The following is a 55,129-nucleotide window of genomic DNA, read 5'->3' as shown; positions in this document are numbered from 1 at the left end:
TGAGGTGGTGGGACACGGTAACTCCTGAGGTGGGGGGAGCGGGATCAGCCCTTGGTGGCACCGAGGGTGATGCCCTTGACGAAGTAGCGCTGGGCGAAGGGGTAGGCGAGCAGGATCGGGCCGATGGCGACGGTGGTGAGCGCCAGCCGGAGCTGGTAGACGGGGGTGGCCGCCTCGGCCAGCTGCGGCAGCATCTGCGTGAACGAGATGTTGGAGATGAGGTTCTGCAGCACGAGGGGCAGCGGGAACTTGTGCACGTCATCGATGAACAGCAGCGCCATGAACCAGTCGTTCCAGTAGTGCACGGCGTAGAAGAGGCCGACGACGGCGAGGATCGGCTTGGACAGCGGGATCGCGATCGTGAAGAAGATGCGCAGCTCACCCGCGCCGTCGATCTTGGCCGACTCGAAGATCGACTCCGGTAGCTGGCGGAAGGCGCTGACCTGGACGAAGACCAGGAACGGCATGACCAGCAGCGGCAGGATCACCGAGAAGTAGCTGTTCTGCAGCTTCAGGTACTGCGTGACCAGCAGGTAGAGGGGCACCAGGCCGCCGGAGAACAGCATCGGCAGGTAGGAGAAGACGGTCAGCGGCCGGCTGATGCCGGGCAGCCGCCGGGCGATCACCCAGCTCAGCCCCGAGGTCACCGCCAGGGACAGGGCCGTGCCCACGACCGTGATGAAGACGCTGGCGAAGTAGGCGTTCAGCACCGCCGGACCCGTGAAGATCATCTTGTACGCGGTGAGGTCGAAGGCCGCGGGGAACAGGCTGTAGCCCGTCGTGGCCAGCTCGGACTCGCTGGTGAGCGACCCCGAGATGATCATCCAGAACGGGATCGCGCAGGCCAGCATGGCAAAGGAGACGCCGATGACGCTGACGATCGTGAACGGTTCCAGCTTCTTGCCGCTCATAGGATGCTGGTCTCCTTCGAGTACTTGCGCTGGATCAGCACCGCGATCACCACGAGGACGAAACCCACCACCGACTGGAACAGGCCGATCGCGGCGGTGGTGCCGAAGTCGCCGAGCTGGCGCAGGGCGCGGAAGACGTAGGTGTCGATGACGTCCGTGCTGTCGAACAGGGTGCCGTTGTCCCCGACGATCGCGTAGATGGTGCCGAAGTCGCCGTAGAAGATCCGGCCGACCCCCAGCACCAGCAGGACGGCCGCGGTGGGCTTCAGCAGCGGGAGCGTGATGCGCCAGGCCATCTGGGCCCGCGAGGCTCCGTCGATCATCCCGGCCTCGTAGACCTCCTCGGGGATGCCGGTGATCGCGGCCAGGAAGATGACGCTCAGATAGCCGCCGAGCTGCCAGATCTTCACCACGGTGAGGATCCACGGCCACGGTCCCGGCTCCGTGTACCAGTCGACCGAGGGGAACCCGAGGCCCCCGAGCGCGTCGTTGACCGCCCCGCCTCCGCCGGAGGCCCCGGCCAGCAGCACCTGCAGGATGATGCTGATCACGACCGGGGAGACGAAGTAGGGGAAGAAGACGACGGACTGGGAGACCCGCTTGAAGAAGGTGCTGCGGATCTCGTTCAGCATGATCGCCAGAACCATCCCGGCGGCCAGCGTCGCGACCAGGAACAGGATGTTGAGGAAGAGGGTGTTGAACAGGATCCTCGCCGCGTCCCCGGACTCCAGGAAGTAGCTGAAGTTCTCCAGCCCGTTCCACGGGCTGCCGAAGATCCCCAGGCTGACGTCGAACTCCTTGAACGCCACCACCAGGCCGGACATCGGCAGGTAGCTGAAGACAAGGAAGAAGGCGACCGCCGGCAGGGCGAGCAGCCCGATCGTCCAGTTCGTACGGACCGCCTTGCGTCGGACGCGGCGCCTGTCCGGCGGCCCGGAAGGCGGTCTCGTCTGAGGCTCTGGCCTCGTCTGTAGCGTGCTCATCACCGAAGTCCCGTCTGAGGCGGCAGCAGGTGGTTCTCTAGGTTGATAGAAACCGGTCGCTGCGAACGCTACGTCCGACCGGCCAGCACGTTCAAGGCTGCGTTACAGAGACGTTACAGATCGGCGCAGGCCAGCCGGGAAATCCTGGTAAGACGCGCCTTCGAGTTAATCGGGGATTGCCCGTTGACCACAGAGGGCTGCGCTCCTAGTTTAGAAACCGGTCTCTATCGAATGGAGGGCTTCCCCCGTGTCCCCACGCCCGAAGGCGCTGTTCGCCATGCGCGAGGAACATCTCGCTCTGCTCTTCCCCGCGCCCTTGCTGCGGCGGCTGGACACGCTGGCCGACATCGACGTCGCCGTGGTCGCCGAGCGGTTCGACGACCCGCGCGTGGCCCTGGCCGACGTCGAGATCCTCATCACCGGCTGGGGCTGCCCGCCGATCGACGAGGCGCTGCTGGCCGCCGCGCCCCGCCTGCGGGCCGTCCTGCACGCGGCCGGCTCGGTGAAGGGCATGATCAGCCCCGCCTGGTGGGAACGCGGCCTGCTGGTCTCCTCGGCCGCCGAGGCCAACGCCGTCCCGGTGGCCGAGTACACCGTCGGCGCGATCCTGCTGGCCGGCAAGGGGGTCTTCGCCCTCAACCAGCGCTACCGGCGCGAGCGCTCCTTCACCCTGGCCAAGATCGAGCCCGGCATCGGCAACAACGGCCGCACGGTCGGCATCGTGGGCGCCTCCCGCATCGGCCGCAAGGTGCTCGAACTGCTGGCGCCGTACGACCTGGACCTGTGCCTGTACGACCCCTACACCCGGGTTCCCGGCGTACGGCAGGAGTCGCTGGAGGAGCTGCTGCGCCGCAGCGACATCGTCAGCCTGCACGCCCCCGCCACCCCCGAGACCGAGCACATGCTCGACCGGGCACGGCTGGCGCTGATGCCGGACGGCGCGGTCCTGATCAACACCGCGCGCGGGTCGCTGGTCGACACCGACGCGCTGGTCAGCGAGCTGAAGTCCGGGCGGCTGTCGGCGGTCCTCGACGTCACCGAGCCCGAACCGCTGCAGCCCGACTCTCCCCTGTTCGACCTGCCCAACGCCTTCCTCACCCCGCACATCGCCGGCTCGCACGGCAACGAGCTGTCCCGGATGGGCGCCGTCGCCCTGGACGAGCTGGAACGGCTCATCGCCGGGCTGCCGCTGGCGCACCAGGTGACGCACGAGGACCTGGACCGGGTGGCCTGATGGAGGTGACCTGGCGCGACCTCGTCCTCGACCTGACCGCCGGCGCTCCGCCCCGGCTGCTGGCGATCGGCCCGTTCCGGGGCAACGGCCGCTCGGCGCTGCCGGTGGTGCAGATCGAGGTGACCGGCCGGGGCAGGAGCGGCACGTCGGGCAAGCGGCACGTGGACGGGCTGAAGCTGCGCTACGAGAGCCACCGCGCCGAGGACGACCGGCTGACGATCCGCTCCGGCGGCGACGGCGTCTCCGTGACGACCGTCTTCCAGGCGGTCGGCCCAGTGGTTGGACAGGTCGTCCGCTGCTGGTCGACGGTGACCGCGTCGGACGAGCTGGTCCTGGAGCACGTGTCGAGCTTCGCGTTCGCCGGGCTGCCCTGGGATCTGACGGTGTGGAGCGCGCGCAACCCGTGGAGCGGCGAGTTCCGCTGGTCGGGCCGGCCGCTGGAGCTGCACGACGTCGGCATGACGCGTTTCGGCCAGACCGGGACGAAGAACCGCGTCGCGCTCACCAGCACCGGCTCCTGGCCGTCCTCCGAACACCTGCCGACGGGGTGGCTGGAGTGCGCCGGCGGCACGCTCGCCTGGCAGATCGAGCACAACGGCCCCTGGCACGCCGAGCTGGCCGACCGCTTCGACGACGTCTACCTGGCGCTGTCGGGACCGTCCCAGCGCGAGCACGGCTGGTCGGCGCGGCTGGCGCCGGGCGAGAGCTTCACCACCGCGACCGCCGCGTTCACCGTGGCCGGCGACCCCGTCGCCGCCCTGACCGCCTACCGCCGGGCCGTGCGCCGGCCGCACCGCGACAACGCCGAGCTGCCGGTGGTGTTCAACGACTTCATGAACTGCCTGATGGGCGACCCCTCGACCGAGCGCCTGCTGTCGCTGATCGAGGCCGCCGCCCGGGTCGGCGCGGAGTACTTCTGCGTCGACGCCGGCTGGTACGACGACTCGCTGGCCGGGCCCGGCGACGGCGGCGTCCCGGGCTGGTGGGACACGGTCGGCGCGTGGGAGCCGTCCACCGTGCGCTTCCCCGGGGGAATCGGCGAGGTCATCGACGCGATCAAGGGCCACGGCATGGTCCCGGGGCTGTGGCTGGAGCCCGAGGTCATCGGCGTACGCAGCGGGGTCGCCCTGCCCGAGGAGGCGTTCCTGCGCCGGGCCGGAACCAGGCTGTCCGAGTGGGGCCGCCACCAGCTCGACCTCAGCCACCCGGCCGCCGTCGCCCACCTCGACGCCGTGATCGACCGGCTGGTGCGCGAGCACGGCATCGGCTACTTCAAGTTCGACTACAACATCGACATCGGCCCGGCCGATCGGCTGCTCGAGCACAACCGCGCCTACCTGGCCTGGGTCGAACGCCTGCTGGAGCGCCACCCCGGCCTGGTGATCGAGTCCTGCGCGGCCGGCGGCATGCGGCTGGACGGCGCCACCCTGGCCAGGCACTCCATCGCCTCGCTCACCGACCAGCAGGACGAGCTGCTGCTGCCCGCCATCGCCGCCGCCGCGCCCGCCGCGGTGCCGCCGGAGCAGGGCGCGATGTGGGCCTACCCCGCCGAGCGGGTCGCCTGGTCCATGGTCACCGCGATGCTCGGCCGCATCCACCTCAGCGGCCGGCTCGACCTGCTGCCCCCGGAACAGCTGGCCGAGGTCGCCGAGGCGATCGGCGTCTACAAGTCCTACCGCGGCGAGCTGGCGCACGGCCTGCCGCGCTGGCCGCTCGGGCTGCCCGGCTGGCGGGACGACCGCCTCGCCCTGGCCGTGGACTGCGGGGACACCGCCTACCTCGCTGTGTGGCGCAGGGGCGCGCCGTCCGCGACGATCGAGCTGCCCTGGCCTTCCGGTTGTGAGGTGACCCCGCTCTTCCCGTCGGCCACCGCGGCCGGCCGGCAGGGGGGCATGCTCAGCGTCGTGCTGCCCGAGCCGTACTCCGCGGCGCTGCTCCGCCTGACGAAAGGTGCGCCTTGCCAGGAAAGCTGACACCACCGAAGCCGGACCCCGCCTCGCGGAAAGCCGCACCGCCGAAGCGCGTGCGGGAGGCAGCACCGCCAAAGCCCGACGCGCGGGAGGCCGCGCCACCGAGGTCTGACGCGCGGGACGCGGCGCCGCGGAGGTCCGACGCGCGGGAGGCGGCGGCGCGGAGGGTCGCGCCCGTGGATGACCTGGAGCGGGCCACCATCCGGGACGTCGCCGCCCGCGCCGGGGTCTCCGCGTCCACGGTCTCCCGGGTGCTCAAAGGGGACTATCCGGTCGCGCAGGCCACCCGCGCCCGCGTGCTGCGGGCCATGCGCGAGCTGGACTACGTCCTCAACGTGCACGCCCGCGCCCTGTCCGGCGCCGGCACCAAGATGGTCGCCTTCGTGCTCGACGACGTCACCGGGCCCTCTTTCGCCTATGTCGCCAAGGGCGTCGAGCAGCAGGCCACCGAGGAGGGCCGGCTGTGCCTGGTGTGCGCCACGCACGGCGACCCGGCGCGCGAGCTGGCGGTCGTCGAGGCCATGCGCGAGCAGCGCGCCGACGCGGTGATCCTGGTCGGCGGCGGCTCGGCCGACGACGCCTACCGCGCGCGGATGTCGCACTTCGCGCACGCCCTGGACAAGGCGGGCTCCCGGCTCGTGCTCTGCGGGCGCCCGCCGCTCGGCGACGACGTGCCGACCACCGTCGTCGAGTACGACAACGAGGCCGGCGCGTACGCCATGACCGGCCACCTGCTCTCGCGTGGCCACCGCCGGATCGTCTACCTCGGCGCCGCCACCGCCGACGACCAGAACACCACCAAGATCGACCGCGTGGCCGGCTTCCGCCGCGCGCACGAGGACTACGGGGTCCCCTGCGATCCGGACCTCGTGCTGCCCGGCGACTTCTCGCGCGGCGCCGGTTACGAGGGGACCAGGCGGCTGCTGGCGGCGGGGACGGAGTTCACCGCGATCTTCGCGGGCACCGACATGGTCGCCGCCGGCGTGCTGGCCGCGCTGCGCGAGGCGGGCCTGCGCGTGCCCGAGGACGTGTCGGTCGCCGGCTACGACGACATCCCGCTCGCCGCCGACCTCGTACCCGGGCTCACCACGGTGCACATTCCCACCGAGGAGCTGGGCCGCACCGCCGTGCGGCTGGCCCTGGACCCCGGCCAACCGCAGCACGTCATCCTGGGCACGCACATCGTGGTGCGCGGATCGGTGGGCGAGAGGATCGTCAGTTGAAGGGGTTGTCGTAGGTGAACGACTTCCTCTTCCAGGTGGCCTGGTTCTGGCCGTTGAAGTTGACGCCCTCCACCTCGACCGTCACGTTCCTGACGGTGCCGCCGACGGAATCCGTCGTGCCGTACAGCTGGGCCGGATACAGGCACTCGGGTATCGTCGTGTCCCCCCAGTTCAAGCTGTACGAGGCGCGGAGGGTGGCGCGGTCGTTGATCAGGACGTACCCGCCGGCGGCGCTGTAGCTCGACTCGCGGCACAGGTAGAACTGGTAGGTGTACGTCGTGCTGTCGTTGAACTCGATCCAGCCGTAGATGCCGGCCAGCTTCCGGCTGTTGTCCCCGCGTACTTCCAGGAAGATCGGGACCTGGGCGGCCGAGTGGGCCGGCACGACCGGCACGGCGACCGCGGCCAGCAGCGTGAGAACGACGGTCAGGAGCCTGGTCGTGCGGCGTCGCAGGATGTCGGGTAACAATTCCCGCCCCCTTCTGTCTGACGTGGCGTCGGCATCACCCTGCGCTGGAGGCCGTCGAGCCGTCCGCTAGAGGATTCGTCGGGCCGGAATCGGGCAGGCGTTAAGGCGGCCGACGGCCCCGTTGATAAGGTGCCGGATCTCTCTTTTCACCGGCGGTTATGGGGCGGCCGCGACGCACCGGGCGCCGATTCCCCTTTGTGAAAGTTTCACCGCCGACGACGGCCGAGATCGGCATAATACGCACGATGAAGATCATGAGAGATCTCGCGGCCGCGACGGCCTGCCTCAGTCTGCTGGCCGCGTGCTCGGACGGAAAGCCTCCCATCGCAGCGCCGACGAGGTCCTCCACCGCGCCGTCGAAGTCCGCGAGCGCGCCCGCCACCCCGGCGCCGAGCGAGACGATCACGCCCTCGACGCGATGGCGCAACGTCCTGGGCCCCAAGCTGAAGGACACCTCGGGGCTGGTCGACGTGCTCGCCAAGGGGCCGAAGGACGCCTGGGCGGCCGGTTTTGAAGCCGGCGCCGACGACGACGAGGGTCTGCCCGTCCTCGCCCACTGGAACGGCTCCGCCTGGACCAGGGTCCCGGTCAAGAACAGCTACCTTCGCGTGCAGGCGTTCGACATGACCGGGCCCGACGACATCTGGCTCGCGGGCGGCTCAGGAGCCGTCTCGCAATGGAACGGCCGTGTCTGGACCGAACGACACCCCTTCGGAGTGGCCGAGGGCTACAAGGCGTACGACGTCGCCGCCGAGAAGGGGCACGCGGTCATCGTCGGTTCGGGCCCCGTGGGAGCCTTCGCCGTCGAATGGGGCGGCAAGAGGTTCGAGCTGTTGCAGTCGGGGATCGACGGCGTGTTCGCCTCGGTCGCGCTCAAGGACGGCCATGTCTGGATGGTGGGCGGTGAGCCTCGTGAGGACTGCCGGGGCATCAGCCCGATGGTCGCGCACAGCACTCCGGACGAAGGATGGTCCTACGCGGAGGACATGGCTTTCCCCGCGATCCCCGAAGGGCGCCTGAACAGCGTGCTGGCGATCACGCCGACCGACGTCTGGGCCGTCGGCGCGATCGGGGGCTACGACCGGGAGGAGTACATGCCGGCGCGCTGTCGCCGGAAGCCCGGCGACACGCATCGTTTCGATCCCCAGAAAGCCGTCTCCGAGCCGCTCGTCATGCACTGGGACGGGTCAGCCTGGAAGCGTATGGAGCTGCCGCCGTGGAAGGGCTCCCTGAACCGCCTGACCGCGTTCGGCAAGAACGACGTGTGGGCGAGTGGCACCGACTCCCTCAACCCGGGCAAGGCGATCCTCCTCCACTACGACGGCACGTCGTGGACGCGGGAGGCGATCAGCGCCGGAGGCACCGGTTACGCCGCCATCGCGGCCGTCCCCGGCACCTCGGACCTGTGGGGCGTGGGTTCCGTCGGCGAGGAGACCGACTCCGAGCAGCCTTTCATCGTGAGACGACACTGACCCCTTATTTCCTGCCGACCCCGCAGAATCCATCCACTTCCGGGACGTCGTCGATGTCGGGGCGCCAGCGCGTGGTGGAGACGATGCCGGGAGGCAGGATCTCCAGGCCGTCGAAGAAGTGCCCGATCTGCTCGGGCGAGCGGATGGTCAGCTTGGGCGTGCCGTGCTCGTTCCAGTGGCGCACTTCCTCGCGCTTCGCCTCCGGGTTGAAGAACGCGGTGATGTGGACGAGCGCCAGGTGGCTGCCGGAGGGGACGGCGTCGAGCAGGCGGTTGATGATCGCGTACGCCTCGTCGTCGTCGTTGATGAAGTGCACGATCCCCAGCAGCATGATCGCGATCGGCTGGGTGAAGTCGAGCGTGTCGGCGGCCGCTCTCAGGATGGTGTCCGGGTCGTGGAGGTCGGCCTGGATGTAGTTGGTCCTGCCTTCCGGCGTGCCCACGAGCAGGGCCTTGGCGTGGGCGAGGACGACGGGGTCGTTGTCGACGTAGACCACGCGCGTCTCCGGAGCCAGGCTCTGGGCGATCTCGTGCGTGTTGCCGGCCGTGGGCAGCCCGGTGCCGATGTCCAGGAACTGCCGTACCCCCGCCTCGGCCACCAGATGGCGCACGGAGCGGTGGAGGAAGGCGCGGTCGGCGCGGGCCGTGAAGGCGATGTCCGGATTTATCCGGCTCAACCGGTCGCCGACTTCCCGGTCCACCGCGTAGTGGTCCTTGCCGCCCAGCCAGTAGTTCCAGACCCGCGCCGAGTGTGCCACGGTCGTGTCGATCTCCGGCGGCCACCGGTCCGTGGTCGAGTTGTCTGCTGTCATTCAGAGGTCTCCAGGCTTGAGCATAAAGGTCCCACCCGCGAGGTGATCATACCCATTTGCAACGAAGAGGCGGTTAGTGTACTTCTCCCGAATCTGAATCTCACACGACTGGACAAACCACCCACGAAGGGCCTTTCACCCAAAGGCGCTCACCCGAAATGCCGGGCGCTCGACAAAGCATGGTAAGTTCCGGGAATTGTCTTCCGCGCGCGCAGGACCAGGAATATCGGATCAGCGCTTGACATGGTTTCTGCCGCGAATATTCAATCGCCGCCCATCGGAAGGATGGCACCATGCGCGTGCGCCGGCCACGGCATGCGGGACGTACCACGGCGAGGACCACAGCGATTCTCGGGCTGTTCCTCCTGCTCGCGGCGTGCACCGGCACGCAACAGACGCCCCAGCCGAAACCGGCGGCGTCCGGGAATGCCGGCGACCCCACCGACCTGCGCGGCGTCTGCCCGGCCACCATCGTGGTGCAGACCCAGTGGACGCCGCACATCACCGTCGAAGGCGGGATGTACCACCTCCTGGGCGCCGATCCGGCCATTGACGCCGACAGGAAGCGGGTGAGCGCGCCGCTGGTCGTCCGGGGCAAGGACACCGGGGTCACGCTGGAGCTCCGGGCGGGCGGGCCGGCGATCGGCTTCACCCAGTCGTCGGCGCAGATGTACACCGACCCCGGGATCACCCTCGGTGTGCTGGGCGGCATGGACGAGGGCATCCAGATGTCGGCCACCCAGCCGACCCTCGCGGTCATGGCGTTGCTGGAGATCCACCCGCAGATCATCCTGTGGGACCCGGCCACGTACCCCACCTTCAACACCATCAAGGACATCGGCCGGACCGACACGAAGGTGCTCTACTTCGGCGGCAACACCTACATGGAGTATCTGGTGGGGGCAGGGCTGCTGAAGCGCGGCCAGGTGGACGGATCCTACGACGGGTCCCCGTCCCATTTCGTGGCCGCCGGGGGCAAGGCGGCGGTGGCCGGCTATGCCAACGCCGAGCCGTACATCTACGAAAAAGACGTGCCGCAGTGGCGCAAGCCGGTGAAGTATCAGCTGGTGTACGACGCCGGCTATCCCAACTACGGTCCCCCGCTGGTGATCCGCCCGGCCGACAAGCAGAAGCTCGCGCCGTGCCTGCGCAAGCTCATTCCCATCTTCCAGCAGGCGCAGGTCGACGTGCTGGCCCAGCCGGGCCCCACGATCGATCTCACCCTGCGGCTCAACCAGGCGTACAAGGTCGCCACCCAGTACACCAAGCCGAGCTCCGAGTTCTCGGTCCAGCAGATGAAGGCCCTCAAGCTGGCCGGCAACGGCCCCGACGACACCGTCGGCAACTTCGACACCGCCCGCGTGCAGCGGCTGATCGACATCACCCGGCCGATCTTCGCCAAGCAGAACAAGCCGGTGAAGGACGGTCTGCAGCCCTCCGACGTGGTCACCAACGACTTCGTCGACCCGAAGATCGGCTACGGCGCCGGCTGACCGATCGGCGTGTTGCCCGTGTCCTGTCCGATGTGGTCTAGTGGCCGGGTGCTCGGTGAGGCCGCCACCTCCGCGCTGTCCTTCTCCGCGCTGTCCTTCTCCGGCGCGGGCAAGCGCTACGACGACGGCACGCAGGCGCTGGAGAAGGTCGATCTGACCGTCGCCCCCGGCCAGTTCGTCGCGGTGGTCGGCCCTTCCGGGTGCGGCAAGAGCACTCTCCTGCGCCTGGCCGCGGGGCTGACCGACGCCACCGAGGGCTCGGTGCGCCGGGACACCACGTCCGTGGGCTACGTCTTCCAGGACCATGCCCTGCTGCCGTGGCGCACCGTCCGCGCCAACGTGGAGCTGCTCGGCGAGCTGCGCGGGCTGTCCAGGGCGGAGCGGCGGCGGCGCGCGGACGAGGCGATCGACCTGGTGGGGCTGGCCGGCTTCGCGCACCACCGGCCCCGGACCCTGTCGGGCGGGATGCGGATGAGGGTGTCGCTGGCCCGCGCGCTCACCGTCGAGCCCGACCTGCTCCTGCTCGACGAGCCGTTCGGCACGCTGGACGAGATCACGCGCGAGCGGCTGCAGTCGGAGCTGCTGCGGCTGTTCGGCTTACGCCGCTTCGCCGCCGTGTTCGTCACCCACTCCGTCGGCGAGGCCGTCTTCCTGGCCACGAGGATCATCGTGCTGTCGGAACGGCCGGGGCGGATCGTCGGCGCCTGCGACGTGCCGTTCCCCTACCCTCGCCCGGCCGAGCTGCGCTTCAGCCCCGACTTCGCGCGGATCGCGGGCCAGGTGTCGGCCTGGCTGCGGGGGACGGCCGCATGAGGTGGCTGCGGTGGGTTCCGCCGCTGATCGTCTTCGCCCTGGTGATAGCCCTCTGGTACGCGGCCACGTACGTGCTGCTGACCCCGGACCGGCGGTTCCTGCTGCCCCCGCCGGACGCCGTGGTGCGGGTGGGGCTTTTCGACCCCGTCAACCGTGCCGAGCTGTTCGCCGGCCTGCTGCTGTCCGGCCAGGTCGCGCTGCTGGGCCTGGCGATCGCGGCCGTGATCGGCGTCGTGTGCGCGATCGCCATGGCGCAGGCGAGCTGGCTGGAGCGGTCGCTGCATCCGTACCTGGTGATCCTGCAGACGATCCCGATCCTGGCGCTGGTGCCGCTGTTCGGGTTCTGGTTCGGGTTCGGGTTCTTCACCCGCGTCCTGGTCTGCGCGCTGATCGCGCTGTTCCCGATCGTGACCAACACGCTGTTCGGGCTGCGGTCGGTGGAGGAGACCCACCACGACCTGTTCACGCTGGCGCGGGCCGGGTGGGCGGCCCGGCTGTGGAAGCTCCAGCTGCCGGCGGCGCTGCCCCACATCCTCACCGGCCTGCGCGTCTCCGCCGGCCTGTCGGTCATCGGCGCGGTGGTCGGTGACTTCTTCTTCCGGCAGGGCGAGCCGGGCATCGGCACGCTCATCGACCTGTACCGGTCCCGGCTGCAGTCCGAGCAGCTGTTCGCGGCGGTCGCGCTGGCGTCCCTGCTCGGGCTGACCGTCTTCCTCGGCTTCGGGGCTCTGGCGCGCAGGGCGACGAGCTGGCACACGGCCGCCCGGGACGTGGCACGCTAGCCGCTCAGAGCTCTTCGAGCATGCCCTTGAGCAGCGACGGAGTCGCCTCCTTCGGAGCGGCCTGGATGGTCAAGGTGTTCATCACCTTGCTGTAGTCGTCGATGTCGGTGGGCTTGTCCAGGTACATCGCGCTGGTGAGATGCTCCAGATAGACCACGTCGGGCAGGTCGGGGGCGTCGAAGCGTAAGAGCGTGAACGGGCCGCCCACCGCCGCGTGCCCACCGATGTGGAAGGGCACGATCTGCAGGGTGACGTTCGGCAGGTCGCAGACCGCGAGCAGGTGCTCGAGCTGGGCCCGCTGGACGTCGCGGCCGCCGATCGGCCGGGTCAGCACCGCCTCGTCCATGATCGCCCACAGGATGGGCGCGTCGCTGTCGGTGAGCAGGTCCTGGCGGCGCATCCGCATCGCCACCCGGCGATCGAGGTCGTCGGGGTCCGCGTCGCCGTGCCGGATGCCGATGACGGCCCGCGCGTACGGCTCGCACTGCAGCAGGCCGTGCACGGACTGCGCCTCGTAGTTGCGGATCGTGCGTGCCGCCTGCTCCAGCCCGAGGTAGGGCTCGAGCCAGCCGGGGAGCACGTCGCTGTACTGATGCCACCATCCCGGGGCGCTGGCCTGGCGGGCCAGCTCCAGCACCTTCTCCCGCTCGCCGGGGGCGGTGATGCCGTACAAGGTGAGCAGGTCGGCCACGTCACGCTGCTTGAAGGGGCTGCGGCCCAGCTCCATCCGGCTGATCTTGGAGTGGCTGGCGCGGATGGTGTCCGCGGCCTTCTCGCCGGTGATGCCCTTGGCCTCGCGCAGCCGACGCAGCTGGGTGCCCACCATGATCCGCAACGCGGTCGGCCCGCTCCGGGCACCACGTACGACGCCGGTGGGGACACCGTCTCCGTCAGGCTCTGCAACGATCATCATTGATCCTTTTGCCGGGCGAGGCACACATTGTTCCTTACGTTACCTACTGTTTCATGCTCTTTCTGACCATGCATCGATATTCGCGCCGCGCACTTCACCCCATACAACACAGAAGCCGACATGCCATTGTAAATGGGACTCTCGATCCCTTTCCCCCTTTCAACGTGCAGCCGGTGCACGTGCATATGCAATTTTCTTGGAATGCATGTGCAGACGTACTTGCATCGGGGAATGCCGAGTGGGAAGGATAAGCGTCCGCACGCACCACGATCTACCCCCTCGATGGAGATCTTGATGCCAGCACCCATGCCGCCCGACCGGGAAGAGCCCACCCGGGAAGACCTCACGGAGAGATCGCAGCGACCCCGCCATCGCCGCTCGCGCGGTGGACCCGCCCAACCGCCCCCGCGGCAGGACGCCGGCGCCTCCGACTCCTCGGCCGCCATCGATCGCGACCTGAACGCCCTGCAGGCGCGGTGGCCGGGCTGGGTCATCACCTGGGGAGCCTGGCGGCAGGCCTACACCGCCTTCGAATGCCGCGACCCCCTCCGCTGCACCGTCCTCGAGGCCGGCAGCCCCGACCAGCTGCAGGCCGCCATGGCCAAGGCCGAACTCGAGCTGAAGGCCCGCTGGCCCCGATCCGACGACCGCCCCTGACGCGCGGGCGTTCGCGCCGGACCCTTCCGATCGGTCAGGATGTGCGCTAGAAAGAGGCGGACGCAAAATGCTACAAAATCCTGACGGCGATGCGTGCTGGCGTAGGAGATTAGGATGCGTTTCTCGGTCGAGAAGGACGTCATGGTGCCGATGCGCGACGGGGTGACCCTCGCCACCGACCTCTGGATCCCCGAAGGACCACCCGCGCCCACGCTGCTGGTGCGCGTCCCCTACGGCAAGGACGCCCTGCCGGGCCTCGGCGGATCTCCCATCACCCCCAACCTGCAGGCCCTGCTCGAAGCCGGGTACGCGGTCGTCTGGCAGGACACGCGCGGCAGGTTCCGCTCGAACGGCGAGTTCACCCCCCACGCGGACGACCCGCACGACGGCGCCGACACCATCGCCTGGCTCCTGGAGCAGCCGTGGTGCGACGGCAGCATCGGTAGCTACGGCGCCTCCTACCTCGGCTTCGTGCAGTGGGCCGGCGCGTCGCAGGCCCCCGCCGGGCTCAAGGCGATCGCCCCGACGGTGACCAGCACCGACTTCTACCACGCGCCCTGGTACTCCGCGGGCGGCGCGCTCTCGTGGCACACGACCTGGACGTGGACCACGATGATGACGCTGACGGCGGCGCAGACCGCGCTCGCCGCGGGCACCGGCGACCCGGGCGTTCTCATGGAGGCGGCCGGCATGGCGGCCGATCCGCAGCCGCATCTGGCCACCCTGCCGATCGGCGACCAGCCGCTGCTCAACAAGCAGTCGCCCTGGTGGGCCGAGTGGCTGCGGCACCCGGCCCGCGACCGGTTCTGGCAGGACCTCGCCGTCGCCGAGCGGTTCGACCAGGTGACCGTGCCCGCGCTCAACGTCGGCGGCTGGTTCGACCTGTTCGTCGACAGCACCGTCCGTACCTACACCCGCATGCGCGCCGAGGGCGGCAGCGCCGAGGCCCGCGAGGGGCAGCGGCTGATCATCGGCCCCTGGGACCACCTGTACCAGGACGGGGCCTACCACGACCGGCGGTTCGGGATGAGCGCCGGCGGCATGGCGGCCGACCTGACCGGGGCGCACATCCGCTTCTTCGACCGCTGGCTGCGCGGCCGCGCCGACGCGCCGGCCGACGGCGCGCCCGTACGGATCTTCGTCATGGGCATCGACCAGTGGCGCGACGAGCAGGACTGGCCGCTGCCCGACACCGAGTACACCGACTACTTCCTCGACGGCGCCGGCCGGGCCAACAGCGCCGGCGGCGACGGCGTCCTCAGCCCTCGGCCACCCACGGCGGAGGCGACCGACACCTACACCTACGACCCGGCCGACCCGGTGCCCACCCGCGGCGGCCGGATCATGATGCCCACCGCCGTCAACGGGGCCGGCCCGGTCGACCAGCGCCCGGTCGAGGCCCGCGACGACGTGCTCTGCTTCACCACCCCAGCGCTGGAGGAGCCGGTCGAGGTCACCGGCCACGTCTCGCTCGTCCTCCACGTCACCTCGTCGGCGCGCGACACCGACTTCACGGGCAAGCTCGTCGACGTCTTCCCCGACGGACGGGCGATCTACCTCACCGACGGCATCCTGCGCGCCCGCTACCGCGACTCCCTGGCCGAGCCGGAGCCGCTGACCCCCGGTCAGGTGTACGAGGTCACGCTGGACCTGTCGGTGACCTCCAACGTGTTCCTGCCCGGGCACCGGATCCGCCTCGAGGTCTCCTCCAGCGACTTCCCCCGCTACGACCGCAACACCAACACCGGCGGGACCATCGCCGAGGACACCGCCGGCCAGGTCGTCGTCGCGACCAACAGCGTGCTCCACGGTCCCGGGCACCCGAGCCGCCTGATCCTGCCCGTGATCCACCGCTGAGACATGACGACGAGGAAAGAGGTCGCGGTGCTGCCGCTGAACGACACCGTGAAGATCGAGGACGGGCCCGACCGGATGCTGGTCCGGCTGGACCGGCCGCAGGTGCGCAACGCGATCGACGCGGCGATGGTGACGGACCTGCACGCGGTCTGCGCCGAGCTGGAGCGGCGGCCGCGCATCCTCGTGCTCACCGGCTCCGACGGGATCTTCGCCGCCGGCGCGGACATCCGCGAGCTGCGCGAGCGCCGCCGCGAGGACGCGCTGGCGGGCATCAACAGCGGCCTGTTCGACCGGATCGCCCGGCTGCCGATGCCCACGATCGCCGCCGTCGACGGCCCCGCCCTGGGCGGCGGCGCCGAGCTGGCCTACGCCTGCGACTTCCGCCTCGCCACCCCGCGGGCCCGCTTCGGCAACCCGGAGGCGGGGCTCGGCATCATGGCCGCCGCCGGGGCCTGCTGGCGGCTGCGCGAGCTGGTCGGCGAGCCGCTGGCCAAGGAGATCCTGCTCGAGCGCATGACCGCGTTCCTGGAGCGGCGCCGCTGACGTGGGAGCAGGTCAGGGGTCGAGCCGGCGCAGCTCGTGGCGGTAGCGCTTGGCGTTGGCGCGATACTCGTCCACGCCGAAGCCGATCCACTCGCTCTGCGCGGCCCCTTCCATCGGCCTGGGGCGGGCGGGCACGCCGAGCGCCATGTGGCCGGGCGGCACCTCCAGCCCCTCGGGTACGAGGGCCTGGGCGCCCACCACCGAGCCCGTACGCACCACGGCGCGGTTGAGCACCACCGAGCCGGAGCCGATGAGGCAGCGGTCCTCGACCGTGCAGCCTTCGAGGTGGGCGTTGTGCCCGACGACGCAGTCGCTGCCGATCACGGTGGGCCACTGCTCGGTGGTGTGCAGGATCGTGCCGTCCTGGATGGAGGTGCGCTCGCCGATCTCGATGCGGCCGAAGTCGGCGCGCAGCACGGCGGACGGCCAGACCGACGACTCGGCGCCGATGACGACGCTGCCGATGACGACGGCGTCGGGGTGGACGTAGGCGTCCGGGTGGATCCGGGGCACCTGGTCGCCGAGGGCGTAGACGGGCATCGGTCACTCCCCCGTGCGCAGGCCGGCGTACACCTTCGTCGCGTTCCCGGCGAGCACGGCCCTGGCCACCTCGTCGGGCAGGAGTCCCGCGACGGCCCGGGCGTTGGCGGCGGTGCCGGGGACGCCGGGCCAGTCGGTGCCGAAGATCCATTTGCGGCCGAGCCGCGTGAGGTCGTACTTGGCGTAGTACTCGGGCAGCCGCTTGGGCGGCAGGCCGGACAGCTCCAGCCACACGGTGTCGTGGGACAGGGCGAGGAAGGCGGCGGCGTCGTACCACCAGCCGCGTCCGCCGTGCGCGAGCACGACGTTGAGGCCGGGGAAGTCGCGGATGACCGGGATGAGGAAGCCCGGGTCGGCGTTCTCGTTGGCCGCGCCCGGGAAGGAGCTGGTGCCGCAGTGGACGACGAGCGGGACGCCGCGCTCCTCCAGCACGTGGTAGGCGGGGTAGAGGGCGGCGTCGTCGCAGCGGAACCCGCCGTGCACGGGGTGCAGCTTGAGCGCGGCGGCGCCGAGGTCGAGCTGGCGGCGCAGCTCGTCGGCGAGCGGGAAGTGCAGGTGCGGGTTGACGTTGGCGACCGGGCGGAAGCGGACCGGGTTGTGCTCGACGATCGGCAGCAGGTCCTCGAACGCCTGCGTGCCGGTCGCCTTGGGGCTGTACTCGCAGAACAGCAGCGCGACGTCCACTCCCTGGGCGGCGAAGAGCTCGTCCAGGCGGTCCGGGCGCGGCCTGCCCGCGGAGTCCCAGACGTCCTCCAGCACGCCGTGCTCGCCGAAGTCGCGGGCCCAGCGCAGCCAGGCGGGCTTGAGGGTGCCGAGCAGCGGCACGTGGACGTGCGCGTCGATGAGGGGGATGCCGTCGATCATGCTCCTTACCTGCCCGCGACCATGGGGGTGTCCACCCCGATCCGGCCCGTTCTGCCGGAACCGCCGGGCGCGCCGAGCGGCGCGTCGCGCCCGTCCAGCACCTCGATGAAGAAGCGGCGGTTGTCCTCGACGAACGCGGCGTGCTCGTCGGCGACCCGCCGGTCCTGGCTGATCGCCTCGACGGGGCAGACGGGTTCGCAGGCACCGCAGTCGATGCACTCCTTGGGGTTGATGTAGAGCTTGCGGTCCCCCTCGTAGATGCAGTCGACCGGGCACTCCTCGACGCACGACTTGTCCATGACGTCGATGCAGGGTTCGGCGATGACGTACGGCATGGTGAATCTCCTGGTTACGGACCCGGGGCGGGGTTGTCGGTGGAGTGCCCCGGGAAGAGCTGGGCGGCGGGGTCGAGGTGCACGGCGGCGTTGTTGACGGCCGTGGCCACCTCGCCGAAGCCGACCGCGATCAGCCGGACCTTGCCGTCGTAGTCGGCGATGTCGCCGGCGGTGAAGATGCCGGGCACGTTGGTGCGCATCGCGGAGTCGACGACCAGGTGGCGGTTGTCGTGCAGGTCGAGGCCCCATTCGCGCAGCGGGCCGAGGTTGGCGGTGAAGCCGAGGGCGGCGACCAGCCGCTGGCACGGGAGGGCCCGGCCGGTGCTGAGCTCGACGCGTTCCAGCCGGTCGCCGCCGAGGGCGGCGGTGACCTGGGCGTTGACGACGACCTCGACCGGCGACGCGGTGAGCCGTTCCACGGAGCCGTGGTGGGCGCGGAAGGCAGCGCGGCGGTGCACCAGCGTGACGCTGCGCGCGACGGGGTGGAGCATGAGGGCCCAGTCCACGGCGCTGTCGCCGCCGCCGACGATGACGACGTCCCGGCCCGCGTAGTCCGCGGACTCGGGCACGAAGTACGCCAGACCCCGGCCGAGGAACTCCTCCCCGGCCGGGAGCGGGCGGGGTGTGAAGGTGCCGATGCCGCCGGTCACGATGACGGCCCCGGCGGTGATCTCGGCGCCCGCGCCGGTCTTGACCACGAGCCGGCCGCTCGGGGCGCGTTCGAGCCTCTGGGCCTCCTCCCCGAGCACGTACGCCGGTTCGTACGGGGCGGCCTGCTCGACCAGATTGGCGATGAGGCGGCGGCCGGAGACGGCCGGGAACCCGGCGATGTCGTAGATCGCCTTCTCCGGGTACATGGCGCTCACCTGGCCGCCGACCTGGCCGAGCGAGTCGACCACCGCCGTGCGCAGGCCGCGGACCCCGGCGTAGTAGGCGCCGTACAGGCCCACGGGACCGGCGCCGATGATCAGCACGTCGACGTTCACGCGCGGGCCTCCTCGGCGAGGAGCTCGCGCACCCGGAAGCGCTGGATCTTGCCGGTCGCGGTCTTGGGCAGCCGGTCGAGGAAGACCACCCGGCGGGGCCGTTTGAAGGCGGCCAGGCCGTCGCGGCACCACTGGACGAGCTCCTCGGCGGTGACCTGCCCCTGGGCGACGACGCAGGCGACCGGTTTGTCCAGCCCGTGCTCGTCGGCCACGCCCACCACGGCCGCCTCCAGGACCGCCGGGTGCTCCAGCAGCCGGCTCTCGACCTCGGCGGGCGAGACCCAGATGCCGCCGGCCTTGAGCAGGTCGTTGCTGCGGCCCAGGCAGGTGTAGTAGCCCTCGGGAGAGCGGGTGTAGGTGTCGCCGGTGTTGAGCCACCGACCCGCGAACACGGCGCGGCTGGCGTCGGTGCGCCGCCAGTAGCCCAGGGCGATGGACTCGCCGCGCACGTGCAGCGCGCCCGGCTCGCCGTCGGCGACCAGCCGGCCGTCGGGGTCGCGCAGCTCGATGTCGTACCCGGGCACGGGACGGCCGGTGGTGCCGGGGCGCACGTCGCCGGGCCGGTTGGACAGGAAGATGTGCAGCGCCTCGGTGGAGCCGATGCCGTCGATGATCTCGACGCCGAAGCGGCCGGTGAACCGCTCCTGGAGCGGCGCGGGCAGCGCCTCCCCGGCCGAGGCGCCCAGCCGTACGGAGGCGAACGTGCCGGCGGGCAGGTCGGCGGCCAGCAGCGCGGCGTAGAAGGTGGGGACGGCGAAGAACAGGGTCGGGCGGTCGGCGGCCATCCGTTCGGCGGTCACGGCGGGAGCGGGGCGGCGCGGCTCCAGCGTGGGGGCGGGCTCGCGCCGCTCTCCCCCGCCCGCGCGGAGCAGTTCCTCCCACGTCAGGGACGTGCTCCCGGGCGGCGGGTCGCCCTCCCACACCACGTGCCGCACCTCGGGCGCCAAGCTGAGCGCCTCCTGGACCTGGGGGGCGTACTCGGCGCCGGCGACGACGACGGCCGCGCCGGAGTCGGCGATGATCGCGCCGAGCTCCTTGGCTCCGAGCATGGTCGAGACCGGCACGGCCACGAACCCGCCGCAGAAGGCCGCCAGGATCCCCGCGAACATGGGGACGCCGTCGCTGGTGACGAAGACCACGCGGTCGTCGCGCCGCAGGCCGAGTGCCCGCAGGGCGGCGGTGGCGGTCGCGACGAGGTCCGACAGCTGCGCGTACGTGAGCGTGACGCCGCCCCGGACCGCCACCCGGTCCCCGCGCCCCTCGCGGACGTGGCGGTGGACGAGCCAGTCCCCGGCGTTGAACATGGTCATGGTCTCAGACCCTCTTGGGGTCGTAGTCGCCCTTGCGGCCGGTGCCGTAGCGGCGCAGCGCGCCGTCGGGGCCGGAGGCGTTGGGCCGGACGAAGATCCAGTTCTGCCAGGCGGTGAGGCGGCCGAAGATCTTCGTCTCCAGCGTCTCCGGGCCGGCGAAGCGGTGGTTGGCCTCCATGCCGGTCAGCGCGTCGGGCGAGAGCGAGGCGCGTTCCTCCAGCACGATGCGCAGCTCGTCCTCGAAGTCGATGTCGTCCAGGGCGAGGGTGACCAGGCCGAGCTCCATCGCGGCGGCCGCCTCCAGCGGCTCGCCGAACCGGGCGCGGGCGGCCTCCAGGTCCTGGTCGTTGCCCCAGAAGCGGGAGCGCAGGCGGGACAGGCCGTTGCCCATCGGGAGGAGGCCGTCGTTGGACGGGGTGAGGACGAGGGTGGCGGGGACGGCGGCCTCGTCGCGGTCCTCGTAGACGCCCTCCAGCATGTACTGCCGGTCGGCGGCCAGGGCCAGCTCGGCCAGCAGGCCCGCGAAGGCCGTGCCCGGCTCGATGACGGCGATGAGGCTGCGGCTGGTGACGTCGAGGCGTTTGAGCGTGCGTTTGTAGTAGTGGCGCACCTCGTTGACGAACCAGTGCCCGGCCTGCTCGCGGAGCTGGGCGTCGTAGGCCAGCACCCGGTCGGGGTCGCCGGCCGCGCGCAGCACCCAGATGCCGAGCTCGGGCTCGTTGGTGCGCAGGTGCAGGATCAGGTCGTCCAGCGCGCGGGTCACGGCGAGCGGCCAGTAGCCGGCGCCCTGCTCCGCAGGCTCGGCGGGCGGGACGTCGCCGGGGCCGTCCACGGTGATCTCGACCCGGCGGCCGGCCCGGTCGATCCGGGCGGTCACGTACGGGTACGTGATGGCGTCGCCGTCGTCCTTGCGGTCGAGCGGCGTCAGGGCCACGCCCGTGGCGTCCGAGGGCCGGGCGGAGGCCGCCACCGCCGCGTCCGTCCGCCTGGTCACCTCCTCCTCGAACGAGTGGCGCGGCACGGCGGCGTCCACCAGGCCCCACTCCATGGCCGTGCGGCCCCGGAAGCCCTCGGACTTGGTCGCGAACAGGTCGGCCCGGTCCTTGCGCACGTGCCGCTTGTCCACCACGCGGGTCAGGCCGCCGGTGCCCGGCAGCACGCCGAGCAGCGGCACCTCGGGCAGGGAGACGGCCGAGGAGCCGTCGTCGACCAGGACGATCTGGTCGCAGGCCAGCGCGAGCTCGTAGCCGCCGCCGGCGGCGGTGCCGTTGAGCGCGGCGATCCAGGTCTGGCCGGAGTGCTCGGTGGCGTCCTCGATGCCGTTGCGGGTCTCGTTGGTGAACTTGCAGAAGTTGACCTTCCACGCGTGCGTGGACTGCGCCAGCATCCGGATGTTGGCTCCGGCGCAGAACATCCGGTCCAGGCCGCCGGTGAGCACGACCGCCCTGACCTCGGGGTGCTCGAAGCGCAGGCGCTGGACGACGTCGTACAGCTCGATGTCGACGCCGAGGTCGTAGGAGTTCATCTTCAGCTCGTAGCCGGGGACGAGACCGCCGTGCTCGTCCACGCGCAGCGTGACGGTGGCCACCGCCCCGTCCACCGCGAGAGTCCAGTGGCGGTAGCGGTCTGGGGAGGTCGCGAAGGTGACAGTCAATGCGTGCTCCGGGAGGGCGTGGGACCTTGGTCCTAATATTCGACGTCTATAATGAGTAGCGTCAAGTGATTGTAGTGCTTCTGCCTGGATGCGCATCCGCGAGGGTGCCCGACCTGGCAGAATGCGCGTCACGAGCGTGTCGAACGACGGGAGGGCAACCGTGCCGGCCGAGTCCGCGGAGCGCCCGCGCGAGAAGGCGTCCGCCAGCGCGCGGTCGACGCTGCTGACGGTCCTGGGCGAGTTCGTCCTGCCGCGCGGGGGCGAGGTGTGGACGGGCACGCTGGTGGCCGCGCTCGGCGCGCTCGGCGTGGAGGAGAAGTCCGCGCGCCAGGCCCTGGCCCGCACCGCCGCCGAGGAGCTGCTGGAGTCCGAGCGGCACGGCCGCAAGGTGCGCTGGAGGCTGACCGAGGCCGGCGACCGGCTGCTGCGCGAGGGCACCGAGCGCATCTACGGCTTCATGCGCGCCCCCCACCAGTGGGACGGCCGCTGGCTCGTGCTCACCGCCGGCGTGCCCGAGACCCAGCGCCAGCTCCGGCACCGGCTGCGCACCAAGCTGACCTGGCTCGGGCTCGGCTCCCCCTCCCCCGCGCTCTGGGTGATCCCCGACGCCTCCAAGGAGGCCGCGGTACGCGAGGTCATCCGCGAGCTGGACCTGACCGACCGGGCCTACGCCTGGACCGGGCCGTCGGCGGGCATCGGCGACACCGCCAAGCTGATCTCGGCCGCGTGGGACCTCGACGACGTGGAGAAGCGCTACGTGAGCTTCATCGAGCAGTTCGAGGGCCGCGCGGTCGCCTCCGGCCGGGAGGCGTTCGTCAACCAGGTGCTGCTCATCCAGGAGTGGCGCCGCTTCCCGTTCCTCGACCCCGACCTGCCGGCCGAGCTGCTCGACCACGCCTGGCCGGGGCCCCGGGCGGCGGCCGTCTTCCACGACCTGCACAACCGCTGGCACCGGCGCGCGCAGGCCGAATGGGACCTCATGGACGAAGAGGCCGCCGCCCGGCACTAGAGGAGTCCTTCGTCGGCCAGGTGCACGTAGTCGAACTCCACCGGCTGGTCGTTGATGCCGGTCTTGGGCGGGGCGATCCAGCCGGCGAACTTGCCGTACTCGTACTCGGGGACCATGAGGGCGGCGACCTGCTCGCGGTCCTCGGGGGTGGGCAGCCACCCGTGGGCGCGGGCCTGCCAGGCGGCCTCGTCGAGGACCTCGCCGTGCGGGGTCACGTGGTGGCCGGCGTAGACGCCGACCTTGCGGTTGAAGCCCTCGTGCGGCAGGTACAGGCGCTCGTCCAGGCCGGCGTCCTCCAGCGCCTGGTTCCAGCGGCGCACGCCGTTGGCGCAGTCGGCCACGTACTCGTCGCGCAGGTCGAGGTTGAGTGCGCTGAGCATCGGCACCGTCCTGACCTTGATCCGGCCGTCCTCGACGTGGCGCAACTCGCGGGTGGCCTCCAGCAGCACGTGGTCGTCCTTGCGCCGGGTCTCCATCCAGCGGCCCTTCAGCCCGGAGGTGAAGTAGTTGCCGGCGTTGGTCGACTGCTCGGAGCCGAACAGGTCCATCGAGACCGAGAACTGGAAGTTCAGGTACTTCTGGATGATGTCCAGCGGGATGCCGCCGTACGGCAGGACGTCGGCCGTGCCGTGCTCCTTCATCAGCTCGGCCGTGCGCTCCAGCACCCGCTGCACGCCCGTGGTGCCCACGAACATGTGGTGGGCCTCCTCCTTGAGCATGAACTCACACGTGCGCGCCAGCGGGTCGAACGCCGACTCCTTGAGCGTGCCGAGCTGGTACTTGCCGTCGCGGTCGGTGAAGTACGTGAACATGAAGAACTGCAGCCAGTCGGTGGTCTCCTCGTTGAACGCGCCCAGGATGCGCGGCGAGTCCAGGTCGCCGGAGTTGCGCTTGAGCAGCTGTTCGGCCTCCTCGCGGCCCTCCCTGCCGAAGTAGGCGTGCAGCAGGTAGACCATGGCCCACAGGTGACGCCCCTCCTCCACGTTGACCTGGAAGAGATTGCGCAGGTCGTAGATGCTGGGCGCGGTGTTGCCGAGGACGCGCTGCTGCTCGACGCTGGCGGGCTCCGTGTCGCCCTGCACGACGATGAGCCGCATCAGGTCGGCCCGGTGCTCGCCGGGCACCTCCTGCCAGGCGGGCTCGCCCTTGTGCTTGCCGAAGTTGACCTTGCGGTCGGGGTCGCGCTCGGCCAGGAAGATCCCCCAGCGGTACTCCTCCATGGGGACGTGGTCGAAGTGCGCCCAGCCGTCGCGGCCGACGGCCACCGCCGTGCGCAGGTAGACGTCCTTGGTCGGCAGGGCCGGGCCGAGCTGCTTCCACCAGTCCAGGAACTTCGGCTGCCAGCCCTCCAGCGCCCGCTGCAGGCGGCGGTCGCCCGCGAGGTCGACGTTGTTGGGGATGCGCTCGCTGTAGTCCACGCGGCTGAGCGGGCCGCTGGGCAGGGGGGCGGCGCCGGTACGGGAGTCGGTGCTCATCGCTGCTCTCTCTACGCTTGTTTGTCGTTACTTCAGGATTGAGTCGAGTGTTGCCGGGCTGCCCTGGAAGGCGGTGCGCTGGAGGTGGGCGTGGACGGCGCGCAGGCCGCCCTCCTCCTCGCCGCCGCCGGCCCGGCACTCCAGCGTGCTCACGACTCGCTCCAGTCGTAGAAGCCCTTGCCGCTCTTGCGCCCCAGGTGGCCCTGCTCGACGAGCCGGACGAGCAGATCGGGCGGGGCGAAGCGGGGGCCGAGCTCGCGTTCGAGGTAGCGGGCGATGCCCAGCCGGACGTCCAGGCCGACGAGGTCGGTCAGGCGCAGCGGCCCGGTCGGGTGTCCGTAGCCGAGCGTCATCGCGGCGTCGATGTCCTCGGCCGAGGCGACGCCGGACTCGACCATGCGGATCGCCTCCAGCCCGAGGGCGACGCCGAGCCTGCTGCTGGCGAAGCCGGGCGAGTCGCGGACGACCACGGCCACCTTGCCGATGGCCTCGACCCACGTCACGGCCCGCTCCCGCAGGGCCGGGTCGGTGGCGGTCGCGATGACCACCTCGACGAGCCTGCTGGCCGGGACGGGGTTGAAGAAGTGCAGCCCGAGGAAGCGCTCGGGGCGGGCGAGCGCCTGGGCGAGCGTGTCGAGCGAGATGCTGCTGGTGTTGGAGGCGATCACGGTCTCCGGCCCGACCGCGTCCTCGGCGGTGCGCAGCGTGACGAGCTTGAGATCGACGTCCTCGGGCACCGCCTCGATCACCAGCCCGGCCGCGGCCAGCCCGGCGGGGTCCGTCACCGTGGTGAGGCGGGCCATCGGCGCACCGGCGTCCTCGATCAGGCCGCGCTTCGCGCTGCCTTCGACCGCCCGCGCCACCCGGTCCCGCGCGGCGGCCGCGGCCTCGCCGTCGCGCTCCACCAGCGTGACGTGGCAGCCCGCGAGGAGCAGTGCGTGGGCGATGCCGGCGCCCATGCGCCCGCCGCCCACCACCCCGCACCGCTCCGGCAACGTCTGGGTCATCGCAGTCCTCCTGTGGCGAGCTCCTGGGCGCGGGGCGCGGACGCGCTGGATGCGGTCATGCCCCGCACGCTCACAGGTACTCAACTTGCCACAATTTTATGGAGCTGCGGAAGACTTATGTAGCAGATTTATGTCTGACCTAGTTGGGATTGCCGGCGTGGGTGAGGGTCTCCCAGGCGACGAAGAGGTTGTTGGTGCCCGCCGGGCGCTGCTGCTCGGTGAGGGCCTGCGTGTTGCTCATCGCGATGCCCATGCGGTTGTGCAGGGCGTTGAAGCCGACCTCGGTGACCGGCCCGAGGCCCAGGGTGAGGCTCCCGCCGCACAGCCACGCCGGCACGGCCGTACCGAGCTGGTACTTGGCGTGCAGGCCGAGCGCGTGCCGCAGCCGGTCGGCGATCTCGGGATAGAGGTCCTGGCCCTGGATCCGGGCCGTCTCGGCGATGTGCGCGATCGACGCCAGGCCGTACCCGGTGTGGGTGAAGTCGCGGCACGTCTCCTGGGACAGCCCGTCGACGAAGGTGTCCTGGCCCTGCCAGTAGTCGACGACCTCGGCCCGGGTGTCGATGCCGCTGCCCGCCGGGCCCTTGGGGAAGGCGCCGTCGGTGGTGAGGTAGATGTAGGCCGGCACGCGGGCCCGGAACGTGCTCACGGCCTTGTCGTAGGCGGCCTTGTCCTGCAGGAACACCGCGATCCCGATCGTCGCGTCCATCATCGTCAGCTCCCAGTTGCCGTTCGTGCGGGCGCTGCCGTTGATGATCTCGGGAAGGTAGACGTCACGGAGCATGGTCGTGAAGCGGCTGACGCCCGTGGCGGACCACCCGGTGTAGGTGTAGCGGATGATCTCGGCCGCCCTGGGCCAGGACGATCCGGCCCAACCGGTCTGGAGCGGCGCGTTGCTGTTGGTGTGGTCGGTGATCACGGCGGACCAGGCGTCCATGATCTGGATCGCCTTCTGCGCGTACCGGCTGTCCCCCGAGATGTACCAGGCCAGCGCGTCGGTGTAGGCGGCCAGCGCGTCCTGGCGCTCGTCCGTGCAGCCGTTGTTGGGGTTGGAGTACGGGCCGCACTCCACGACGGCCCGCGGCTTCGGGGTCCGCGACAAGGACGCGAGCGGACTCGCGATCATCTGGTCGTAGGCGCCCTTCCACGGCTGGGCCCCGGCGTTGACCTTGGTGCGGACGAAGTCGAGCTGGGCCTTGCTGACGAGCACGCCGGGATGCGCGAAGGCGGCCGGCGCCGTCCGGGCCACGGCGGCGGGCGGGGACAGGACGGCGGTGATCAGGGGGATCGCCAGGGTGATGGCGAGCGACGACAGGATCCCGCGACGACGGGGACGGACCACGGACCCCACTCCTTATTTAGGAAAGTTTCCTAAAGGTCGGTGTGATCGTAGCCCTGACACCGGACCTTGACAAGTGATGCGACCCGCTTGTGGTCTCGCCTGGTAAGCCCTTCTCATGACGCGAATGCCTGAGGCCGAGCGGAAGTTCACCGAGCACCGGGGTCTGCTGCACGCCGTGGCGTACCGGGTGCTGGGCAGCGTCACCGAGGCCGAGGACGTGGTGCAGGACACCTGGCTGCGCTGGAGCCGCGTCGACGTGGCCGCCGTCGCGGACGCCGAGGGCTATCTGGTGCGGGTGGCCACCCGGCTGGCGATCGACCGGCTGCGCAGCGCACGTGTACGGCGCGAGTCCTACGTCGGGCCGTGGCTGCCCGAGCCGATGCTCACCCTCCCGGATGTCGCCGAGGACGTGGTGCTCTCCGACTCGGTGTCCACCGCGATGCTGCTCGTGCTGGAGGTCCTGTCGCCGACGGAGCGCGCGGTGTTCGTGCTGAGCGAGGCCTTCGGCTACAACCACGCCGAGATAGCGCACTTCGTCGGGCGCAACCACGCGGCGGTGCGGCAGATCGCGCACCGCGCCAGGAAGGCCGTCGAGGAACGGCGCCACCGCTACGACGCCGACCCGGCGACCAGGCAGCAGGCCACCGAGCGGTTCCTGGCCGCCTGCCTCGGCGGCGACCTGGAAGCCCTGCTGGAGGTGCTGGCGCCGGACGTGACGATGGTGAGCGACGGCGGCGGCCTCACCGGCGCGCCCCGCAAGGCGGTCCACGGACACGAGTACGTGGCCCGCGCGATCGTCATCCTCTCCAGGCGCATGCCCGGCGACTCGCACGCTCAGGTGCTCCAGGTCAACGGCGGCCCGGGGATCGTCGTCCGCTCGGGACGCACGCCGGTGCTGGCGATCACGTTGCACCTGCTGGACGGGGCGATCACGACGGTCCACGTGGTCAGCAACCCGGAGAAGCTCGCCGGCGTGGCGGCATGACCTATGTCACATGAGCACGTTGTCACTCCCCGGGGCGCTGTCCCGTCCGTGAGGCGATCGACCTGCCGTCGTCCTCATGGAGAAGGAGACCTTCGTGTTCGCCGCCTACCTCGTCATCACCCTCCTCGCCTCGGCGATCATCGGCTTGGCCGCCGTCGCCAACCTCATCGGCCACGACTACCCGAAGCGCCAGGCGGACATCATGCGCGTCCCCCGGTCCTGGACGCTCCCGTTGGGGCTGCTGCTGGGGGCGGGCGCGCTGGGGCTGCCGGCCGGGTTCGCCGTGCCGGCGCTGGGCACGCTCGCCGCCGCCGGCCTGGTGCTGTACTTCCTCGGGGCGTTCGCCGCCCACCTGCGGGCCCGCGACTATCACTTCGGCCCCTGGGCCGTGTTCTCCTCGCTGGCGGTGGCAGCCCTGGCCGCGAACCTGGCCTACCACGGGCTCGGGTGACCACGCGGAGGGTCCGACCGTCGAGCCGGCCGGAGGCTCACAGGGGCAGTGGCCGGTTCTCGACGACGCTCTTCATGATGAGGGTCGAGCTGAGCCGCTGGACGCCGGGCAGGGTGGCCAGCCGCCCGTCGTAGAGCTTGGCGACCCGCGTCTCCGGCGCCGCGATGATCGCGATCGGCGCGCTGCTGCTGGTGGAGCAGCTGGTAGAGCAGTTGGCAAGGCAACTGGCCGGTTGACGACGCGCTGCCGGCGGAGCAGCCGACCGGTTGACCGCGCGCTCCGGACACCCGTCAGAACGGCCGCTCCTGGCCGCGACGTGACGGCCTCGTGACGGGCTACCCCTGGCCGCGGCGCGCCGTCTTCGTGACGCGCTACTCCGGGTTCGGTCGGCGGCTCGCGAGCCGGGCCAGGACTTTTGCCAGGAGCCCGCCACCGGCCGCCGCCCGCTCGGAGGCGCGGACGGCGGCGAAGCCGAGCTCGGTCATCTTGCGCTCGTAGCCACCCACCGCCTCGACCAGCGGCCCGCCCGCGCCGACGGCGCGGCACAGGAGGGCGGCGTCCAGGAGCGCGCAGTTGGCCCCCGATCCCTGGGCGGGGCTCATCGCGTGTACGGCGTCGCCGAGCAGGGTGACGTTGTCCGGCCCCCACGGTTTGAGCGGGACCGAGCTCCTGACCGGGACGTAGAAGGTCTGGTCGGCCCGGGCGGAGGCGACCAGCTCGACGAGGTCGGGGTGCCAGCCGGCGACGTGTCCGGCGGCCAGCTCGTGCAAGTGGGCGCCGTCGGCGTCGGCCAGCTCGCGGTCGGTGCCGGGGAGCGCCGCGGCGGGCACGGCCAGCGCCCACATCACGTAGTCACCGGCCCAGTCCAGCCGCAGGCCGGGCCAGAGTCGCGCCGCCGCCTCGGCGGGGTTCTCGCGGGGCCGTACCAGGCCGAGCGCCAGTCCGGCACGGGCCGACCTGACCGACATGAAGCCCTCTGCCAGCGCGGGCGGCAGCAGCTCCGCCACCCGGTCGTCGAGGGTCGTCCGGCCGTAGAGGCAGCGAACCCCGAGGTCCTTGACCCGGGCCTGGGGCAGGCGCTGACCGCGTACGCGCGAGCCGATGCCGTCGGCGCCGACCAGCAGATCGCCCGCAGCGGTCGAGCCGTCGGCGAAGAAGGCGCGTACCCGCCCGCCGTCCTGCTCGTAGCGGACGAACTCGGCACCGAAGCGAACCTCGTCGAGCCCGGCGAGCAGGATCGTGCGCAGCGTCATCCGGTCCACCGCGGCGTTGAACGTCTCCGGGGCCTCGCCGGACGCGCCGTCGCCGAAGCGGACGGCATGCAGCTCGCGCAGGTGCTCGTCGACGATCGTGACCCGCCTGCTCGGCTGCCCGGACGTGGCGGTGAAGAGCTCGTAGAGACGCGGCGGCAGGCACTCGCTCAGCGCGCGGGCGGCCCTGGAATCTAGGTGAATGCGGTAGCCCTGCGGCCGGTGGCCGACGGAGGGATCGCGTTCGTGGACCGTCACGGCGACGCCCGCCGCCTTGAGTCCCTGAGCCAGGCACAGGCCGCCCAGACCCGCCCCGATGACCACGACCTGCATGGCGCACTCCCCTCAGTGGCGAGCCGACTCGGACGCGAACCCGGGGTAATGCTAGGCGATGCGGTCAGGCTGCCCGGGCGGATGGACGCGCGGCGACGTCAGGGCGGCGCACACCTCCGTGGCCATGGCCGCGCTGAGCTGGGCCGACAGGGGGACCTTCGCCCGGGGCGGGCGGTCCCACTGCTCGCTCGCGAGGACGAGGCCGTCACGGCCGCACGACCGCCACAGGTGTTCGGTGCTGCCCAGCACGAAGGCCCTGACCTCGGGCACCTCGGCGGCCTCGACGAGCTCGCGGGCGTAGCGGTAATAGATGCCCTTGAACAGTCCCTCGTCGCCGCCCTCCCCCTCGGCGGCGAACACGCCGTCCACACCCAGCTCGGCGATGGCCGTCCGCGCGGTCCGGGCAGCGCGGGAGAGGTAGAGGTCAGGCTCCTCGCCGAGGCCGAGGCCAAGACCGAGGCCAAGGGCGCGGGCGAGCTCGACGCACGCGCCGACGTACAGACCCTGGTTGTACGTGAAGCGCCAGTCCTCGTCGACCGCGTGGTCCTCCTGGCGGTTGACGCCGTCGTGCACGAACCCGTCCGGCCGTACGAGCGTGTGCTCCAGCCAGTCCATGACGCGCCGCGCCTGCTCCAGGTAGCGCCGCTCGCCCGTGTGCCGGTGCAGCCGCGCCGCGAGGATGACGAACGGGGCGTTGGCGGGGGTGTTCTTGTAGTACGGCTGGGAGACGCGCCACGCGATGCCGCCGCCCTCGTGGTCGTTCCAGCCCTGGTCGAGAACGTGCTCCCAGAGCTCGACGGCCTCCCCGTACAGCTCGCTCTCCCCGGTCGCCTCGGCCAGGCGCAGGGTCGCCAGGGCGAGCCAGAGCATGTCGTCGAAGTAGTCGTTGAACAGCTCTCCCCCGTTGCGCCGCAGGATCCCGTCGTGGATGTGCCTGGCCTGCTCCAGACGTGCCGGGTCCGAGGTCCGCAGGTACGCGTCGATCCGGACGTCGACGGCGTGGGCGAGCCACCAGTAGTTGAAGACGTCGTTGTCACCGGGCTCCAGCGGATGCCAGTTGTTGAACAGCTGCTCCCCGGGGGCGGCGAAATAGTGGTCGATGCTGCGCTGGGCCAGGTCGGCGCGGTGGTTCCACACGTCGGTCAAGGATTCTCCGTTCATCAAACGGGTTCGACGATGGTGAAGGGCACGATGGAGCGGGCGGGGACGGGCTCGCCGCGCGTCTGGGCGAGCAGCAGGTCCACCGCGCGCCTGCCCATCTCGCGCTGGTCCTGCCGTACGTGGAGGAAGGCAGGCCCGGCGACGGGGTCGAGCGGCGAGTCGAAGCACGCGATGACCGGGCCGTGGATCGCCCGGTCCAGCACCCGCGCCAGGTTGTACTCGCAGACCACGAACGCGGTGACCTGGGGTTCGCGGGCCTGGAAGGCGCGGATCCGCTCGATGTCGGCCCGCACGTTCTCCGGGGTGAAGGCGCCGGGCAGGGTGCTGGACAGCTCGGTCAGATGATGTTGCCGGTCGAGCGGCAGGCCGCGGGCGGCGCAGGCGGCGCGGAAGCCCTCCAGCCGCTCCTCGATGCTGGAGGTGTTCTCCGGCGGGGGTGAGGCGAAGGCGACGTGCCGGTGCCCCTGGTCGAGCAGGCGCTCGGTCAGCGCGCGGGCGGCGGCCGCGTTGTCCGTGTGCACGGCGCACACCTGGATCCCGGCCAGGTAGCGGTCGACGAGGACCAGCGGGTGGCCGTCGAGGATGGTCCGCAGCAGGCCGGCGTTGTAGTACTCGCCGTGGACGGGGAACACGATCAGGCCGTCGGCCAGCCCCGAGTCCACCATCGACTCGATCGCCTTCTCCTCCTCTTCCTGGCTGCCGCGGGTGCGCTTGATCACCAGGGGGATGCCCCGCTCGGCGCAGCGCTCCTCCACCGCGCACAGCAGCTCCAGCCCGTACGCCTCCGACGCGTCCGGATAGATCATCACGATGGCCCCGGGGACGCGCTCCCCCTCGGCGGGGCGCGCTGCGGGCGTGAGCCGGTCGAGGTCGGGGAGGTCCGTGGCCACGAACGAGCCCTTGCCGCGGATCCGATGGACGACGCCGGCCTCCCGGAGGAGTTCGAGCGCCTTCTTGGAGGTGATGCGGCTGACCTCGAACCGCTCGGCCAGCTCCATCTCCGAGGGCACGCGGTCGCCCGGGGCCAGGGCGCCTCGCCTGACCTCGTCCAGCAGGTAGTCGACGATCCGCTCGTACAGCAGCGGGCCTCTCTCAGCCACTCTTCCCCTCGCCCATTCGGTTGGTATGTCAACCCATCTAGATATATATCATCTTATATCTCGATGTTTTAGACATATTGACTTATGACAACTTGATTCTTACGTTTCCCTCAAGCGACGTCGAAGGGAACCGTGTGAAAGCCGTACATGACCTCGCCGACAAGGTCGAGCCCCGGCTCGCGCGGCGTCGCCCCGAGGCCGCCGCGATGTTCCGGCAGTGCCTGCTCAACACGCTGGAGAGCACGGTCAGGCCGCTGCCGGACGGGACGACGTTCGTGCTCACCGGCGACATCCCGGCGATGTGGCTGCGCGATTCCGCGGCCCAGGTCGAGCCGTACGTGCGGCACGCGACCGCCGACGACGAGGTCCGCCGCATGGTGCGCGGAGTGATCCACCGGCAGGCCAGGTACGTCGCGATCGACCCGTACGCCAACGCGTTCAACGAGAGCCCCGACGGCCAGGGTCACCACGACGACGTGCCGCACGCGGGGCCGTGGGTCTGGGAGCGCAAGTGGGAGCTGGACTCCCTGTGCCATCCGATCCGGCTGCTGCACCTCTACTGGGAGGCGACCGGCGACGTCTCGGTGTTCGACGAGTCCGTGTACCGCATGCTGATCGCCGTCGTCGGCACGATGCGCGCCGAGCAGCGGCCAGAGCGCTCGCCGTACCGCTTCGTCCGGCCGGATCCGGGGCTGCCCACCGACACGCTGGTCAACGAGGGGAGCGGCCCGGCCTGCGGGTACACGGGCATGGTCCGCTCCGCGTTCCGGCCGAGCGACGACGCGTGCACGTACGGCTACCTCGTCCCGGCCAACATGTTCGCCGTCGTCGTGCTGGGCCAGTTGGCGAAGTTCGCGCGGGAGATCTACGCGGACGCTCACCTGGCCGAGGACGCCGTACGACTGCGCGAGGAGATCGACGAAGGCATCCGGCGGCACGCCGTCGTCCGCCACCCCGTCCACGGCGAGATCTACGCCTACGAGAGCGACGGCCTCGGCAACCACCTGCTGATGGACGACGCCAACATCCCCAGCCTGCTCTCCATCCCCTACCTGGGATACCGGCCGGCGTCCGACCCGACGTACCGCAACACGCGCGCCTTCGTGCTCGGCCCCGGCAACCCGCACTACGCCGAGGGCCGGTACGCGCGGGGCGTGGGCAGCCCGCACACCAAGTCCGGACATGTCTGGCCGTTATCGCTGATCATGCAGGGCCTGACGTCCACCGACGCCGCGGAGCGGGACGAGCTGCTGGCCGTGCTCGCGGCCACGACGGCCGGCACCGGATACGTCCACGAGAGCTTCGACCCCGACGATCCCGGCGTCTTCACCCGCCCCTGGTTCGGCTGGGCCAACAGCCTGTTCGCGCAGTTCGCCATGGAGGTGGCACAGACATGACCCAGACGCTCGCCGGCCGGTCCGCGGCCGGCCGCGCATCCCCGGGCCGCGCCCGGCCCGGGGACTCCCTGCTGAGCCGGCACCAGGCGCGGGCCGGGGCGCTGTTCGCCGCGCCGCCGATGGTGCTGTTCCTCGTCTTCACCGTGCTGCCCGTCATCGGCGCCCTCGGCCTCAGCTTCACCTCGTACGACGTGCTGACCCCGCCGACGTGGGCCGGCCTCGCGAACTACGCCAGGCTGCTGAAGGACGCCACCTTCGCCCTCACGCTGAAGAACATCCTGCTCTACTGCGCGATGTTCGTGCCCGCGATGATCGCCGTCTCGCTGCTGCTCGCGGTGGCGCTCAACAGCAGGCTCCCGGCGATGGGCGTCTTCCGCACCGTCTACTACATCCCCGTGGTCACCTCCCCCGTGGCCGCCGCGACCGTGTGGACCTGGATGCTCAACAGCCACTACGGGCCGGTCAACGAGATTCTCGGCTTCCTGGGCATCCCCGGCCCGGCGTGGGTGGGCGACAGCAGCACCGCCATGCTCTCCATCGTGCTGGTCACCCTGTGGCAGGGGGTCGGCTCCAACATGCTGATCTACCTTGCCGGGCTGCAGAACATCCCCGGCCACCTGTACGAGGCCGCCGCCCTGGACGGGGCGGGCCGCTGGGCGGCGTTCGCCCACATCACGTGGCCGCAGCTGCGCACCACGACGATGTTCGTCACGACGCTGTCGCTGATCGGCGCGTTCCAGCTCTTCGACCAGGCGTACGTGATGACCAAGGGCGGTCCGGGCAACTCGACCCTGACGCCCGTCTACCAGATCTACGAGACCGGCTTCAACCGGCTGCACATGGGCTACGCCTCGGCGCAGGCGTTCACGCTCTTCCTCGTCATCGTGGCGGTCACCGTGCTCAACATGCGGCTCAACCGGAGCGACGAGACATGATCCGGACGATCAGAATCACCCTGTTCTACGCCGTGCTCACCGTCGTCGGGCTGTTCATGCTGCTGCCGTTCCTGTGGTCGCTGAGCACGTCGCTCAAGCCGGACGACGAGATCATCTCCCTGCCCATCACGTGGCTGCCCGGCACGATCACCTTCGAGCACTACGGGGCGGCGTTCACCACCGTCCCCTTCGCCCGGCACTTCGCCAACTCGCTGCTGCTCGCCGTGGCCGGCGTCGCCACCAACCTGCTGCTCGGGTCGCTGGCCGGCTACGCGTTCGCGCGGCTGCCGTTCCGCGGCAGCCGGGTGCTGTTCCGGCTGTTGCTCGCGTCGATGATGGTGCCGTCCGTGGTGACCCTGGTGCCGTCGTTCCTCATCGTCAAGAACTTCCCGCTGGCCGGGGGCAACGATCTCACCGGCCAGGGCGGCTTCGGCCTGCTCAACACGTACTGGGCGGTCATCCTGCCGGGGGCCGTCGGGGCCTTCGCGGTGTTCATGATGCGGCAGTTCTTCCTCGCGCTGCCCAGGGAACTTGGCGAGGCTGCCCGCGTCGACGGCTGCCCCGAGTTCCGCATCTTCTGGCGGATCTATCTGCCGCTGTGCCGTCCCGCCCTGGCCACCCTGGCGGTCTTCACCTTCGTGGCGGGCTGGAACGGCTTCCTGTGGCCGCTGATCGTGCTCAACGACCCGGACATGAGCACGATCCAGATGAGCCTGGCCGCCTTCTCCTTCAACCGGCAGACCGACTACGGGCCGCTCATGGCCGGATCGATCGTCGCCATGCTGCCCACTCTGCTGCTGTTCGCCTTCGGGCAGCGCTACCTGACTCGCGGCCTGGCCTTCACCGGCTCCGGCCTCCAGTGACACCCCCTCCCAGAAAGGAGCGCGCCGCCGATGCACTCGACCCTGGTCAAGCGGCTGGCCGCCACCGCCCTCGCCGTACTCTCGACGATCACGACCGGTTGCGCCTCGTCCGACGCCCCCTCCTCCTCCGCGGGAGGGGTGGTGCGGCTGAAGTTCTGGGGCGACTGGTCGGGCGAGGGCGAACAGCAGTTCAAGACCATGACCGCCGCCTTCAACAAGACGCACCCCAAGATCCAGGTCGAGTACGTCGTCCAGGAGGACATGCTCACCAAGTTCCTCACCGCCTCGACCTCCGGGCAGGCCCCCGACGTCATGTTCTGGGACCGCTGGCGGACGGCGAGCTACGCGCCGAAGGGCGTCCTCACCCCGATCGACGACCTGCTGAGGAAGGACGGCATCGAGCGGGAGCGCTTCTACGGCGAGGCGCTGCGCGAGCTCACCCACGGCGGCAAGCTGTACGGGCTGCCGCTCACGGTCGACGCGCGGGCCCTGTTCTACAACAAGGCCCACCTGAAGGAGGCCGGGGTCGAGCCGCCGCGCACCTGGGCCGAGCTGGAGCAGGCGGCGGTCAAGCTGACCAGGCGCGAGGGCGGCAAGCTCGTGCGCGCCGGCCTGTCGATGGACGACACCGGCCTGTTCAGCATGTACCTGCGCCAGGCCGGCGGCCAGATGGTCAGCGACGACTGCTCGCGCACGACCTTCAACGGCCCGCAGGGTCTGCAGGTCCTCGACCTGTGGAGCCGCCTGATCAAGGCGGGCGTCTACCAGAGCGGCTTCGAGAAGGGGCTCGGCGAGGGCACCGACGCGTTCGCGACCGGCAAGGTCTCCATGATCCTGACGGGTCCCTGGAAGATCACCACGTACCAGAAGTACGGCAAGGACCTCGACTTCGGCATCGTGCCGCCGCCGACCGGGCCGCAGGGCGGCAGCGCCAGCCTCATGGGCGGCTTCGGCCTGGTGATCCCGCAGGCGGCCAAGCACAAGGACGCGGCCTGGGAGTTCGCCAAGTGGTGGGCGGCCGAGAAGGACAACGCGCTGCTGTGGGCCAGGACGAGCCTGAACATCCCCGGCAACGTGCAGGCGGCGCAGGATCCCTTCTTCTCGGGCGACCCGTTCTGGAAGCCGATCCTGGACACGTTGCAGTACGCCAAGATCCGCCCCGCCTGCGCGGGCTACGCGCCGATGGAGGAGGAGTCCCTCATCCCCAACCTCCAGCTCCTCATGGAGGGCAAGACCACCGCCCAGCAGGCCCTGGCCAAGGCCCAGGAGCAGGGTGACCGGGTGCTGACGGAGAACAACCAATGAGAGCGCGCGCGGCGGCCGCCGGCCTCGTGCTGACCGCGGCCCTCACCCTCGCCCCCACTCCCGCGCACGCCACTGTGCCCGCCGACGCCGACGCGGCGATGTCGGCCTTCGTCTCCGCCTTCTGGGACCCGGCGAAGAAGTACTTCTACACCAACAGCGACCACCAGATCCACGCCGAGCACGCCCACGGCCCGGAAGGCGGCCTGTACACCGACTTCTGGTGGGAGGCCCAGCTGTGGGAGCTGGTGATGGACGCCTACCAGCGCACCGGCGGCGCCGCCTACCGGCAGCTGATCGACGACGTGTACGCCGGTTTCGTCGCCTACTACCCCACTTTCGCCAACGACTTCAACGACGACCTGGGCTGGTGGGCGCTGGCGTGCGCGCGGGCGTACGAGATCACGCGTGACGCGACGTACCTGAACCGGTCGCGTGCCTTGTTCGACCAGATCTGGGCCGAGCAGGACGCCACGTTCGGCGGCGGCATCTGGTGGCGCAGGAGCGTGCACACCCAGAAGAACGTGGCCACCAACGCCCCGGCCGTCATCACCGCCACCAAGCTGTACGCCGCGACCGGCACCGCCTCCTACCTGACCGACGCCCGCGCGGCGGCGGACTGGGCCACGACCTACCTCACCAACGGCGGCACCATGATGCACGAGGGCTCCGACGACGCCGGGGGCTTCAAGTCGCTGCTGTTCCGCTCGCTCAACACCCTCGTCACCGAGCACGGCCAGACCCAGTACCTGCCCTTCCTCCAGCGCAACGCCACCCAGGCCTGGCGCCACCGCCGCACCGGCGACGGCCTCGCCGGCCCCGACTGGTCCGCGCCCGCCCCCGCCACGTACCTCCAGAGCATCACCGCGGCCGCCGCCGTCAGCGCGCTCCAGCTCGTCCAGCATGACGGCAACACCGGGCTCCAGCCGGAGAACGGCCGGTACGAGGCCGAGAACGCGCTGTCGTCGGGCATCGGCGCCGAGAGCACCCAGCCCGGCTTCAGCGGCCGGGGCTACCTCGCCGGCTGGAACGCCTCCGGCCAGACCCTGACCTTCCACGTCAACGTGCCCTCCGCCGGGGCGCACGAGCTGCGCTTCCGGTACGCCGCCGGCGCCGGGGACGCCTCCCGCCGGATCATCGTGAACGGCGCCCAATCCGACCAGTCGTTCCCGTCCACCGGCGGCTGGGGCACCTGGAACACCACCGTGCTCAACGGCGTCACGCTGGCCCGGGGTCACAACACCATCCGGGTCGAGCTGGGCTCGGGCAACTACCTCAACCTCGACCGCCTCGACGTCTCCGCCCAGCTCCAGGCCGAGTCGGGCACCCTGCACGGCGTCGGCACCGAGTCCACCAACCCGGGCTTCACCGGCACCGGTTACGTGGCCGGCTGGAACGCCGACGGCCAGTGGGTGGACCTGCGGCCCGACGTCAGCCGGGCCGGCACGTACGAGCTCGCCTTCCGCTACGCGGCCGCCGCGGGCGACGCCGTCCGCCACGTCTTCGTCAACGGCGCCGGAGCCGTGGACGCCCTCCGGTTCCCCTCCACGGGCTCGTGGAGCACGTGGAACACGGTGACCGTGCCGAACGTCGCGCTCCAGGAAGGGGCCAACACCGTCTCCGTCATCTTCAACGCGTCCAAGGGCAGCGCGAACTGGCTCAACCTCGACGAGCTGACCCTCCGCTACGTCAGCGGCCCTTCGTGAGCCCGGGGGTCGGAGAGGGTCCAAGCAACCCATGTTGACTACGCCGGATTAGTCAACTAGCGTTGCTTGTCATCGCCGGCGCCTCTGCCCGGTGGATGACCACGCCCTTTCCGACCTCCATGGAGGCTCCATGTCCATGCTCCGTACCGGCCTGCTCGTCGCCGCCCTGACCGCGACGGCCACCATGATGACGATCCCCGCCGCCGCGGCCGACCGGGGCCACGCCAAGCTCCAGCGCGCGCTCGACCAGGCCGTGGCCGACGGCGGCGGTCCCGGCATCGTCGCCGAGCTCAGGGACGGCGACGCGGCACCGTGGTTCGGGACGGCGGGGGTGGCCGACCTGGAGACCGGACGCCACCGCCGGCCGGGCGAGCACTTCCGCATCGGCAGCTTCACCAAGGCGTTCGTGGGCACGGTGGTCCTGCAGGTGGCGGCCGACGGCAAGCTGAGCCTGGCCGACACGGTGGCGAAGTGGCTGCCCGGCGTGGTGGAGGAGCACCTCGGCGGGGACGGCACCAAGATCACGATCAGGCAGCTGCTCAACCACACCAGCGGGCTCCCCGACGCCGTCCCCGGCCAGGAGACCCCGCGCCCCGAGGAGCCCGGCAAGCGCTTCATCTACTCCAAGGTCAACTACAACCTGGCGGGAATGATCGTCGAGCGGGCGACGGGTTCGACCATCGCCGACGAGATCGACCGCCGCATCGTCGGCCCGCTGCACCTGACGGGCACGTACCTGCCCGGCGCCGACAACATGATCCGCGACCCGCACGCCCGGCACTATTCGAAGTTCGACGAGGCCGGCGGGCCCGCGGAGGTCCATGACGTGACGCACGCGGACCTGAGCTGGGCCGGGGCCGCCGGCGGGATGGTCTCGACCACCTCCGACCTGCAGCGGTTCCTGCGGGCCCTGCTGCGCGGCCGCCTGCTCGCGCCCGCGCAGCAGAAGGAGATGTTCACCACCGTCTCGACGGAGGGCGCGGACTGGGTCCCGAACACCAGGTACGGCCTCGGCGTCTACTCCCAGAAGCTCCCGTGCGGGGTCACGCTCTGGGGCGGGGGCGGCTTCATCCAGGGCTCGGTGACGTACGCGATGGGCGACCGCGAGGGCGCCCACACGCTGGTCGCCAACCTGAACGGCGACTGGAACGACTTCCTCACGACCTTCGGCACGCTCTTCGAGACCCGCTTCTGCCCGCTCACGTAGCCTTCTCGGCCGGCTGCAGTCCGGCCAGCAGGTTGAAGGAGCCGGTGAGCAGGTTGAGGGCGACCAGGCCGGGGATCTCCGCGATGATCCGCTCGCTCCAGCCATGAGCCCTCAACTCGGCCACGTCCTCGTCCGTCAGCGACGACGGTTCGGCCAGCACGCGGGTGGCGACCGCGATGAGCGCCGCCTCCCGGGCGTCGGTGGAGGTGCCCTGGCGGGCGAGGGCGATGTCCGTCTCGCTCAGCCCCGCCGCCCGGGCGCCCGCCGTGTGCGCGTCGAGGCAGAGCCCGCAGCCGATCCACTCCTGGAGGGCGAGCGAGATCTTCTCGCTGAGGGCGCGGGGCAGCTTGCTGCGCTTCATGGCCCGCGACAGGTCCAGGTAGCCCTGGAGCATCGCCGGCGAGTGCGCCATGGTGGAGATCATCTCACCGGCCGAGCCTGTGCGGCCGATGATGTCGTTCAGCAACTCCCGGGACTTCTCCGGGGCTTCGGCGGGGTCGAGCGCGGCGAGCCGTCGCATGTGATCTCTCCTCGGGTCACGTGTAGTCGTTCCCGGACGCTTGGAGCCTCCCGGGGGTATCACTCTCCGCCGCGTTCATGACCGATTCGCCACCTCATACCCCGCTTCCTCGACCGCGGCCACGATGTTCGCCGCCTCCACGGGGCCGTCACTCTCCACGGTCAGCAGGCCGCTGGCCAGGTCGACCTCAACCGAGGTGGCCCCGGACACCTCACCGACCTCCTCCTTCACCGAGCTCACGCAGTGCCCGCAGGTCATGCCCGTGACGGTGTAGGTAGCGGTAGCCATATCGATCAACCCTCTCCGATGCTGCCTGTCAGGAACGAACGAGCCGCGCGATGGCGTCGGAAGCCTCTTTGACCTTCGCCTGAGCCTCCGGCCCGCCCTGAGCGGCGGCCTCGGCGACACAGTGCGCCAGGTGATCCTCCAACAGGGAGATCGCGACCGACTGCATCGCCTTGAACGTACCATACCCCCCTACCGTATTCAAAACATGAGCTTGTCCGGGGTGATGGGCAGGGATCGGACGCGTTTGCCGGTCGCGTGGTGGACGGCGTTGGCGACGGCGGCCGCCACGCCCACGATGCCGAGCTCGCCGATGCCCTTGGCGCCGAGCGGGGTCTGCGGGTCCGGCCGGTCGACGAAGCGGATGTCGATGTCGGGCACGTCGGCGTGCGTCGGCACGTGATAGTCGGCCAGGCTGTGGTTGACGACCAGGCCCGTGCGCTCGTCGAGCAGCGCCTCCTCGGTCAGCGCCATGCCGATGCCCATGATGATCCCGCCGCGCATCTGGCCGGCGGCCTGCTTGGGGTTGACGATCCGGCCGCCGTCGAACGCCCCGGCCCAGCGCGTGACGCGCGTCTCGCCGGTGTCCTCGTCCACCCGCACCTCGCAGAAGTGCGCGCCGTAGGAGTAGGTGCCACGCTTGATCGTCTGGTACGGCAGCGCCGACCTGCCCTCCACCTCCACCCCGTCCAGCCCGGCCCTGGCCAGGATGCGCTCGTAGGTCTCTCCTCCACGAGGGCCGAACAGGCCGCCGTCGCGGGTCTCCGCCTCGCCGGGCGACAGTCCGGCCAGCGGCGAACCGGTGCCGCGCGCCAGTTTCAGCAGCTCGCGGACGAGCTTGTCGCGGGCCGACCAGATGGCCGAGGCGAGCGTCGTGGTGGCGGCCGAGGCGCCGGGGATGCGGGTCCTGGCCACGTCGGAGTCGCCCTGTTCGAAGCGGACCCGGTCGAGGGGCAGGCCGAGCCGGTCGGCGGTGGCCTGGCTCTGCGCGGTCGAGGTGCCGGCGCCCAGTTCGTTGGTGCTGCTGCGGACGGTGACCGTGCCGTCGGCGGACAGGCGGAGCTTGACCCCGGCGATGAGCACGGCGTCGGGGTTGATCGCGGCGGCCATGCCGTACCCGATGAGCCAGCGGCCGTCGCGGGTCGCGCGGGGCACGGGCGGGCGCCGCGACCAGCCGAACGCGTCCGCGCCGAGCTGGTACGCCTCGCGCAGGTGGCGGCTGGTGAACCGGTTGCCCGCGACCGGGTCGCGGTCCGGCTCGTTGCGCAGGCGCAGTTCGAGCGGGTCCAGGCCGAGCCGCCAGGCCAGTTCGTCCATGGCCGACTCCAGGGCGAAGGAGCCCGGCGCGACGCCGGGGCCGCGGAAGAAGGCGTTCTGGATGCGGTCCAGGCGTACCACCTGCTGGGCGCTGTGCAGGTTGGGGCAGGCGTACAGATGCCGGGAGGCGATGACCGCGGCCTCGGCGAACTTGTCGGCGCTGCACGACGACAGGGCGTGGTGCTCCAGCGCGGTGAGCCGCCCGGAGGCGTCGGCTCCGAGCGAGACGCGACTGCGGGTCGGGGCCCGCCCGCCGGTCATGGCGAACAGGTCGGCGCGCGACAGGACGAGCTTGACCGGCCGGCCGGAGAGCCTGGCCGCGGCCACGGCGAGCCAGACGTGCGGCCAGGCGACGGTCTTGCCGCCGAAGCCGCCGCCGATGAACGGCGCGAGCACGCGGACGTTCTCCTCGGCCAGCGAGAACTTCCTGGCCAGCATCTCCTTGACCCCGTAGGGGTATTGCGAGGTGTCGTGGACGGTGAGCCGGTCGCCCTCCCAGTGGGCCACGGTGGCGTGCGGCTCCATCGCGTTGTGGTATTCGAGCGGCGTGGCGTACTCGGCCTCGACGGTGACCGCCGCCGGGGCGGTGCGAGGGTCGCCGATCCTGGTCACCGGCTCCTCCAGTACGGCGTGCGCGGGCGTGAAGGGCCGCTGCCCGGTCATCGACAGCGCGGCGGGCCACCGCTGGTAGTCGGCGTGGATCAGGGAGGCCGCGTGCCTGGCCTGCTCCGGGGACTCGGCGACGACCACCGCGATGGGCTGGCCGTACCAGAAGATCTCGTCGGTGTTGAGCACGGGCAGGCTGATCGCGGCGGCGCCCAGCGGGCCGCGGAGGGTGGCGTAGGCGGCGGTGCGCTTCATCGCGGGCGCGTTGTGGTGGGTCATCACGAGCAGCACGCCGGGCGCGGGAGGCACGTGGATGGCGGTGACGCGGCCCCTGGCGATGGTGCTGCCCACGACGACGGCGTGGACGAGGCCGGGGAGCCGGTGCTCGGCCGTGTAGCGGACGGCGCCCGCGGCCTTGGCGGGGCCGTCCAGCCGGTCGGCGGGGCGGCCCAGTTCGGCGCGCTGGTGGGCCAGGGGGTCGGGCCGGCCGTCCGGGAGGAGCCTGGCCAGCCTGGCCATCGCCTTGCCGGCGAGGGTGAAGCCGCGCGATGCGAGGGTCATGAGCAGGCTCCCTTCAGAGCTCGGCGGATCAGCCGCCTGGCCAGCTCGGGCTTGAACGCGTTGTGCTCGCGCGGCCGCGCGTCCGCCAGGGCCCGCTCGGCGGCCTGGTCGATGAGGTGGTCGTCGAGCGAGGTGCCGGTGAGGAGCCGTTCGGCCTCGTACGCGCGCCACGGCTTGGGCGCGACCCCGCCCAGCGCGATGCGCACCCGGCTCGCCCGCCCGTCCTCCAGATGGGTGAACACGGCCACGCTCACCAGCGCGAAGGCGTAACTGGCCCGATCGCGGACCTTCAGATAGACCGAGTGGCCGGGAGGGACGGGTGGCAGGTCGATCGACGTGACCAGCTCGCCCGGCCGGAGCACCGTCTCCACGTGCGGGGTGTCCCCGGGGAGGAGGTGGAAGTCCGCCAGTGGCACGGGGTCGCGGCCGGCGATGTTGACCACGGCGTCGAGGGCGGCCAGGGCCACGCACATGTCCGACGGATGCACGGCGATGCAGCTCTCCCCCGCGCCGAGGACTGCGTGCATGCGGTTGAACCCGTCGAGGGCGTCGCAGCCGGCACCCGGCTCCCGCTTGCCGCAGGCCGAGTGGCGGTCGTAGAAGTAGCCGCAGCGGGTGCGCTGCAGGAGGTTGCCGCCCACCGTCGCCCGGTTGCGCAGCTGGGGCGAGGCGCCGTTCACGATGGCCTCGGACAGCAGCGGGTAGCGGTCGCGGACCCGGGGGTCGGCGGCCACGCGCGTGTTGCGGGCCAGGGCGCCGATCCGCAGCCCGCCGCCGGGCAGGTCCTCGATCCCGGCCAGCGGCAGCCGGCCGATGTCCACCAGCCGTTCCGGCGTCTCGATGCCCTCGCGCATCAGGTCGACGAGGTTGGTGCCGCCCGCCAGGTATTTCGCCCCCTCGGCGGCGAGGGCGCGGGCTTCGGCCGGGTCGGTGGCGGTGACGTAGGAGAACGGGTTCATCGGGCGACCTCTCTCACGGCCGCGAGGATCCCGTTGTACGCGCCGCACCGGCACAGATTTCCGGCCAGCCGCTCCCTGATCTCGGCGTCCGTCAGGCTCGCCGCTCCGACGGCGCTCGGCACCCCCGCGTCGTACTCGCCGAGCATGGCCACCGCCGAGCAGATCTGCCCCGGCGTGCAGTAGCCGCACTGCAGCCCGTCGTGACGCACGAACGCCTCCCGCAGCGCCTGCCCCGGCTCGCCGAGCCCCTCGATGGTCGTGATCTCCGCGTCCTGGCACTGGACGGCGAGCACGAGGCAGGAGTTGACCCGCTCGCCGTCCACCAGCACCGTGCAGGCGCCGCAGGCACCCTGGTCGCATCCCTTCTTCGTCCCGGTCAGGGCGAGGTGTTCGCGCAGGCAGTCGAGCAGGCTGACGCGGGTGTCGAGCTCCAGCTCGTGCCGGCGGCCGTTCACCGACAACCGCACCTGTATGGATGGCATCCGAAACTCCTTTAACTCGTACATCCATGTACGGCTTACCGGGCCGACTATACCCCTCCTCGGTATGAGCGCTGTTCCGGAACTACGACCGCGGATAGCATTCGCGTCATGACGCGCGGCCTAGGAGAGCTCGAATCCACCATCATGGAGCGGATGTGGGCCCGGCGGCAGCCTGCCTCCGTCCGGGACGTGCTGGAAGAACTGCGGCAGGAGCGCACCATCGCCTACACGACGGTCATGACCGTAATGGACAAGCTGCACACCAAGGGCCTGCTCAAGCGCGAGCCCGTCCGCCGCGCCTACATCTACGAGCCGGTCGCCTCCAAGGAGGCCTACACGGCCGACCTGATGCGGGCCGCGCTGGCCGGCAGCGGCAACCAGGCCGCCACGCTGGTCCACTTCCTCGAACGGCTCACCCCCGAGGAGGCGACCGCCCTGGAGGCGGCCCTGCAGGTGTTCCCGCCCAAGGGCGGGCAGGCGTGATCGCAGCCGCCGTCCTTGCGCTCTACACGGTGGTCGCCGCGATCTGGCTGCCGCGGCTGATGCGGACCGCGCGCTGGGCCGACCGGGCGCCCCGGCTGGCGATCGCGATGTGGCAGGCGGCCGGCGCCTCCGTGGTCGCCTCCGCCGTTCTGGCCGCGTTCGCCTTCGCCGTGCCCGCCGACGTCGTGGGGCACGGGCTGGCCGGGCTGTTCGAGATCTGCGCGGCGATGTTGTCGGACGGCGACGGCCTGACCGTGGCCGGCGCGGGCGCGCTCCTGGCCGCGGGTGCGGTGCTGGCGCGGCTGCTCGCGTGCGGCGCGGCCGTCCTGGTCAGGACGAGCACGGAACGACGTGCGCACGCGGCCATGCTCGGCCTGCTCGGCCGGCGCGACCGCGACCTCGACGCGATCGTGCTCGACCACGACGAGCGGCTGGCCTACTGCCTGCCCGGCAGGCGCGCCCAGACCGTCATCACCACCGGGGCCCTGCGCAGCCTCACCCCCGAGCAGGTCGCCGCCGTCCTGGCGCACGAGCGCGCCCACCTGCGCGGCAGGCATCACCTGGCGCTCGCCGCGGCACACACTCTGGCCAGGGCGTTTCCGAAGGTGCCCGTGTTCCGGGCGGCCGAGGCGGAGATCGTCCGGCTGATCGAGCTGCTGGCCGACGATGTCGCGGCGCGGCGCCATCCCCGGGTGCAGATCGCCGCCGCGCTCGTCGGCCTGGCCACCGGGCGGGCACCCGCGTTCGCGCTCGGCGCCGGCGGCGACACCGCGCTCCTGCGCGTACGCCGCATGCTCAATCCCGCCTCCCCGCTCAGGCGCGTGGAGCGCCTGGCCGGGGTGGCGAGCGTGGCGCTGCTGCTGAGCGGGCCGGCGGCGGTGGCGCTGGTGCCCGGCTTCGCCTCGTTCGTGGCCCACCACTGCCATTCCCTCCTCACCTTCTGAGCCCGCGGCCCCGGAACCGTCGGGCCCTCTCCGGTGTATGCGGGGCATGAGATTGCCGGTTGCCCTCGCTCTCGCCGCCGCCCAGCCCCGCCCCGACCTCCTCGAACGGCACGCCCGGGCCGTTCGGCCGGGTGGGCTCGGCCCGCCTCACTCGTGCCCGCGCGACCTCCTGGGCGCGGTAGTCGGATTCCCGCATCGCGGGTGTGCGGACGGGCGACGGGGTACCGTCACCGCGTGGACGCGCCCGCAGCACGGACCGACTTGTACGGCGACGCCGTTTTCACCCGCCACACTCTGGTCGTCATCGACTTCGAGGGGCTGACGCCGCAGGGGCGTCCCCTGGTGCCGGTCGAGGTGGGAGTGTGCGCCGTCAAGGCGAGCGGCGGCGACCTGGCCGAGATGTGGCGGTTCGAGTCGTTGATGGCCCCGCCGGCGGGCGTGGCCGTCACCCCGTGGGACGTGCGGCAGACCGGCATCACGGATGCCATGCTCGCCACCGCCCCACCGGCCGAGCAGGTCATGGCCGCTCTCGACGACCGCCTGACGACGCCGCCGTACCGGCTCGTCGCCCATCACGCCGCGACCGAGGCGGCCCTGATCGCCGGGCTGCGGTCGTGGTGCCCGCGACTGGCCGCCGTCCCGCTGCTCGACACCGTACGGCTGGCCCGCCACCTGTATCCGCGGCTGCCCTCCCACAGCCTGGACACGCTGCTCGCGCACCTGGGCATCCCCTGCCCGGCCGGTCGCCACCGGGCCCTGCCGGACGCCGAGGTGACGGCGCGGCTGCTGCGGCGGCTGCTGGCCGAGGGGGGCCGCACGCGCTGGCGCTCCCTGTACGACCTCGACGCCATCGGCGGCCTCGCACCCAAACGGCCGCCGCACCGGCCGAGCGAGCAGCCGGGCCTGTTCTGACCCTGTTGCCATCATCTCCTCTTATACGTAGGCTTATACGTATACACGAGGAGGGCGACCATGGTGCGCGGCACGACGATCGAGATCCCGGACGAGGACCTTCCGCTGCTGGAGCGGGCGCAGGGCCTGGCGGGCGGCACGCCGGCGGCGGCGATCAGCGAGGCGCTGCGGCGCTACGTCGAGGCGGAGGAGGGCCGCCGGCAGGGCTACGACGAGATCGTCATCCAGGTCGCCGGGGACGAGCGGCGATTCTCGGGGGTGCTGCTCGGCGAGTGGGGCCGCACCAGCCGCGGCGGGCGGGTGGAGACGTTCCGGGTGTACCGCTCGGGCAAGGGCACGTTCGTCCTGCACGTCGATCGCTCGCCGGACTGGGTGAGCGGCTCGGAGTCCGACGACTGGCTCGGCTACCTCGGCCTGGGCGAGACGAGCTGGGGCTTCGTGCCGGGGGATGCCGTCGTGGAGGTCGTCGGCACGATCGAGGAGCTGCGCGGCAGGATTCCCGCCGAGTTCTACGACCGGGTCGCCGGGATCGCCGAACGCCCCGTCGTCGAGGACCTCGACCTCTGACCGGCGAGCCGCCACGACCGAACAGGAAGGCAATCATGGAACTCCGGACGCGAGTCTCCGACGGCGACCGCGACATGGTCGTCCAACGACTTCAGCAGGCCTTCGCCGACGGCCGGCTCGGCTCCGCCGAGATGGAGGAGCGGCTCGAACGGGCGCTCACCGCCACCTCCCACGGCGACCTGGTGGCGGTCACCGCCGACCTGCCGGAGCCCCCGGACGAGACGGTGGAGCTGAGCTCCACCGGCGGCCGCATCAGGCGGGCGGGCGACTGGCAGGTCCCGCGCCGGTTGCGGATCGAGTCCGAGTACGGCCAGGTACGGCTGGATCTGTCCCGGGCCGTCATCCCGCATGCCGAGATCGAGATCGGCCTCCGGCTCGACTACGGATCCGCCACGATCGTCCTGCCGCGCGGCGCGACCGCGAACACCGACAGGGTGCGCACCGACTGGGGCCGCGTGACCTGCGAGGCGCCGGGCCGACCTCGTCCCGGCGCTCCGCACGTCCTGGTCACCGGGACCCTCCCCTACGGCCGGCTGCGGATCCGCGTCTCCCGCCGCCGGCTCAGCCGGTGAGGCTCACTCGGCCAGGCGCTCGATGGCGAAGGCCGCCAGGAATCCGATCGTGGTGATGAGCCCCGTGAGGGTGTGCGCGCGATCGAAGGCTTCGGGGATCATCGTGTCGGCCACCATGGCGAGGATCGCGCCCGCCGCCACCCCCATGATCACCGCCGTGAACGCGGGCGAGGCTGACTGCATGGTCAGGTTGCCGAGCAGCGCCGCCAGGCCGCTGGCCAGCGCGATCCCGCCCCAGATGCCGAACACGTAACCGGGGCCGCGGCCCGCGCGCTTCATCCCGGCGGCGCTGGAGAGCCCTTCGGGGACGTTCGAGATGAAGACCGCGGCGAGCACGGCGAGCCCGATCTTCCCCCCGCCCACGAGGGACAGGCCGAGCACCACGGACTCGGGGATGCCGTCGAGCAGCGCGCCGATGGCGATCGCCGCGCCGCTCCCCTGGACGTCGGCCTCGCTCGGCTGCTGATCGCCCGAACGCTTGCGGTGCCGCGCGCCGTACCGGGCCAGCAGCGCGTTGGCCGCCACGTACGCGCAGGCGCCGGCGAGGAAGCCGGCGGCGGCCGGTAGGAGCCCGCCGGCGCGCTCGGCCTCGTCCATCAGCTCGAACGACAGCGCCGAGATCAGGACACCGGCCCCGAAGGCCATGATCATGGCGATCCAGCGCGCCGGGACCTTCACCGACCAGGCGACCGCGGCTCCCACGACCAGGGCCCCGCCGGCCACCGACCCCCACAGCCCCGCCTCCAGCCATTCCGGCATCACCGCACCTCCACCCGCAGGACTGTACGCGCCGCACGTTCCCGTCCGGCCGGAGGGGGCTGCAGTCAACCGCCCCGATATGCGGCCATTGAGCAGTGCAGTGGTCGTGGTGACAGGGGACGGCGCCGGCTGAGCGGACGGCTCGGGGTTCCCCGCAGGGCGTTCTCGAGCCGGTGGGCGAATCGCGGCTCTCAGGTCGCCGCCTTGTACTTCAGTGTCCCGTTCGTGGCGATCTGCTACTTGTAGTACCACCTGCGCCACGGACGCGGTACGCGTCCCGCCCCTGTCCAGACGAAGGAGAACCAAGCTCATGGAACCCCCTCTGTGGTCGGCCTACCGCGAGCTCACCGCGAAGACGACCTGCGTGGACCTCACCCACGCCTTCCGACCGGGGCAGCCGCACTTCGCCGCGTTCCCGGACGAGCGGCGCGAGAAGGTCTTCGACATGGACCGCGGGGACGGCTTCAACGTCCACCTGTACACGCTCGTCGGGCAGTGGGGCACGCACGTGGACCCGCCCGTGCACTTCGTGGCCGGCGCGCGGACCGTCGACGAGATCCCGGTGGAGGAGATGATCCTGCCGCTGGTGGTGCTCGACATCACCCAGCGCGTGGAGGCCGATCCGGACGCCACGCCGACGATGGAGGACGTCGCGGCATGGGAGCGGCGCAACGGGAGGATCCCCGCCGGGGCGTTCGTGGCGCTGCGGACCGGCTGGGGCCGGCGCTGGCCGGACCTGGACGCGATGGCCAACAGGGACGCGGCGGGGGTCAGCCACACCCCCGGCTGGTCGGCCGACGTGCTGCGCTACCTGTTCGAGCAGGCCGGCGTCACCGCGATCGGCCATGAGCAGACCGACACCGATCCCGGGTCGGCCACGTCCACGGGCGACTTCAGCCTGGAGCTGTACGTCCTGGCGCGGGACCGGTGGCAGATCGAGCTGATGGCCAACCTCGACCAGGTGCCCAAGACGGGCGCGCTGATCGTGGCGACCTGGCCCAAGCCCCAGGGCGGATCCGGTTTCCCGGCCCGCGTCTTCGCCCTGTGCCCGACCGGCTGAGAGCGGTGCGGCCGGCCGCGGTCAACGACCGCGACCGGCCGGACGGCATGGCCGCCGCGCCGGAGGAGCTCGTCGGCGTCAGCTCGTGACGGCCCGCTGTCTCGGCAGCGCCGCCGTCGCCGTTCCCCAGGACTCGAGCCGCGTACGGATCTCCTCGCGTACGGGGTGCGACAGCGCGTCGTGGTAGGCGCGGTCCAGCAGCGCGTCGATCTCGACGCGCTGACCGGTCTCCGCGGAGCGGACCGCCGCCTCGACCATCGCGAGGCTGCGGACGTTGCCCGCGATCGCCCCCGGCGGCTCCACCCCCGCGCGCAGCGCCGCCACGAACTCCGCGAGCGCCCCGGCGATCTGCTCCCGGTCACCCCGCGGCACGTCCACCGCGCCGCCGGCGCTGGACGTGACGCGGTCCTCGCCGTCCCAGGTGGCGGTGCCCTCGGCGCCGCTGGCCAGCCACTCCCCGTTCCAGGACGTCTCCGCCCCCTCCGCGCACCAGCTGCCGGTGAACACGTAGCGGGTGCCCTCCTCGAACAGGAAGGTCGCCGTCGCCGCCGCGTCGCCCCGGTACCAGCTCCAGGGCGGGTTCCAGCTCTCGCAGCCGACCGAGACCGGCTCCGCGCCGAGCAGGTGGCGGGCGGCGTCGAAGGCATGGATGGCCATGTCGACCAGCAGCGGCTGCTCCATCTCGTCGCGGAAGCCGCCGAAGCGCGGGGCGCGGAAGAACCCGGTGGTGAGCAGCCCGATCGGGCCGAGCCCGGCGATCCGGCTCCGGTACGCCTCCAGAGCGGCGAAGTACCGGCGCGACTGGCTGATCATCAGCAGCCGCCCGGTCGCCTCGGCGGCGGCGGCCTGGACGAGCGCCTCGGCGAGGGTCGGCGCGGCCGGCTTCTCGCACAGCACCGGCAGCCCGGCGAACAGCGCCTCGACGTTCACCGCGGTGTGGGCCGCCGGGATCGTGACGTTCACGACGACATCCGGCCCGGTCGCCAGGAGCTCGCCGAGCGAGGCGCCGACCTCGGCGTCCACGCCCACGGCCCGTACGGCCTGCGCCGCCCGGTCCATGTCGAGGTCGGCCACCCCGACCAGCTCGACGTCGCCGGACTCCGCCAGGGTCCGCAGCCAGGCGACGCCCATCGCACCCGCTCCCACCTGCACGACGCGGAGCGGGCGCGCGCCGGAACGGTTCACTCGGCGTGCTCCTTGTTGTGCAGGGCGCCGCGGTAGCCGTGCCCGTTGAAGAAGTCGCCCGTCTCGTAGCGGAGCAGGATCGGCAGCTCGCGCCGGGACCGGTCGCCGGCCGCCCACTCGGCGCCGTTGGCGATGACGTGCAGCACGTCCGGGTGGTGGTAGACCGGGTAGTCCTGGTCACCGGGGCTGAAGTAGAAGATCTTGCCGTTGCCGCGCCGGAAGGTGCAGCCGCTGCGGAAGACCTCGCCGCCGCTGAACGAGCTGATGAAGATCAGCTCGTCGGGCGTGGGGATGTCGAACTGCTCGCCGTACATCTCCTGGGCGGGGATCTCGATGGGGTGCGGGATGCCGCGGGCGATGGGGTGGGTGGGGTTCACCGTCCAGACCAGCTCGCGGTCGTTCTCGCTGCGCCAGCGCAGCGTGCACGTGGTGCCCATGAGCTTGGTGAAGATCTTCGACCAGTGGCCGGAGTGCAGCACCACCAGCCCCATGCCCGACAGGACGTGCCGGTGCACCCGCTCCACCACCTCGTCGGCCACCTCCGCGTGGGCGGCGTGACCCCACCAGATGAGCACGTCGGTGTTCGCGAGCACCTCCTCGGTCAGGCCGTGCTCGGGGTCGTCCAGCGTGGCCGTGGCGACGGTCGCGCTGTCACCCAGCCAGCCCTCGATCCCCCGGCGGATGGCGTTGTGCATGCCGTCCGGGTAGATCTCGGCGACTCGGGGTTCGAGCTGCTCGTGGCGGTTCTCGCCCCATACGGTGACGTGGGTCTTCACACAGGTTCCTTTCTCATTTGATCGCGCCGTTGATGGCGCCGGACGCGATGTAGCGCTGGGCGAAGATCAGCAGCAGGCCCGCCGGGACGGAGGCGAGCACCGAGGTGGCCATCACGGCCGACCAGTCCTCGCTGTTGGCGTTGATGTAGTCGTAGATGCCGAGCGTGATGGGCCGGACTTCGGGGGTGCTGGTCATGGTGAGCGCGAACAGGAAGTCGCTCCACGCCCTGAGGAAGGTGAAGAGCGCGGCGGTCACGATCGCGTTCTTGCTGATCGGCACGACGATCGAGACGAACGCCCGGAAGTTGCCCGCGCCGTCCACCAGCGCCGCCTCCACGAGCGCCCCGGGGATGGACCCCATGAACGCGCGGATGAGCAGCACCGCGAACGGGATGTCGCCGGCGGTGTTGGCGAGGATCAGGCCGAACACGTTGTTGAGCAGGCTTCTGCGCTGTCTTCATCTGGACTGTGGCGCGGAGACCTGGTCCTTCAGGGCTGAAAGGAAGCGCCACCCCTCCTTTCGGAAACAGTATGGAAAAGATCGGTAACAGCCAGTAATGCGTGCGCTGGGTGCTGCTCCAGTGACAGGAAGTGCGCGATGGCGATCCGCCGCTCGGCCGCCAAACGGCACGGCCTGCCCTCGGTCGTGCAACTGCGGCTCACCCCCACGCCCGCCCAGGCCAACGCCCTCGCCACCGCGGTGCGGGTATGCAACCAGGCGGCCACCTACATCTCCCGCCTGGCCTGGCAGCAGCGCACCTTCCCCATCCTGGACCTTCACCGGCTCGCCTACCACCAAGCGCGCGCCCACTTCGGCGCTCTGGCCGCCCAAGCAGCCGTGCGCGCCATCGCCCGGGTCGCCGGCGCCTACGCCAACCGCCGCGCCACCAAGAAACGCGCCCACATCTTCCGCCCGCACGGCGCCATCCCCTACGACGCGCGTCTCATGAGCTGGAACCGAGATGCCCGCATCGTGTCCCTGTGGACCCCGACCGGCCGCGTCCACGTCTCCTACACCGGCCGCGAGGAAGACCTCAAAGCCCTCGATACCCTGCCGATCGGGGAGGCCGACCTGATCTGCCGGCGCGGTGTGTGGCGGCTGCACGTCACCCTCACCCTGCCCAAACCACCTGTGGGCGAGCCTGCCAACGGCTTCCTCGGCGTGGACCAGGGAGTGGCGAACCTGGCGGTCACCTCCGACGGGGCGGTGCTGCCCGGCCCCACCCTGCCCGGCCCCATCGAAGGTAACGGCCATGCCCGCACGCTGCGCCAGCGGCGGCACCGGCAGCGCCGCCGGCTGCAGAAGAAGGGCACTCCCGCGGCGCGGCGGGTGCTGCGCCGCCTGTCCGGGCGCGAGCACCGGATGATGACCGACCTCAAGCACCAAATCAGCAAGTACGTGGTGCGCGAAGCCGAACGCACCGGCCACGGCATCGCCCTGGAAGACCTCCAAGGCATCCGCGGGCGGGCAAGGGCTCACCGGCTCCAGCGGCGCACCCTGCACTCCTGGGCGTTCGCCCAGAACATCGAGTTCACCCGCTACAAGGCCGCCCGGGCCGGGATCGCATTCACCCTGGTCGATCCCGCCTACACCAGCCAGGCCTGCCCGGAATGCGGATGGACCAGCAGGGCGAATCGGCCGGCACGGGGCCGCTTCGCCTGCACCCGGTGCGGCCTCGCTGGGCACGCCGACCACATCGCGGCCCGCAACATCGCCCAACGCGGCGTCGCGGGCTGGGCTGCTGTCAACCAGCCACACGCTACCGGCCTCCCTTCAGCCAGGCGGGACCGTGAGAGCAAGCCACCGGCTTCAGCCGGTGGTAGTTGACGTGAGCTACTCCTTGGTGGGAGTGGTTCGTCGAGGCCACTGGCAGATGAGTCACGGAGAGCCAGGGGATGCGGGACGCATCGCTCTCAAGACATGGACAACGTTAGTAAAGCGCTTAACCCAGCTCGCTTGTGAAGTATATTGCGCCTATCGCTCGGTGATGTCAATAACTAGTTAAGCGATTTACCGACGACGCCGCGATAGAGTTGCTCGCGCGTCCTCACGAGGTGGGAGGCGGGACAATCCATGGTCACGATGCGCGATGTCGCCGAGCGAGCCGGCGTCTCCATCGCCACGGTCTCCTTCGTCATCAACGGCACCAAGCGGGTCGCTCCGGAGACCCGGGCCCGGATCGAGGCGGCCATCCGGGAGCTCGGCTACCGGCGTAACGTCGTGGCCCGCGCGCTGGCCAGCTCGCGCACGCGCATCCTCGCGCTGCTGCACCCCTACCTCGAAGCGCGGCCGATCGCCACGGCCAACCAGTTCCTCATGAGCGCCGCCCACGGCGCCCGCGAGCGCGGCTACGACCTCGTGCTGTGGCCCGTGAACGACGACGAGCAGATGTCCCACCTGCTCGCCGGCGGTCTCGTGGACGGCGCGCTGCTCATGGAGGTCCAGCTCCGCGACCCCCGCGTGGACCGGCTGATCGCGTCCGGGCTCCCCTTCGCGCTGATCGGCCGGACCGAGGACGAAGACCTGCCGTTCGTCGACATGGACTTCACCGCCACGATCGACCAGGCCGTCGGGCATCTCCGCTCCTTCGGCCACCGGCGCATCGCGCTCGTCACCCTGCGGATGAGGGCCTCGACCGGGAACGAGCCCGGCTGGATCATGCGGGTGAAGTCCGCGTACCTCGACGCGATGGCGGCCGCCGGCGAGCCGCCTGCCGTCATCACCGTGGAGGGCACGTCGGCCGGCGGGCGGAAGGCGGCGCGCCGGCTCAGCGAGGACTTCCCGGAGGTGACGGGCGTCGTCGTGGTGAACGAGGGCGCCTCGGCGGGGCTGGTCAAGGAGACGCGGGCGCTCGGCCGCAGCGTGCCGGACGACCTGTCGATCATCTCCGCGGCCACCACCGCCGAGCTCGGCGAGATGATCGAGCCGTCCCTGACCGTCATGACGGCGCCGGCCACCGAGCTGGGCCGCCTCGGCGTGAACGCGCTGATCGACCAGCTCGAAGGGGTGCCGGACGCCCCTCCGAACATCCTCATCCCCTGCACGCTGGTGCCCGGCCAGTCGGTCGGCCCCGCCCCTCTTTGATGATTTTTTCATTGCTCATGTATATATTTGCGACATGTCACGAGGAGCGAGGATCGCGGATGTCGCGCGGCTGGCGGAGGTCTCCGTCCCGACCGTGTCGCGGGTGCTCAACGGCTCCTCCGGGGTGCGGCCGGAGACTGTGGCGCGGGTCATGCGCGCCGTCAAAGAGCTGGACTACCGGCCCAAGGGCGTGGCCAGGACGCTGATCTCGGGGTCGCGGTCGATGATCGCCGTCATGGCGTCGCACCTCAACCGCTACGGGTACGCGGAGGTGCTGGCCGGCATCGAGCAGGCGGCACGGGACAACGACTACGCGGTCACCGTCTGCGTGATCGACCCGATGATCGGGCCTGGCGACGGCGACGTGGAGGGGCCGATCCGGCGCGCGCTCAGCCAGGAGATCGCGGGGGTCATCGTGATCGACTTCGACGCCCAGGGCGAGCGGGTCATCGGCCGCATGCCGAGCTCGGTGCCGATGATCGGCGTCACCGGGTTCGACGGCCGCCCGGGGCACGTGCCGTACGCGGTGATGGACGAGCACTCCGGCGGGCGCCTGGTCACCGAGCACCTGCTCGACCTGGGACATGACACGGTGCACCACGTCACCGAGCCGCCGTTCGGCCGGCCGGCCGGCCCCGCCGCGGGGGGGCCGGCCGGCCCCGCGGGGCCCCGGGGGGAACCGCCCCCCGCCCGGGGGGGGGGCGGAGTCCCGC

56 protein-coding genes and 1 pseudogene (1 of these 57 cut by a window edge) are annotated in these 55,129 nt (G+C 71.2%); 28 read left to right on the top strand and 29 right to left on the bottom strand.

The window, feature by feature from the left end; translation table 11 throughout:
* The 3 genes in view from AB0L65_RS23980 to AB0L65_RS23970 are tightly spaced (at most 28 nt apart) and all read right to left on the bottom strand, a layout consistent with a single transcriptional unit that may run on beyond the window.
* Window positions 1-16, bottom strand: partial view of a DUF3502 domain-containing protein gene (locus AB0L65_RS23980; RefSeq protein ID WP_364248924.1) — the 5' portion only. The gene continues 1,556 nt to the left of window position 1, outside the view; 16 of the gene's 1,572 nt are visible here — the first part of the coding sequence; it begins with the start codon at window positions 14-16; its stop codon lies beyond the left edge, outside the window.
* 28 nt (window positions 17-44) lie between these two features.
* Entirely contained in the window at window positions 45-911 is an 867-nt protein-coding gene (locus AB0L65_RS23975; protein ID WP_350738162.1) for a carbohydrate ABC transporter permease, read from the bottom strand.
* The gene (locus tag AB0L65_RS23970; protein WP_364248922.1) at window positions 908-1,894 is read right to left on the bottom strand and encodes an ABC transporter permease subunit; all 987 of its coding nucleotides are present in this window, start codon (window positions 1,892-1,894) and stop codon (window positions 908-910) included. Before AB0L65_RS23970 ends, AB0L65_RS23975 begins: the two co-directional genes overlap by 4 nt.
* Window positions 1,895-2,141: 247 nt before the next feature.
* Here AB0L65_RS23970 and AB0L65_RS23965 point away from each other — a divergent pair, with 247 nt between their 5' ends.
* The 3 genes from AB0L65_RS23965 to AB0L65_RS23955 all read left to right on the top strand — a co-directional run bounded on the left by AB0L65_RS23965 (window position 2,142) and on the right by AB0L65_RS23955 (window position 6,321).
* Entirely contained in the window at window positions 2,142-3,128 is a 987-nt protein-coding gene (locus AB0L65_RS23965) for a hydroxyacid dehydrogenase (protein WP_364248920.1), read from the top strand.
* A complete protein-coding gene (locus AB0L65_RS23960) occupies window positions 3,128-5,101 on the top strand; it encodes a glycoside hydrolase family 36 protein (protein ID WP_364248918.1) in 1,974 nt (657 codons plus the stop codon). Before AB0L65_RS23965 ends, AB0L65_RS23960 begins: the two co-directional genes overlap by 1 nt.
* 173 nt (window positions 5,102-5,274) lie before the next feature.
* Window positions 5,275-6,321: a LacI family DNA-binding transcriptional regulator gene (locus AB0L65_RS23955; protein ID WP_364248916.1), complete on the top strand. Its 1,047-nt coding sequence runs from the start codon at window positions 5,275-5,277 to the stop codon at window positions 6,319-6,321.
* On the opposite strand, the gene AB0L65_RS23950 is transcribed toward AB0L65_RS23955, so the two are convergent.
* The gene (locus tag AB0L65_RS23950) at window positions 6,314-6,790 is read right to left on the bottom strand and encodes a hypothetical protein (RefSeq protein ID WP_364248914.1); all 477 of its coding nucleotides are present in this window, start codon (window positions 6,788-6,790) and stop codon (window positions 6,314-6,316) included. The genes AB0L65_RS23955 and AB0L65_RS23950 overlap by 8 nt on opposite strands.
* Before the next feature lie 245 nt (window positions 6,791-7,035).
* On the opposite strand from AB0L65_RS23950, the gene AB0L65_RS23945 reads away from it, so the two are divergent.
* Window positions 7,036-8,262 (top strand): hypothetical protein, encoded by a 1,227-nt coding sequence (locus AB0L65_RS23945; protein ID WP_364248912.1) that lies wholly within the window; start codon window positions 7,036-7,038, stop codon window positions 8,260-8,262.
* 4 nt (window positions 8,263-8,266) lie between these two features.
* Here AB0L65_RS23945 and AB0L65_RS23940 read toward each other — a convergent pair whose 3' ends face one another.
* Window positions 8,267-9,073 (bottom strand): SAM-dependent methyltransferase, encoded by an 807-nt coding sequence (locus AB0L65_RS23940; RefSeq protein WP_364248910.1) that lies wholly within the window; start codon window positions 9,071-9,073, stop codon window positions 8,267-8,269.
* 293 nt (window positions 9,074-9,366) lie between these two features.
* On the opposite strand from AB0L65_RS23940, the gene AB0L65_RS23935 reads away from it, so the two are divergent.
* From AB0L65_RS23935 to AB0L65_RS23925, 3 genes are read left to right on the top strand one after another with little or no spacing between them, the layout of a single operon-like run.
* Window positions 9,367-10,566, top strand: a complete 1,200-nt coding sequence (locus tag AB0L65_RS23935; protein ID WP_364248908.1) for a nitrate ABC transporter substrate-binding protein — start codon at window positions 9,367-9,369, stop codon at window positions 10,564-10,566.
* A 48-nt stretch (window positions 10,567-10,614) separates the two neighbouring features.
* Complete coding sequence (locus AB0L65_RS23930) at window positions 10,615-11,379, top strand: ABC transporter ATP-binding protein (protein ID WP_364248906.1); 765 nt, start codon at window positions 10,615-10,617, stop codon at window positions 11,377-11,379.
* Window positions 11,376-12,161, top strand: a complete 786-nt coding sequence (locus tag AB0L65_RS23925; protein WP_364248904.1) for an ABC transporter permease — start codon at window positions 11,376-11,378, stop codon at window positions 12,159-12,161. Before AB0L65_RS23930 ends, AB0L65_RS23925 begins: the two co-directional genes overlap by 4 nt.
* A gap of 4 nt (window positions 12,162-12,165) precedes the next feature.
* Here AB0L65_RS23925 and AB0L65_RS23920 read toward each other — a convergent pair whose 3' ends face one another.
* Window positions 12,166-13,074 (bottom strand): helix-turn-helix transcriptional regulator, encoded by a 909-nt coding sequence (locus AB0L65_RS23920; RefSeq protein WP_364248902.1) that lies wholly within the window; start codon window positions 13,072-13,074, stop codon window positions 12,166-12,168.
* A 294-nt stretch (window positions 13,075-13,368) separates the two neighbouring features.
* Between AB0L65_RS23920 and AB0L65_RS23915 the strand changes: the two genes are divergently transcribed.
* The 3 genes from AB0L65_RS23915 (at window position 13,369) to AB0L65_RS23905 (ending at window position 16,131) form a co-directional block, all read left to right on the top strand.
* Window positions 13,369-13,731, top strand: coding sequence for a hypothetical protein (locus tag AB0L65_RS23915; protein ID WP_364248900.1), 363 nt, complete (start codon window positions 13,369-13,371; stop codon window positions 13,729-13,731).
* A 114-nt stretch (window positions 13,732-13,845) separates the two neighbouring features.
* Window positions 13,846-15,588: a CocE/NonD family hydrolase gene (locus AB0L65_RS23910; protein ID WP_364248898.1), complete on the top strand. Its 1,743-nt coding sequence runs from the start codon at window positions 13,846-13,848 to the stop codon at window positions 15,586-15,588.
* Window positions 15,589-15,591: 3 nt separating this feature from the next.
* On the top strand, window positions 15,592-16,131 hold the full coding sequence (locus AB0L65_RS23905) for an enoyl-CoA hydratase/isomerase family protein (protein WP_364248896.1): 540 nt from the start codon (window positions 15,592-15,594) through the stop codon (window positions 16,129-16,131).
* 12 nt (window positions 16,132-16,143) lie between these two features.
* On the opposite strand, the gene AB0L65_RS23900 is transcribed toward AB0L65_RS23905, so the two are convergent.
* From AB0L65_RS23900 to boxC, 6 genes are read right to left on the bottom strand one after another with little or no spacing between them, the layout of a single operon-like run.
* Entirely contained in the window at window positions 16,144-16,671 is a 528-nt protein-coding gene (locus tag AB0L65_RS23900) for a gamma carbonic anhydrase family protein (protein WP_364248894.1), read from the bottom strand.
* A 3-nt stretch (window positions 16,672-16,674) separates the two neighbouring features.
* Window positions 16,675-17,535, bottom strand: coding sequence for an amidohydrolase family protein (locus AB0L65_RS23895; RefSeq protein WP_363964806.1), 861 nt, complete (start codon window positions 17,533-17,535; stop codon window positions 16,675-16,677).
* A 5-nt stretch (window positions 17,536-17,540) separates the two neighbouring features.
* Window positions 17,541-17,870 carry a ferredoxin gene (fdxA, locus tag AB0L65_RS23890; RefSeq protein ID WP_364248892.1) on the bottom strand — a complete coding sequence of 110 codons (330 nt, stop codon included), beginning with the start codon at window positions 17,868-17,870 and terminating at the stop codon, window positions 17,541-17,543.
* Window positions 17,871-17,884: 14 nt separating this feature from the next.
* Entirely contained in the window at window positions 17,885-18,856 is a 972-nt protein-coding gene (locus AB0L65_RS23885) for an NAD(P)/FAD-dependent oxidoreductase (RefSeq protein WP_364248890.1), read from the bottom strand.
* On the bottom strand, window positions 18,853-20,166 hold the full coding sequence (locus AB0L65_RS23880; protein WP_364248888.1) for an AMP-binding protein: 1,314 nt from the start codon (window positions 20,164-20,166) through the stop codon (window positions 18,853-18,855). The genes AB0L65_RS23885 and AB0L65_RS23880 overlap by 4 nt, the downstream gene beginning before the upstream one ends.
* 4 nt (window positions 20,167-20,170) lie before the next feature.
* Window positions 20,171-21,820, bottom strand: a complete 1,650-nt coding sequence (gene boxC / locus AB0L65_RS23875; RefSeq protein WP_364248886.1) for a 2,3-epoxybenzoyl-CoA dihydrolase — start codon at window positions 21,818-21,820, stop codon at window positions 20,171-20,173.
* 160 nt (window positions 21,821-21,980) lie between these two features.
* On the opposite strand from boxC, the gene AB0L65_RS23870 reads away from it, so the two are divergent.
* Complete coding sequence (locus tag AB0L65_RS23870; RefSeq protein WP_350738214.1) at window positions 21,981-22,829, top strand: PaaX family transcriptional regulator C-terminal domain-containing protein; 849 nt, start codon at window positions 21,981-21,983, stop codon at window positions 22,827-22,829.
* On the opposite strand, the gene boxB is transcribed toward AB0L65_RS23870, so the two are convergent.
* From boxB to AB0L65_RS23850, 4 genes are all read right to left on the bottom strand, one after another.
* On the bottom strand, window positions 22,826-24,304 hold the full coding sequence (boxB, locus tag AB0L65_RS23865) for a benzoyl-CoA 2,3-epoxidase subunit BoxB (protein ID WP_364248884.1): 1,479 nt from the start codon (window positions 24,302-24,304) through the stop codon (window positions 22,826-22,828). The genes AB0L65_RS23870 and boxB overlap by 4 nt on opposite strands.
* Before the next feature lie 27 nt (window positions 24,305-24,331).
* Window positions 24,332-24,457 carry a hypothetical protein gene (locus tag AB0L65_RS23860; RefSeq protein WP_364248882.1) on the bottom strand — a complete coding sequence of 42 codons (126 nt, stop codon included), beginning with the start codon at window positions 24,455-24,457 and terminating at the stop codon, window positions 24,332-24,334.
* Window positions 24,454-25,311: a 3-hydroxyacyl-CoA dehydrogenase family protein gene (locus tag AB0L65_RS23855; protein ID WP_364248880.1), complete on the bottom strand. Its 858-nt coding sequence runs from the start codon at window positions 25,309-25,311 to the stop codon at window positions 24,454-24,456. The genes AB0L65_RS23860 and AB0L65_RS23855 overlap by 4 nt, the downstream gene beginning before the upstream one ends.
* 139 nt (window positions 25,312-25,450) lie before the next feature.
* Window positions 25,451-26,653: an alginate lyase family protein gene (locus tag AB0L65_RS23850; RefSeq protein WP_364248878.1), complete on the bottom strand. Its 1,203-nt coding sequence runs from the start codon at window positions 26,651-26,653 to the stop codon at window positions 25,451-25,453.
* A gap of 115 nt (window positions 26,654-26,768) precedes the next feature.
* Here AB0L65_RS23850 and AB0L65_RS23845 point away from each other — a divergent pair, with 115 nt between their 5' ends.
* The gene (locus tag AB0L65_RS23845) at window positions 26,769-27,638 is read left to right on the top strand and encodes an RNA polymerase sigma-70 factor (RefSeq protein ID WP_364248876.1); all 870 of its coding nucleotides are present in this window, start codon (window positions 26,769-26,771) and stop codon (window positions 27,636-27,638) included.
* Window positions 27,639-27,714: 76 nt separating this feature from the next.
* On the top strand, window positions 27,715-28,089 hold the full coding sequence (locus AB0L65_RS23840) for a DoxX family protein (RefSeq protein ID WP_364248874.1): 375 nt from the start codon (window positions 27,715-27,717) through the stop codon (window positions 28,087-28,089).
* Between the two features lie 371 nt (window positions 28,090-28,460).
* Here AB0L65_RS23840 and AB0L65_RS23835 read toward each other — a convergent pair whose 3' ends face one another.
* The 3 genes from AB0L65_RS23835 to AB0L65_RS23825 are packed head-to-tail and all read right to left on the bottom strand — an operon-like array spanning window position 28,461 to window position 31,933.
* Entirely contained in the window at window positions 28,461-29,672 is a 1,212-nt protein-coding gene (locus AB0L65_RS23835) for an FAD-dependent monooxygenase (protein WP_364248872.1), read from the bottom strand.
* Between the two features lie 51 nt (window positions 29,673-29,723).
* Window positions 29,724-30,809, bottom strand: a complete 1,086-nt coding sequence (locus AB0L65_RS23830) for a glycoside hydrolase family 76 protein (protein ID WP_364249285.1) — start codon at window positions 30,807-30,809, stop codon at window positions 29,724-29,726.
* 23 nt (window positions 30,810-30,832) lie between these two features.
* On the bottom strand, window positions 30,833-31,933 hold the full coding sequence (locus tag AB0L65_RS23825) for a substrate-binding domain-containing protein (protein ID WP_364248870.1): 1,101 nt from the start codon (window positions 31,931-31,933) through the stop codon (window positions 30,833-30,835).
* Between the two features lie 134 nt (window positions 31,934-32,067).
* On the opposite strand from AB0L65_RS23825, the gene AB0L65_RS23820 reads away from it, so the two are divergent.
* The 6 genes from AB0L65_RS23820 (at window position 32,068) to AB0L65_RS23795 (ending at window position 39,343) form a co-directional block, all read left to right on the top strand.
* Window positions 32,068-33,330, top strand: coding sequence for a glycoside hydrolase family 125 protein (locus AB0L65_RS23820; RefSeq protein WP_364248868.1), 1,263 nt, complete (start codon window positions 32,068-32,070; stop codon window positions 33,328-33,330).
* The gene (locus AB0L65_RS23815; protein WP_364248866.1) at window positions 33,327-34,265 is read left to right on the top strand and encodes a sugar ABC transporter permease; all 939 of its coding nucleotides are present in this window, start codon (window positions 33,327-33,329) and stop codon (window positions 34,263-34,265) included. Before AB0L65_RS23820 ends, AB0L65_RS23815 begins: the two co-directional genes overlap by 4 nt.
* Window positions 34,262-35,128: a carbohydrate ABC transporter permease gene (locus tag AB0L65_RS23810; RefSeq protein ID WP_364248864.1), complete on the top strand. Its 867-nt coding sequence runs from the start codon at window positions 34,262-34,264 to the stop codon at window positions 35,126-35,128. The genes AB0L65_RS23815 and AB0L65_RS23810 overlap by 4 nt, the downstream gene beginning before the upstream one ends.
* 30 nt (window positions 35,129-35,158) lie before the next feature.
* Window positions 35,159-36,433, top strand: coding sequence for an ABC transporter substrate-binding protein (locus tag AB0L65_RS23805; protein ID WP_364248862.1), 1,275 nt, complete (start codon window positions 35,159-35,161; stop codon window positions 36,431-36,433).
* Window positions 36,430-38,136, top strand: a complete 1,707-nt coding sequence (locus AB0L65_RS23800; protein ID WP_364248860.1) for a CBM35 domain-containing protein — start codon at window positions 36,430-36,432, stop codon at window positions 38,134-38,136. Before AB0L65_RS23805 ends, AB0L65_RS23800 begins: the two co-directional genes overlap by 4 nt.
* Before the next feature lie 130 nt (window positions 38,137-38,266).
* Complete coding sequence (locus tag AB0L65_RS23795) at window positions 38,267-39,343, top strand: serine hydrolase domain-containing protein (RefSeq protein ID WP_364248858.1); 1,077 nt, start codon at window positions 38,267-38,269, stop codon at window positions 39,341-39,343.
* Here AB0L65_RS23795 and AB0L65_RS23790 read toward each other — a convergent pair.
* The 6 genes and pseudogenes from AB0L65_RS23790 to AB0L65_RS23765 form a co-directional block, all read right to left on the bottom strand.
* The gene (locus AB0L65_RS23790) at window positions 39,336-39,863 is read right to left on the bottom strand and encodes a carboxymuconolactone decarboxylase family protein (RefSeq protein WP_364248856.1); all 528 of its coding nucleotides are present in this window, start codon (window positions 39,861-39,863) and stop codon (window positions 39,336-39,338) included. The genes AB0L65_RS23795 and AB0L65_RS23790 overlap by 8 nt on opposite strands.
* A gap of 75 nt (window positions 39,864-39,938) precedes the next feature.
* Window positions 39,939-40,151: a copper ion binding protein gene (locus AB0L65_RS23785; RefSeq protein WP_364248854.1), complete on the bottom strand. Its 213-nt coding sequence runs from the start codon at window positions 40,149-40,151 to the stop codon at window positions 39,939-39,941.
* A gap of 28 nt (window positions 40,152-40,179) precedes the next feature.
* Window positions 40,180-40,323 (bottom strand): annotated as a pseudogene (locus AB0L65_RS23780) (metal-sensing transcriptional repressor); the annotation flags it as partial.
* A 26-nt stretch (window positions 40,324-40,349) separates the two neighbouring features.
* Window positions 40,350-42,632: a xanthine dehydrogenase family protein molybdopterin-binding subunit gene (locus AB0L65_RS23775; protein WP_364248852.1), complete on the bottom strand. Its 2,283-nt coding sequence runs from the start codon at window positions 42,630-42,632 to the stop codon at window positions 40,350-40,352.
* Window positions 42,629-43,591, bottom strand: coding sequence for a xanthine dehydrogenase family protein subunit M (locus AB0L65_RS23770; RefSeq protein ID WP_364248850.1), 963 nt, complete (start codon window positions 43,589-43,591; stop codon window positions 42,629-42,631). The genes AB0L65_RS23775 and AB0L65_RS23770 overlap by 4 nt, the downstream gene beginning before the upstream one ends.
* Window positions 43,588-44,073: a 2Fe-2S iron-sulfur cluster-binding protein gene (locus AB0L65_RS23765; RefSeq protein ID WP_364248848.1), complete on the bottom strand. Its 486-nt coding sequence runs from the start codon at window positions 44,071-44,073 to the stop codon at window positions 43,588-43,590. The genes AB0L65_RS23770 and AB0L65_RS23765 overlap by 4 nt, the downstream gene beginning before the upstream one ends.
* A 108-nt stretch (window positions 44,074-44,181) precedes the next feature.
* Between AB0L65_RS23765 and AB0L65_RS23760 the strand changes: the two genes are divergently transcribed.
* The 5 genes from AB0L65_RS23760 to AB0L65_RS23740 all read left to right on the top strand — a co-directional run bounded on the left by AB0L65_RS23760 (window position 44,182) and on the right by AB0L65_RS23740 (window position 47,551).
* On the top strand, window positions 44,182-44,556 hold the full coding sequence (locus AB0L65_RS23760) for a BlaI/MecI/CopY family transcriptional regulator (RefSeq protein WP_350735128.1): 375 nt from the start codon (window positions 44,182-44,184) through the stop codon (window positions 44,554-44,556).
* A complete protein-coding gene (locus AB0L65_RS23755) occupies window positions 44,553-45,500 on the top strand; it encodes a M56 family metallopeptidase (RefSeq protein ID WP_364248846.1) in 948 nt (315 codons plus the stop codon). Before AB0L65_RS23760 ends, AB0L65_RS23755 begins: the two co-directional genes overlap by 4 nt.
* Before the next feature lie 234 nt (window positions 45,501-45,734).
* Window positions 45,735-46,412, top strand: coding sequence for a 3'-5' exonuclease (locus tag AB0L65_RS23750; protein ID WP_364248844.1), 678 nt, complete (start codon window positions 45,735-45,737; stop codon window positions 46,410-46,412).
* 60 nt (window positions 46,413-46,472) lie between these two features.
* Window positions 46,473-46,979, top strand: coding sequence for an EXLDI protein (locus tag AB0L65_RS23745; RefSeq protein WP_364248842.1), 507 nt, complete (start codon window positions 46,473-46,475; stop codon window positions 46,977-46,979).
* A 35-nt stretch (window positions 46,980-47,014) separates the two neighbouring features.
* The gene (locus AB0L65_RS23740; protein WP_364248840.1) at window positions 47,015-47,551 is read left to right on the top strand and encodes a DUF1707 domain-containing protein; all 537 of its coding nucleotides are present in this window, start codon (window positions 47,015-47,017) and stop codon (window positions 47,549-47,551) included.
* A gap of 3 nt (window positions 47,552-47,554) precedes the next feature.
* Here the strand turns inward: AB0L65_RS23740 and AB0L65_RS23735 are convergent, their stop codons facing one another.
* Entirely contained in the window at window positions 47,555-48,310 is a 756-nt protein-coding gene (locus AB0L65_RS23735; protein ID WP_364248838.1) for a ZIP family zinc transporter, read from the bottom strand.
* Between the two features lie 310 nt (window positions 48,311-48,620).
* Between AB0L65_RS23735 and AB0L65_RS23730 the strand changes: the two genes are divergently transcribed.
* Entirely contained in the window at window positions 48,621-49,370 is a 750-nt protein-coding gene (locus tag AB0L65_RS23730) for a cyclase family protein (protein ID WP_364248836.1), read from the top strand.
* 78 nt (window positions 49,371-49,448) lie between these two features.
* Here the strand turns inward: AB0L65_RS23730 and AB0L65_RS23725 are convergent, their stop codons facing one another.
* Genes AB0L65_RS23725 through AB0L65_RS23715 form a run of 3 tightly spaced genes read right to left on the bottom strand, consistent with a single transcriptional unit; the run spans window position 49,449 to window position 51,761 of the window.
* Window positions 49,449-50,555, bottom strand: coding sequence for a Gfo/Idh/MocA family oxidoreductase (locus AB0L65_RS23725; protein ID WP_364248834.1), 1,107 nt, complete (start codon window positions 50,553-50,555; stop codon window positions 49,449-49,451).
* Complete coding sequence (locus AB0L65_RS23720) at window positions 50,552-51,331, bottom strand: ThuA domain-containing protein (RefSeq protein ID WP_364248832.1); 780 nt, start codon at window positions 51,329-51,331, stop codon at window positions 50,552-50,554. The genes AB0L65_RS23725 and AB0L65_RS23720 overlap by 4 nt, the downstream gene beginning before the upstream one ends.
* A 13-nt stretch (window positions 51,332-51,344) precedes the next feature.
* Window positions 51,345-51,761: a carbohydrate ABC transporter permease gene (locus AB0L65_RS23715; RefSeq protein ID WP_364248830.1), complete on the bottom strand. Its 417-nt coding sequence runs from the start codon at window positions 51,759-51,761 to the stop codon at window positions 51,345-51,347.
* A gap of 168 nt (window positions 51,762-51,929) precedes the next feature.
* On the opposite strand from AB0L65_RS23715, the gene AB0L65_RS23710 reads away from it, so the two are divergent.
* The 3 genes from AB0L65_RS23710 to AB0L65_RS23700 all read left to right on the top strand — a co-directional run.
* Window positions 51,930-53,159: a transposase gene (locus tag AB0L65_RS23710; protein ID WP_364248828.1), complete on the top strand. Its 1,230-nt coding sequence runs from the start codon at window positions 51,930-51,932 to the stop codon at window positions 53,157-53,159.
* Window positions 53,160-53,405: 246 nt separating this feature from the next.
* On the top strand, window positions 53,406-54,416 hold the full coding sequence (locus tag AB0L65_RS23705) for a LacI family DNA-binding transcriptional regulator (RefSeq protein ID WP_364248826.1): 1,011 nt from the start codon (window positions 53,406-53,408) through the stop codon (window positions 54,414-54,416).
* Window positions 54,417-54,450: 34 nt separating this feature from the next.
* The coding region (locus AB0L65_RS23700) for a LacI family DNA-binding transcriptional regulator (protein ID WP_364248824.1) at window positions 54,451-55,129 on the top strand (679 nt) is incomplete at its 3' end.

The sequence above is a fragment of the Nonomuraea sp. NPDC052116 genome, from assembly GCF_040680035.1.
In the GTDB taxonomy this organism is placed as follows: Bacteria; Actinomycetota; Actinomycetes; order Streptosporangiales; family Streptosporangiaceae; genus Nonomuraea; species Nonomuraea angiospora_A.
Note: the sequence above shows the minus strand (reverse complement) of the source record. Positions and strands in the feature narration are given on the sequence as shown.

Excerpts from the sequence above, each read along its gene's own strand:
- AB0L65_RS23975 (WP_350738162.1), bottom strand. The coding sequence starts at position 911 with ATGAGCGGCAAGAAGCTGGAACCGTTCACGATCGTCAGCGTCATCGGC.
- AB0L65_RS23970 (WP_364248922.1), bottom strand. The coding sequence starts at position 1,894 with ATGAGCACGCTACAGACGAGGCCAGAGCCTCAGACGAGACCGCCTTCC.
- AB0L65_RS23960 (WP_364248918.1), top strand. The coding sequence starts at position 3,128 with ATGGAGGTGACCTGGCGCGACCTCGTCCTCGACCTGACCGCCGGCGCT.
- AB0L65_RS23945 (WP_364248912.1), top strand. The coding sequence starts at position 7,036 with ATGAAGATCATGAGAGATCTCGCGGCCGCGACGGCCTGCCTCAGTCTG.
- AB0L65_RS23940 (WP_364248910.1), bottom strand. The coding sequence starts at position 9,073 with ATGACAGCAGACAACTCGACCACGGACCGGTGGCCGCCGGAGATCGAC.
- AB0L65_RS23935 (WP_364248908.1), top strand. The coding sequence starts at position 9,367 with ATGCGCGTGCGCCGGCCACGGCATGCGGGACGTACCACGGCGAGGACC.
- AB0L65_RS23925 (WP_364248904.1), top strand. The coding sequence starts at position 11,376 with ATGAGGTGGCTGCGGTGGGTTCCGCCGCTGATCGTCTTCGCCCTGGTG.
- AB0L65_RS23920 (WP_364248902.1), bottom strand. The coding sequence starts at position 13,074 with ATGATGATCGTTGCAGAGCCTGACGGAGACGGTGTCCCCACCGGCGTC.
- AB0L65_RS23915 (WP_364248900.1), top strand. The coding sequence starts at position 13,369 with ATGCCAGCACCCATGCCGCCCGACCGGGAAGAGCCCACCCGGGAAGAC.
- AB0L65_RS23910 (WP_364248898.1), top strand. The coding sequence starts at position 13,846 with ATGCGTTTCTCGGTCGAGAAGGACGTCATGGTGCCGATGCGCGACGGG.
- AB0L65_RS23905 (WP_364248896.1), top strand. The coding sequence starts at position 15,592 with ATGACGACGAGGAAAGAGGTCGCGGTGCTGCCGCTGAACGACACCGTG.
- AB0L65_RS23900 (WP_364248894.1), bottom strand. The coding sequence starts at position 16,671 with ATGCCCGTCTACGCCCTCGGCGACCAGGTGCCCCGGATCCACCCGGAC.
- AB0L65_RS23895 (WP_363964806.1), bottom strand. The coding sequence starts at position 17,535 with ATGATCGACGGCATCCCCCTCATCGACGCGCACGTCCACGTGCCGCTG.
- fdxA (WP_364248892.1), bottom strand. The coding sequence starts at position 17,870 with ATGCCGTACGTCATCGCCGAACCCTGCATCGACGTCATGGACAAGTCG.
- AB0L65_RS23880 (WP_364248888.1), bottom strand. The coding sequence starts at position 20,166 with ATGACCATGTTCAACGCCGGGGACTGGCTCGTCCACCGCCACGTCCGC.
- boxB (WP_364248884.1), bottom strand. The coding sequence starts at position 24,304 with ATGAGCACCGACTCCCGTACCGGCGCCGCCCCCCTGCCCAGCGGCCCG.
- AB0L65_RS23855 (WP_364248880.1), bottom strand. The coding sequence starts at position 25,311 with ATGACCCAGACGTTGCCGGAGCGGTGCGGGGTGGTGGGCGGCGGGCGC.
- AB0L65_RS23845 (WP_364248876.1), top strand. The coding sequence starts at position 26,769 with ATGACGCGAATGCCTGAGGCCGAGCGGAAGTTCACCGAGCACCGGGGT.
- AB0L65_RS23840 (WP_364248874.1), top strand. The coding sequence starts at position 27,715 with ATGGAGAAGGAGACCTTCGTGTTCGCCGCCTACCTCGTCATCACCCTC.
- AB0L65_RS23835 (WP_364248872.1), bottom strand. The coding sequence starts at position 29,672 with ATGCAGGTCGTGGTCATCGGGGCGGGTCTGGGCGGCCTGTGCCTGGCT.
- AB0L65_RS23815 (WP_364248866.1), top strand. The coding sequence starts at position 33,327 with ATGACCCAGACGCTCGCCGGCCGGTCCGCGGCCGGCCGCGCATCCCCG.
- AB0L65_RS23810 (WP_364248864.1), top strand. The coding sequence starts at position 34,262 with ATGATCCGGACGATCAGAATCACCCTGTTCTACGCCGTGCTCACCGTC.
- AB0L65_RS23805 (WP_364248862.1), top strand. The coding sequence starts at position 35,159 with ATGCACTCGACCCTGGTCAAGCGGCTGGCCGCCACCGCCCTCGCCGTA.
- AB0L65_RS23800 (WP_364248860.1), top strand. The coding sequence starts at position 36,430 with ATGAGAGCGCGCGCGGCGGCCGCCGGCCTCGTGCTGACCGCGGCCCTC.
- AB0L65_RS23795 (WP_364248858.1), top strand. The coding sequence starts at position 38,267 with ATGTCCATGCTCCGTACCGGCCTGCTCGTCGCCGCCCTGACCGCGACG.
- AB0L65_RS23790 (WP_364248856.1), bottom strand. The coding sequence starts at position 39,863 with ATGCGACGGCTCGCCGCGCTCGACCCCGCCGAAGCCCCGGAGAAGTCC.
- AB0L65_RS23785 (WP_364248854.1), bottom strand. The coding sequence starts at position 40,151 with ATGGCTACCGCTACCTACACCGTCACGGGCATGACCTGCGGGCACTGC.
- AB0L65_RS23775 (WP_364248852.1), bottom strand. The coding sequence starts at position 42,632 with ATGACCCTCGCATCGCGCGGCTTCACCCTCGCCGGCAAGGCGATGGCC.
- AB0L65_RS23770 (WP_364248850.1), bottom strand. The coding sequence starts at position 43,591 with ATGAACCCGTTCTCCTACGTCACCGCCACCGACCCGGCCGAAGCCCGC.
- AB0L65_RS23765 (WP_364248848.1), bottom strand. The coding sequence starts at position 44,073 with ATGCCATCCATACAGGTGCGGTTGTCGGTGAACGGCCGCCGGCACGAG.
- AB0L65_RS23760 (WP_350735128.1), top strand. The coding sequence starts at position 44,182 with ATGACGCGCGGCCTAGGAGAGCTCGAATCCACCATCATGGAGCGGATG.
- AB0L65_RS23745 (WP_364248842.1), top strand. The coding sequence starts at position 46,473 with ATGGTGCGCGGCACGACGATCGAGATCCCGGACGAGGACCTTCCGCTG.
- AB0L65_RS23740 (WP_364248840.1), top strand. The coding sequence starts at position 47,015 with ATGGAACTCCGGACGCGAGTCTCCGACGGCGACCGCGACATGGTCGTC.
- AB0L65_RS23735 (WP_364248838.1), bottom strand. The coding sequence starts at position 48,310 with ATGCCGGAATGGCTGGAGGCGGGGCTGTGGGGGTCGGTGGCCGGCGGG.
- AB0L65_RS23730 (WP_364248836.1), top strand. The coding sequence starts at position 48,621 with ATGGAACCCCCTCTGTGGTCGGCCTACCGCGAGCTCACCGCGAAGACG.
- AB0L65_RS23710 (WP_364248828.1), top strand. The coding sequence starts at position 51,930 with ATGGCGATCCGCCGCTCGGCCGCCAAACGGCACGGCCTGCCCTCGGTC.
- AB0L65_RS23705 (WP_364248826.1), top strand. The coding sequence starts at position 53,406 with ATGGTCACGATGCGCGATGTCGCCGAGCGAGCCGGCGTCTCCATCGCC.